This window comes from Streptomyces sp. NPDC060002 (genome assembly GCF_042737245.1).
Taxonomy (GTDB): Bacteria; Actinomycetota; Actinomycetes; order Streptomycetales; family Streptomycetaceae; genus Streptomyces.
On record NZ_JBHWUW010000014.1, the window covers coordinates 65,194 to 121,393 of the forward strand.

Consider the following 56,200-nt stretch of genomic DNA (forward strand, 5'->3'; position numbering starts at 1 on the left):
AGGTCACGTACCTGCCCTCCCTACGGTCACGCGCCCCCCAACCGACGCGCACGCGCCTCTCCGGCCGACGGGCACGCGCCTTCCCAACCGGCGGGCGGTCACGTACCTGCCCTCCCTACGGTCACGCGCCCCCCAACCGACGCGCACGCGCCTCTCCGGCCGACGGGCACGCGCCTTCCCAACCGGCGGGCACGCGCCTGCCCTCCCTACGGTCACGCGCCCCCCAACCGACGCGCACGCGCCTCTCCGGCCGACGGTCTCGCGCCGCCCCCTCACCCGCCCCCTCACCCGGCCCCTCACCCGGCCCCTCACCCGGCCCCGCGCCCGCCCGACCCGCCGACACGCGGCGCACGCGCGTGGTCGGGACGCCGGACAGGTGTCCTCATGGTTGACCGGCCGCCCGGCCGCCGCATACGTTGCTGCCGATGGGAAAGCGCTTGCTGTGTGCAGGTACTGCACGCTTCCCCCTCGGTTGCTGGCCCGCCCGGCCGTTCGGCCGTACGTCGGAGGAGTGCTGATCACGCCCATGCCCCCATCCACTCCGCTGCCTGCCGCGCTCGCCGGCCGCCGTGTCCGGGCCGCCATCGTCGGTATCGGCGCGATCGGGCGCGGCTCCCATCTGACCGCCCTCCGGCAGCTCGCCGCCGAGGGCGAGACCGAGGTCGTGGCGGCCGTTGACATCGATGCCACCGCCGTCGAGGCCTTCTGCGCGGAGAGCGGGGTCCCGCACGCGTACACCGGCCTGGAGCGGATGCTGGCGGAGCAGCGCCCCGACCTGGTGACCATCTGCACCCCGCCGACCCTCCACCGCGAGCAGAGTGTGGCGGCGCTGCGGGCCGGGGCCTGGGTGTGGTGCGAGAAGCCGCCGGTGCCGACCCTCGCCGACTACGACGCCGTGGAGGCGGAGGAGGGCGCCGCGGCGGGGCCGTACGCCTCGATCGTCTTCCAGCACCGTTTCGGTTCCGGGGCCCGGCATGTGCGGCGGCTGCTCGCCGAGCAGGCCCTCGGGCGGCCGCTGGTCGCGCACTGCCAGACCACCTGGTATCGCGACACCGCCTACTACGCCGTGCCCTGGCGCGGGCGCTGGCAGACCGAGGGCGGTGGCCCGGCGATGGGCCACGGCATCCACCAGATGGACCTGCTGCTCGATCTCCTCGGCCCGTGGAGCGAGGTGCGCGCGATGGCCGGCCGGCTCGTGCACGACGTGGAGACGGAGGACGTGTCCACCGCCCTGGTCCGCTTCGAGAGCGGGGCCATGGCGACGGTCGTCAACAGTGTCCTGAGCCCCGACGAGGTCAGCCGCATCCGTATCGACTGCGAGCGGGCCACCGTCGAACTCACCCACCTCTACGGCCACTCCAACGACAACTGGCACATCACGCCCGCCCCGGACGTCCCCGGCGACCTGGCGGCGGCCTGGCAGGACTTCGGCGCCGACGTGCCGAGCTCCCACCTGGCGCAGCTGCGCGAACTGGTCGCGAGCATGCGCGCAGGCCGACGGCCGCGCAGCAGTGGCGCGGACGGGCGCACCAGCCTGGAGCTGATCAGCGCGCTGTACAAGTCGGCGTTCACCGACGCGACGGTGCGACGGGGTGAGATCGGGCCGGGTGATCCGTACTACACGGCCCTGCACGGCGGCGCCCCCGGCTGGGCGCCGGCCACGGTCGCGGACAAGGCGGGGACGACGACGGGGACGAAGGCGGAGCTGAACGCGGAGGTGCCCGCGTGACCGGCGATCTGCGGCTCGTCCACGCCCACGGCGACCGCGTCACGGTGAGCGACCCGGCCACCGGCGTCGAACTGCTCGCCTACGTCTACCGGCCCGAGGCGGCGTGGGAGGCCCCGAGGCCGTACATCCACCCGCTGCGGACCCTCGCCGGTGACGTCGTCACGGACTACCGGCCCAACGACCACCGCTGGCACAAGGGGCTGTCGCTGACCGCCTCGCACCTCTCGGGCGCCAACCTGTGGGGCGGCAACTCGTACGTGCACGGTGAGGGGTATCTCGAACTCCCCGAGCGGGTCGGTTCGATGGCGCACGTCGGCTTCGACGAGGTGTCGGCCGACGGCGGCCGGGTCGTCATCGCCGAGCGGCTGACCTGGCATCCGCACAGCGGTGAGCTGTGGGCGCAGGAGGCCCGCCGGATCGAGGTGCACGACGTCGACCCGGACGCCGGTTCCTGGGCGCTGACCTGGACCAGCGCCGTCACCAACCGCCGCGACGAGCCGTTGCGCTTCGGCAGCCCGACCACCGCCGGGCGGGAGCTGGCCGGCTACACGGGCCTGTTCTGGCGGGGCCCGCGCGCCTTCCGGGACGGCCGGATCATCGGCCCGGACGGTGAAGGCCCCGGGCTGATGGCCTCGCAGAGCCACTGGCTCGCCCTCTCCGGCGAGCACGACGGCGCCGACGGTCACGCCACGGTCGTCTTCGCACACGCCCCCGAGAACGACCACTCCGGCGCCCGAGGGGCGCACCCCGCCCACTGGTTCGTCCGCAACGAGCCCTTCGCGGGCATCGCCCCCTCCTGGTCCTTCTTCGACGAGCTCGAGCTCGCCCCCGGCGACACGCTCACCCGCCGCTACCGCGTGGTGGTGGCCGACGGCGCCTGGGAGCGGGAGGAGATCGCCAAGTACCTGGAGACTCACCCGTGGTGAGCGGTTACGGGGGACTGCCCGGTGGGATCGCCGTCTCGCACCTGCGCGTGTACGACTGGCCCGCCGCCGACGGTCTGCACGGCGGAACTCCCCATATGCACCTGACGTGTTCGGAGGGGTACGTCGTCACGGCCGGGCACGGCGCGGTGCAGACCCTGACGGCGTCCGGGCACGAGGTCACGACCCTCGCGCCCGGCACGGTCGCCTGGTTCACGCCGGGCACCATCCACCGGCTGGTCAACGAGGACGACCTGCGCATCACCGTCCTGATGCAGAACAGCGGGCTGCCGGAGGCGGGCGACGCGGTGCTCACCCTGCCGCCGGAGTACCTCACCGACCCCGAGACGTACGCCGCCGCGACCGTGATCCCGGCCGACGCCCCGCGCGAGGAGCAGGCCCGGATCGCCCGGGCCCGGCGCGACCTCGCGCTGGAGGGCTACCGGGCGCTGCGCGGGGCGACGGACGGTCCGGCCGCCCTGGCCGCCTTCCACCGGTCCGCCGCCGCGCTGGTGGAGCCGCGGCTCGCCGAGTGGCGTGAGCGCTGGCTCAGCGGTGCGCGGGCGTCCGCGCAGGCCACGGGGGAGCAGCTCGACCGGCTCTCGGACGGCGATGTGTCCTACCTCGCCGAGGCCGCCGTCAGAACCGAACAGCCTTCGGTCCACGGGAAGTTCGGGATGTGCGGGTGGTTGGACGTGTACGCGTTGCCGTAGCGCCGGGTCATCACCGCACGGGGGACGGCTGACGTAGTTTGCTCGATACCCCTGCGGCTTCCCTGCCGGAATGATCCAATCGACCGATGTCGAGAGCGGGGAGTCATCAGGTGCGGATCAGGGTGACGGTGGCGGCACTCTTCACGGCGGTGCTGGTGGCCGGATGCGGGGGCGGTGGCAGCGGCGATTCCGATGCGAAGGCTTCGGATTCCGCGGCCGCACAGGGGTCTGCTTCCGGATCGGGATCCGGATCGGGTTCGGGGTCCGCTTCTGCGTCGGAGGCGCCCGCAGAACCGCTCGGCGAGGCTCAGCTGAGGTCCGCCGCGCTGGTCGGCGGTGACGTGGACGGCTATCAGATCACCGACTTCCCCGTGAAGCCCGACGGCGATTCCACCGCCCGGCCCGCGGACTGCCAGCCGCTGGAGAACATGCGCACCGCCTCGCCCGACCCGGGCCCCAAGGCGTTCGTCGGCCTCCTCGCCTTCGGGGGAGCGGGTCCCACGGCGGGCTCCGCCACCACCATCGGCCTCATGGGCTACGACCGGTCCGACGCCGAGGGCATCCTCGACGGCCTCCGTACCGCCCTGAAGAAGTGCACCGCCTACGAGGGGGGCGTGCCCGCCCGCACCACCGCCAGGGCCGCCACCGCCCCCGGCGCGGGCGACGACGCCGTCGCCTTCGGCCTGCAGACCCAGGGCGACAGCGCGGACGCGTTCGTGGTCGTGCGCAGCGGCGCCACGGTCGTCCTGTTCTACACCGCCGCCGGCGCCGGCTCCGCGGCGGAAGTGCCGGCGGAGCTGGTCACCGCGCAGATCCGGAAGCTGGGAGCCTGAGTCAGCGGGTGCGCAGCCGTTCGCCGGGCTCGGCAACGCGGGGTGGTACCTAGCCGTCGCCGCGTTCCACGGTGACTTCGACCGCCACGGGGACCGGCTCCGGCGCCGCCTGCTCTCCCCGGCCGGCACAGCCCCGGCTCCCTTCATCGTCCGCGCGTCCACGCGTCCACGCGTCCACGCGTCCACGCGTCCACGCGTCCACGCGTCCACGCGTCGGCGTGGGGCGGCTTCAGGCGGCCGACGGGCCCGCCACCGTCCAGCCCGGTGCCTGCGGGTGGGCGCTCACGTCCTCGTGGCGGACCTGGTCGCCGCAGGCCGCGCAGGTGACCAGGGGGACCAGTTCGTTGCCGCAGACGTGCTCGAGCACCATGGGGCGGTCGTCGCCGTTACGGAGATGGCGGTCGCCCCACGCCATGAGTGTCATCAGGACCGGCTCCAGCTCGAGCCCCGCCTGGGTGGGCCGGTACTCGAAGCGCTGCGGACGCTCGCTGTACGCACGCCTGGTCAGGATCCCGGCGTCGACGAGGCGGCGCAGCCGGGTGGCCAGGATGTCGCGCGGGGCGCCGATGTTGCGCGCCAGCTGGTCGAAGCGGGTGTTGCCCAGGCACACCTCCCGCAGGACGAGCAGGGAGTACTTCTCGCCGACGAGGGCGAGGGCGTCGGCGATCGAGCAGGGGCGCGGGTCTTTGGAGGCGGCCATGACGGCCAGTCTAGGGGAGGGTTGGAAAAACAAATCCATGTTAGTTGGATTTTCCAACCCTCAGGGCTATGGTGAGTCCAAGTTTCCTACTCACCAGTAGTTCTCGCTGCTCGTGCTCGTCATGGAGGCACCGCACATGCGTGACGCAGTCATCGTCGAAGCCGTACGCACCCCGATCGGCAAGGGCAGGCCGAACGGCTCCCTCGCCCACGTCCACCCCGTGGAACTCCTCGCCCACACCCTGCGCACCCTCGTCGACCGCTCCGGCGTCGACCCCGCGCTGATCGACGACGTGATCGGCGGCACCGTCGACCAGGTCGGCGAGCAGGCCATGAACACCACCCGCTACGCGCTGCTCTCGGCGGGCTTCCCGGAGACGGTCCCCGCGACCACCGTCGACCGGCAGTGCGGCTCCTCCCAGCAGGCCGTGCACTTCGCGGCCCAGGGCGTCATCTCCGGCGCGTACGATTTCGTCGTCGCCTGCGGTGTCGAGTCGATGAGCCGGGTGCCGATGTGGTCCAACGTGCCGGCCGGCAAGGACCCCTTCGGCCCCGGCGTCGCCGCGCGCTACCCGGAGGGGCTCGTTCCGCAGGGCATCAGCTCCGAGCTCATCGCCGCCAAGTGGTCGATCACGCGGGAGCAGATGGACGCCTTCGCCGTCTCCTCGCACCGCAAGGCCGCCGAGGCCTGGACACAGGGGCTCTTCGACGCCGAGGTCGCACCCCTGGACGGCGTCTCGCGCGACGAGTGCGTACGGCCAGGGAGCACCCCCGAGATCCTCGCCGGCCTCAAACCCGCCTACTACGACCCGGCTTTCGCCGAGCGCTTCCCGCAGATCGAGTGGAACGTCACCGCGGGCAACGCGAGCCCGGTCAACGACGGTGCCTCGGCCGTGCTGATCACCTCCGGCGAGACCGCCGCCCGTCTCGGTCTGCGCCCGCTCGCCCGACTGCACAGCTTCGCCGTCACCGGCTCGGATCCGCTGCTGATGCTGACCGGCGTGATCCCGGCGACCGAGAAGGTGCTGCGCCGGGCGGGACTGCGACTCGACGACATCGACCTCTTCGAGGTCAACGAGGCGTTCTCCAGCGTGGTCCTGGCCTGGCGGCAGGAGACGGGCGCCGACCTCGCCAAGGTCAATGTGCACGGCGGAGCGATCGCGCTCGGACATCCGCTCGGCGCGAGCGGCACCCGGCTGACGACGACGCTCGTCCACGCGATGCGGGAACGCGGCGCCCGCTACGCCCTTCAGACGATGTGCGAGGCGGGCGGGCTCGCCAACGCCATGGTGCTGGAATCGGTGTGACAGGCCGCCGGGTGACGGGCCGCCGGGTGGCAGGTCCCCTTGCGACAGGCCGGGAGACAGGGGCTGAAAGGGGCTGAAGGCGACGGTCGCGGGCGGCTACGCGGCGCGCAGGTGGTGGCGTTTACGCCAGGCCACCACCGCGCCGACCAGTGCCGGCAGGGTGATGCAGGCCATGGCGATCAGGAAGGCCGGCGAGGTCGGGGAGGAGGCACGGGCCCCGGCGACGACGTAGGCGGCGGTGTTCGGGATCGAGCCCACCGCGGTCGCCACCAGGAAGGACAGCCAGCCCATGCGGGAGACGGCGGCGCAGTAGTTCGCGGCCCAGAACGGCACCCCCGGGAACAGCCGGGCCGCCAGCATCGAGCGCATGCCGTGCCGGCTCAGCTGGCCGTCCGCCGCCTTGAGCAGCCGCCCGCGCAGCAGAGGGCGTAGCGCGTCCTGTCCGAGGATCCGGCCGAGTCCGAAGGCGATCCCGGCGCCCAGCACGGTGCCCGCCAGCGCCGCGGCGATGCCCCACTGCGAGCCGAACAGCGCGCCCGCGGCCAGGTTCAGCAGCGGCCGGGGCACGAACGCCACCGTGCACAGTCCGTACGCCACCGCGAAGACCGCGGCCGCCGAGACACCGCCCAACTGGGGTGGCCAGCCGTCCGCGAGGAGCCTCTGCGGCTCGAAGAGCAGCACGCTCGACGCGGCCGCCGCGAGCAGCGTGACCAGCAGCGCGAAACGGGACCAGGGCGAGCGCAGCCCTCTCGCGCAGCGCGCGGCGAGGCCGCCGGGTGTGTCGGCCGCCGAGACGGCGGGCGTGATGACGGGCACGGGAGCGAGCGCGGGGACGACGAGCTCCGTGGCGATGGCCCGGGGAGTGGCCGTGGCGGTGCCCCCAGAGCGGGTGGTGGCATCGAGCATCCGCCGACACTAACCGACGGGCATGTGTGATCGCCGTATGGTTCGTCTCATGACGGTTACAGGTGCGGACGCGACCGGCGCGCCGGACAGCGTTCTCGCCGACCTCGTGCTGGAGCGGCTGACGGCCGCGTACGGCGCGGGGGCCGATCCGGTCCGGGCAGCGGCCATGCGCGCGTACATGAAGGACGTGGCCCCCTTCCTCGGCCTCCCCACCCCCGCGCGCCGGGCCCTGTCCCGCACCGTCCTGGCGGGCACGCCCCGGCCCGACGAGTCCGACTGCACGGCGATCGCGCTGCGCTGCTGGGCGCTGCCGCAGCGCGAGTACCACTACTTCGCCGTCGACTACCTGCGCCGGCACGCGCCCCGCCTGTCTTCGGAGTTCCTGCCCGTGGCGCGCCGGCTGGTGACCACGACGCCCTGGTGGGACACGGTCGACCTGCTCGCCGCGCACGTGGTCGGCACGCTCGTCGCGGCCGACCCCCGGCTCGGCGCCGACATGGACGCGTGGATCGTCGACGAGGACCTGTGGGTCGCCCGCACCGCCCTGCTCCACCAGCTCCGCCGCAAGGAACACACCGACACCGACCGTCTCTTCGCCTACTGTCTGCGCCGGTCGGGGCACCCGGACTTCTTCATCCGCAAGGCCATCGGCTGGGCCCTGCGCGAGTACGCCAAGACCGACCCGGCGGCCGTCCGCGCCTTCGTCGCCCGCGAGCGGGGGCGGTTCGCGCCGCTGACGGTGCGTGAGGCGCTGAAGACCGTCGGGGATACGCCCTAACGGTTCAGCCGTGCCGTGCCGATGTCGGTCATCGAGGCCGCGGCCCTCCCCGTCCGGGGAAAACCATTCGACGCCGAACGAACCGTCGGCGATGATCGACACCATGTTCCGGTACGCCTTCCTCCTCGTAGCGTCCGCAGTCGCGGATACGCCGAAGGCTGCCGTCCCACTCCTCGTGACCGCTGCCGACGGCGCCCGAAGCTGACCCTCTCCGGATCGTCCGGCGGACCCCGCAGGGGGAGGGTCGGCGAGTTCGCCGGGGTCCCCACTTCCTACGGACACGCTTCGAGGTACAGCCATGCCCAAGACCGCTTACGCGCGGACCAAGCCACACCTCAACATCGGCACCATGGGGCACGTGGACCACGGCAAGACCACCCTGACCGCCGCCATCACCAAGGTCCTCGCCGACCGCGGCACCGGAACCTTCGTGCCGTTCGACCGTATCGACCGGGCCCCGGAGGAGGCGGCCCGCGGGATCACCATCAACATCGCGCACGTCGAGTACGAGACCGACACCCGGCACTACGCGCACGTCGACATGCCGGGTCACGCCGACTACGTGAAGAACATGGTCACCGGCGCCGCGCAGCTCGACGGGGCGATCCTCGTCGTCTCCGCGCTCGACGGGATCATGCCGCAGACCGCCGAACACGTCCTGCTCGCCCGCCAGGTGGGCGTCGACCACATCGTGGTCGCGCTCAACAAGGCCGACGCCGGCGACGAGGAGCTGATCGACCTGGTCGAGTTGGAGGTCCGCGACCTGCTCACCGAGCACGGCTACGGTGGCGACTCCGCGCCCGTCGTCAGGGTGTCGGGGCTGCGGGCCCTGGCCGGCGACCCCCACTGGACGGCGTCGATCGACGCGCTGCTCGACGCGGTGGACACCTATGTGCCCATGCCCGAGCGGTATCTGGACGCGCCGTTCCTGCTGTCGGTGGAGAACGTGCTCACCATCACCGGACGGGGGACCGTCGTCACCGGCGCCGTGGAGCGGGGGACGCTGCGCCTGGGGGACCAGGTGCAGGTGCTCGGCGCCGGGGTCGAGACGGTGGTGACGGGCGTCGAGACCTTCGGGAAGCCGATGGAGGAGGCGCAGGCCGGGGACAGCGTGGCGCTGCTGCTGCGCGGGGTGCCCCGGGACGCCGTCCGGCGGGGGCATGTGGTGGTGGCGCCGGGGAGCGTGGTGCCCAGCCGGCGGTTCCGGGCGCGGGTGTACGTCCTGTCCGGGCGGGAGGGCGGCCGGACCACGCCCGTCTCGACCGGCTACCGGCCGCAGTTCTACATCCGCACGGCGGACGTCGTCGGGGACGTGGACCTGGGCGAGGTCGCGGTCGCGCGGCCAGGGGACACGGTCGGCATGACCGTCGAGCTGGGACGTGAGGTTCCGCTGGAGCCCGGTCTCGGCTTCGCCATCCGCGAGGGTGGGCGGACCGTGGGGGCGGGGACCGTGACAGCCGTGCTGTGAGGGCGGGGACCGTGACAGCCGTGCTGTGGGGGCGGCCGGTGTCCGTGGCCGACGTGCGCGGGGGCCTGCGGGCCGTGCCCCTCCGAGGGCATGGCCCGCAGGCACAATGGGACGGTGAACGACGAGCCCATACCCGTCTCCCGCGCCGTCGACCACGGCACCGCCAAGCTGATGCCCGACGTCGACCGGGAGCGGGCCTGGCTGCTGACCGTCGACGGGGCGCCGCAGTCGTACGTCGACCTGGACGAGCCGACGTATCTGGAGTTCGAGTACGCGCGGCGCCTCGGGCACGTCCTGGACACCGTCGCCGAGGCGGGGCGGCCGCTGGACGTCCTGCATCTCGGCGGCGGTGCGCTGACCCTGCCCCGGTACCTGGCCGCGACCCGGCCGGGTTCCCGGCAGGACGTCGTCGAGTTCGACCGCGGTCTGCTGGAGCTGATCGCCGAGCACCTGCCCGTCCAGGCCGGGACCGGCATCGCGCTGCACGCCGCCGACGCGCGGGACTGGCTGGAAGCGGCCCCGGACGGCTCCGCCGACGCGCTCGTCGCCGATGTCTTCGGCGGCTCCCGGGTCCCCGCCCATCTGACGTCCCTGACCTACGCCCAGGAGGCCGGACGGGTGCTGCGCGGCGACGGCGTCTATCTGGCGAACCTCGCCGACGCGGCGCCGTTCGGCTTCCTGCGCTCCCAACTCGCCAATCTCGCGGCCGTGTTCGAGGAACTCGCCCTCATCGCCGAGCCCGCCGTGCTGCGCGGCCGCCGGTTCGGCAACGCGGTGCTCGTCGCCGCGCACCACCCGCTCGACGTGACCACCCTGGCCCGCCGCACCGCCTCCGACGCCTTCCCGGCCCGGGTCGAGCACGGACCCGGACTGCGCCGCTTCATCGGCGACGCCCACCCGGTACGGGACGAGGACGCCGTACCGTCCCCCGCACCACCCGAGGGCGCGTTCGGCATCGGGTGAGCGGCGGGTACCGCCCCAGCGCCGCGAGCACCCCGCCGAGAACCGCCGGACCGTTACCGGCCGGCCGTCCTCGCGGGGGCTTCGCTAGTTCTGCGTCGGTGTCCCGTTCAGCCGTACGGTGCTGAGGATCTGCATGATCGTGGCCTTCGGGAGCTCGTCCTTCACGCCCTTGGCCCCGTACAGGTTCCACGACACGTAGTCGCCGTTGGAGTTCTTGAAGCCGAACGTGATCGCCTTGCCGTCGCTGTCGCACTTGCCCTTCTGGGGCGTGTTCGTCGACTGGGCCCAGGCGTAACTGCCCACGATGCCGGAGGCGGTCGTGAAGGCGGTGGCCTTCTTGTCGAAGGTGAGGCTCTTCTTGTCCGGCTCGGTGTAGCCGCCGAAGACCCACCAGGCGGGCGTGTTGATCGCGATCTCGTCGGTCGTCTTGGCCCCTTCGGCGCCCTTGCTGCCGACCACCGCGAGCGGGGTGTCGTCGGTCTTGCCGTCCTTGTCGGCGTCCGTGGAGCACCACTTCGACTTGAACTCGGCCGTGCCCCCCTGCAGGATCTGGTCGTAGCCGTCGGACTGCTCCTTGTCCTCCCACTCGAAGCCCTGACTGAGCCCCGGCGACTGGACCTCCCAGTCCGCCGGCACGTCGAAGGCGATGCCCCACTTGGGGTTCACCACGACCTTCCAGCCGGCGATGGTCGCCTTCGCGGTCTCGCTGCTGCGCGGGTTGTCGTCCGTGCCGGCCGAGGAGGAGTCGGAAGCCGAGGCGGAACCGGACGTGGAGACCGTGGGGCTCGCACTGCCCTTGCTCGCGTCGGCCGGGTCGTCATCGTCGCCGCCCAGCACGAGGAATCCGGTGACACCGGCGGCCACGACGACGGCCGAGGCCGCGACGATCGCGATCAGCTTCGTCCGGTTGCCGCCGCCTCCGCCGCCTCCGCCCGGCGGAGGTGTGGGCGCGCCCGCGGGCGACGGGGCGCCCCACTGCGGTTGCTGCCCGTAGGGGTTGGGCTGCTGGTCGGGCTGTTGCTGGTAGCCGGGCTGCTGATACGGATTCGGCTGCTGGTATCCCGGCTGCTGGTACGGATTGTTCTGCGCCTGCGGGTTCTGCTCTCCCCCGGGCGGCTGCTGTCCTGGCCACATGGCCAGAAACCCTAGTGCCGTCCCGGACACGATTCGGTCACCGCCCCTTGTCAGGGACGTACCGAATCAGGACGCGGCGGGCCGAAACACGCGAACTGTGCCCCTGAACTTCCGGATTGCGGCATCTGGGACCCTCGTCGGCACCCCCTCGGTGCCCCCCTCGGTGCCCCCCTCGGCGCCGGAGGACCGCACGGTCGTACGGCGATCGGCACGCCGGTCTGGCCAGCCGAAGCTACTCACAGGTAACATCGCGGTCATGAGCGCAGACCAGATGTCCATCGGCGAGATGCTCGCCGCCACCGTGCCCATGGCCCGGACCCTGAACCTCGAGTTCCTCGAGACCGGTCCGGAGAAGGCCGTGGTCGCCCTGCCCGACCAGAGCGAGTTCCACAACCACGTGGGCGGGCCGCACGCCGGGGCGATGTTCACGCTCGGCGAGTCCGCCAGCGGTGCGATCGTCCTCGCCGCGTTCGGCGACCAGCTCTCCCGCGCCGTGCCGCTCGCCGTCGGCGCCGAGATCGCCTACCGAAAGCTGGCCATGGGCGCGGTCACCGCCACCGCCACGCTGGGCCGCCCGGCCGCCGAGGTCGTCGCGCAGCTCGACGCGGGGGAGCGGCCCGAGTTCCCGGTCGCGATCGAGATCCGCCGCGCCGACGGGGCCGTCACCGGCGAGATGACGGTGACCTGGACCTTGCGTCCCAACAGCTGAGCGGCTGAGCGGCTGACCGCCTGGCCGCCTGAGCGGCTGAGCGGCTGATCGCCCGAGCGCCTCCTGCGAGGGCGACGGCCCCGGCCGCGGCGACTCCGGGGCCCCGCGTGGCGCGACACCTCACGGGCCCCGTCACGGGCCACGCCGCGCGCCGGTCAGGCCGCCAGCCGTTCCCGGTCCGCGTCGCTGTCCTCCAGGCCCGCCACGAACTCCTTCAGCCAGGCGACGAACTCCGGCCCCAGGTCGGCCCGGTCGCAGGCCAGGCGGACGACCGTGCGCAGATAGTCCGCCTTGTCGCCCGTGTCGTAGCGGCGGCCCGAGAAGATCACGCCGTGCACCGTGCCGCCCGCCGCGAGTTCCTGGAGGGCGTCGGTGAGCTGGATCTCACCGCCACGGCCGGGCGCGGTGTGCTCCAGGACGTCGAAGACGGCCGGGTCGAGGACGTACCGTCCGATGACCGCGTACCGGCTGGGCGCGTCCTCGCGCGCGGGCTTCTCCACCAGGCCCGTGACGCGCACCACACCGTCCTCGCCGGACGGCTCCACGGCCGCGCAGCCGTAGAGGTGGACCTGCTCCGGCGGGACCTCCATCAGGGCGACCACGCTGCCGGCGTACCGGTCGCGGACCTCGAGCATCCTGCTGAGCAGGGTCTCCCGCGGGTCGATGAGGTCGTCGCCGAGCAGCACCGCGAACGGCTGGTCGCCGACGTGGTTGCGGGCGCAGAGCACCGCGTGACCGAGCCCGAGCGGGTCGCCCTGCCGGATGTGGTGGATGTCGGCGAGCCGCGCCGGATCGCGCACCGCGTCCAGCCGGACGGTGTCGCCCTTGGCGGCGAGCGCCTGCTCCAGTTCGAAGGCGTGGTCGAAGTGGTCCTCGATGGCCCGCTTGTGCCGGCCCGTGACCATCAGTACGTCGTCCAGACCCGCGGCGGCCGCCTCCTCGACGACGTACTGGATGGCCGGCTTGTCGACCACCGGCAGCATCTCCTTCGGCGTCGCCTTGGTGGCGGGCAGGAAACGGGTACCGAGGCCGGCGGCCGGAACGACTGCTTTACGAACACGGGGTGCGGAGTGGGGGGCGCTCATGGGGGTCATGGTGTCCCACGGGGATGGGAGTACCCCGGGAGTCACATCTGAGATTCCTGTGGGCCGACCCTGCGCCGGAGCGGCCGGCCACGCCGGGGCCGGAAGTTGGGGATTCCGTGTGCCATCCGGCTTTGCGTGTCCACAAGTTGAGTCCGGGGATCCGGGCGCCTTTCGAATGCAGGTGCGGATACCGCCGGTAACTTATCTGAATTTCCCGCACTTTGAACTTGGGTCACTCGCACTCCTTGTTTCCTGTGAGGCGCGTGTGCGAAGGTGAGCCTCCCCTTACGGACGGGCCGGATCAGGCCAACGTGCCTGGTCAGGCCAAAGGTATGCACCAATCAGGCATCGGCTTTCCGACACCGTGCTTTTCCGCGCCGTTCGCCGGCTTGGAAGGAAATGGTTCCGTGCAATCCCCCACCCCCCCACGCCCGCCCCACCCGCCCCGCCCCGGCAGGATCCCCGGGGATTCCGACCCCCGGCTCGCCGCCCGGCTGGCCGAGCGGCCCGCCGGTGACGAAGCACGTGCCCGCGCCGTCGCCCTGCTGTTCGCCCGCCACTGGCGTGCGGCCCACGACTACGCGACCGTCTGCCTGGCCGGCACCGAGGACACGGCGCGGCTCGTGGCCGCCGCCGCGTTCCACGAGGTGCTCGGCAGGGTCGCGGACGGGCGCACCGGCGGCGCCCTGCGCCCCCAACTCCTCGTCGCCGTACGGGAGACGGTCCGTAAATGGGCCGGCGCCGAGGGTGTGGCCGACGTTCTGCCGGAGCTGCGGAAAACCGTCGGCGGCCGCGGACTGCGCGCCGCACGGGCGGTGACCGCCGAAAGACGTCAACTCGCCGAGCGGTCTTTCCAGTTGCTCCCGGCCGCCTCCCAATGCCTGTTGTGGCACACCGAGGTGGAGGCGGAACCCATTTCCGTACCGGCCGGTCTGTCGGGCGTGGACGCCCTCATCGCGACAGCCGCCCTGGAACAGGCGCGGGAACAATTCCGGGCGGGCTGTGTACGCGCCCACCGGGAACTCGCACCGACGAGCGAATGCCGCTTCTACAACCGTCTCCTGGACATTCCGCTGCGCCGCGGTGGAACCCTGCTGCCCGACGTCCGGCAGCATCTCGCGCACTGCCGCTTCTGCCGGCACGCCGCCGAACAGCTCAGCCATTTCGACGACGGCCTCGGCGTGCTGCTCGCCGAAACCGTGCTGGGCTGGGGCGCCCGCCGCTACCTCGACTCACGTCCCGAACGCGCGGCATCCGCCGACCCGCCGGCCGGGTCCGCGGCGCCTGCGAGGCCCGCCGTCGGGCACCCGCCCGTCGGAGGCGGCCGGCACCGCACCACCTCGGCGGGTCTGCTCGACCTGCCGGGCAGGCGGCCCAAGGCCGTCCTGGTGGGCGTGGGTCTGACCTCGCTCGCGCTGCTCGCGACCGTCTTCGTGGCCAGGGGCTGGTCCGATGACAACGGTGTCCCCTCTCCCGGGGCCACCTGGGGCGCACCCGTCGGCGGGACCGGCACCCCGGCCACCGGCGCGCGGGGGCTGCCCGGCGGCCCGGACGACCCCCCGCCCTCCGGATCCCCGTCGGCCGCCTCCGCGTCCCGGTCCGGCGAGGTCGCGCACGGCAGGCTGCGCGGCCCGGACACGGAGCTCTGCCTCGACGCCGCCCGCGGCCTGGCCCGGCCCGGTGCGGGCATCGTCCTCGCGGGGTGCTCACAGGCCGCGTCGCAGCAGTGGTCGTACCAGGACGACGGGCTGCTGCGCAGCGCGGCCGACCCGACGCTCTGCCTGGCCGCGGACCCCGGTCGCCGGACGACCGCCCTGGTCAGCTGCCTGGTGCACGCCGGCGAGACGTTCTTCGATCTGACCCTCCGCGGGGAACTCCTGCTGCGGCGGGACGACGGCCTGGTCGTCGCGCGCGCCGCCGGCAAGCCGGGAGCGGCCGTGGTCGTCACCGAGCGGGACGGCTCCGGCGGACAGCGGTGGGTGTTCGACACGGCCGAGGCGGCGCCGGGGGCGCCCGGTGCGGAGCCGACCACGACGGCGGAGCCGCCCGGTACCGGCATACCCGGCTCCCCGGACCTCCCGGCGCCGCGCGGTGACCGGTCCCTCGCCCCGGACACCGCACCGGCGCCCGCCGAAACCGCCCCGGCCGCGCCGGAGTTCGAGACGCGGGTCGCCCAGGTGCAGTGCTGCGACCCGGCCGGCCCGGCCGACCCGGCCGGGCCGCCGGTCCCCGCGGCGCTCCTCGACGCGCTCCCGGCGTCCGCCGAGGTGTCCGAGGTGCTGGGCGACGTCGTCGCGGACGTGACCGGGACTCTCGGCCACTGAGCCGGGAACCGGAGGGAGGGGCCGCCCGAGGGGAGTGGCCCCTCCCTCCTCTTCTTCGTTCGCGCGCTTCCTTCTCGCGGGGGACGACCGCCTGACTACGAGGTGCAGACGTCGCGCAGCTCCGAGGCCGCCTTGTCGATCGCGGCGGAGTCGGGCCGGTCGCCGTCGAGGATGTCCTGGTTGTAGTCCTCGACGGCCTGCTGGAGCTTGTCGACCGCCTTGCCGACCTTGCTGTCGTCGGACGAGCCGTCGTCCGACTCGTCGTTGATCCTGTCCAGGTTCTTCTCGATGGTGTCGATGGAGTCCTCGGTCCTCGTCGGATCCTCGATCGCGTCGGCTCCGGCCTTGTTGATCGCCGTGACGCTGTCCGTGATGTCGTCGGCGTTCGAGAGGCAGTCGACGGAGTCGTCGAACTCGCAGCCGCTGAGAAGGCCGGCGGTCAGCGCGAGCGCTGCCGCGGCGGTCGCGATGACGGCGGTACGGCGTCCGCGTCGGCGGTTCACGGCCATGGGAGGGTCCCTTCGGGAATGTCGGGGGCACGGTGGGTTCTTCCTCCACCACGATCACGTGGCGGGGCCGTCGTCACGAGGGACCGCACCCCCGGATCAGTGGTGTAGCGGGCTACACCACGCGACGGGCCGGGTCCGGCCGACCCGGTAGGCTTCCCCGGAGGCAAGGCTGCCCAGGGACGTCAAACGGGAGGAACCCGCGGTGCACGTGCAGGAATGGCTCGACACGGTGCCCGCGGCCGCCGTCTACGCCGTGGTCGGCCTGGTCATCGGACTCGAGAGCCTCGGCATCCCGCTGCCGGGCGAGATCATCCTGGTCTCGGCCGCGCTGCTGTCCTCCCAGCACGGCGGTGTCAACCCCGTCGTCCTCGGCGCGTGCGCCACCGCGGGCGCCGTCATCGGCGACTCGATCGGCTACGCCATCGGCCGCAAGGGCGGACGTCCGCTGCTCGCCTGGCTCGGCGCGAAGTTCCCCAGGCACTTCGGCGAGGGCCATATCGCCACCGCCGAGCGGTCCTTCGAGAAGTGGGGCATGTGGGCCGTCTTCTTCGGCCGCTTCGTCGCCCTGCTGCGCATCTTCGCCGGCCCGCTCGCGGGCGTGCTGCACATGCCGTACTGGAAGTTCCTCGTGGCCAACGTCCTCGGCGGCATCGCCTGGGCGGGCGGCACGACGGCGGTCATCTACTACGTGGGTGTCGTGGCGGAGTCCTGGCTGAAGAAGTTCTCGTACCTGGGCCTGGTGGTGGCGGTGCTGATCGGCCTGACGTCGATGCTGATCATCAAGCGCAAGGCGAAGAAGATGCAGAGCGTCCCGCGAGAGGCCGAAGCGGAGACCGTGTCCGCCGCCGAGTAGGCGGGCCGCCCTACTCGTGCACCTTCCCGTGGGCCTTGGCCAGGTCCGCGTACAGCGTGCCGTTCAGTGTCACACCCTGCCGCTCCTCCTCGCTCAACTCCCGCCTGACCTTGGCCGGTACCCCCGCGACCAGCGATCCCGGCGGGACCTCCATCCCCTGGGGCACGAGCGCCTGCGCGGCGACCAGCGAACCCGCCCCGATCACCGCGCCGTTGAGCACGGTCGCCCCCATTCCGATGAGGCAGTCGTCCCCGACCGTCGCCCCGTGCACCACGGCGTTGTGGCCGACGGACACCCGCTCGCCGATCGTCACCGGAAAGCCGGGGTCGGCGTGCAGCGTCACGTTGTCCTGGATGTTGGCGCCCGCCCGGACGGTGATCCGCTCCACGTCGCCCCGCACGACGGCCCCGTACCAGACGCTCGCGCCCGCCTCCAGCGTCACGTCCCCGATCACCGAGGCCGTCGGCGCCACGAACGTCTCGGCGTCGATCTTCGGTTCCCTGCCGCCGATGCCCACGATCAGCGCCTTGTGCGTCATCACCGTCTCCTCGTGTCGGTCGTTCTCCCCGCACCGTACGCCACCCGGTGGGGCGAAGATCACAGGGTCACGGCCCCATGGCCGCACCGCGCGCTGAGTACGGTGAGCGGGTGCCGAAGCCCTGGAACACGTTCTCATCATGGCGGCGCCGACTGGTGCAGCGCGGCGTCCACGCCGGCTGGGCGTGGGTGCAGCGCACGGGCTCCGTCACCGCCGAGCGCCCCGGACGCTTCCGCTTCGGCTCGATCGGCCGGGGCACCCGGCTCGCCTTCCCGCTCGGCACGGTCTTCGGGGAACCCTGGATCCACCTCGGCGCGCACTGCATCGTCGGTGAGCAGGTCACCCTGACGGCGGGTCTGATGCCCGACCTGGATCTCGGCCCGGAGCCGATCCTGCGTCTCGGTGACGGCGTGGTGCTCGGCCGGGGCAGCCATGTCATCGCCGACACCACGGTCACCATCGGCAGCGACTGCTACTTCGGCCCGTATGTGTACGTCACGTCCACGAACCACTCCTACGACGATCCGCACGAGCCCATCGGCAAGCAGTGGCCCCGCATGGAGCCCGTGGAGATCGGCCCGGGGTGCTGGATCGGCACGGGGGCCGTGATCCTGCCGGGTGCGCGGATCGGACGGAACGTCGTCGTCGCGGCCGGTGCGGTGGTGCGCGGCACGGTGCCCGACCACTCGGTCGTCGCGGGGGCGCCCGCCAAGGTCGTACGGCGCTGGACGCAGGCGGAGGGCTGGCAGCCGCCGCTGCGCACCCCCGCGCCGGTGCCGATCCCGGACGGGGTCACCCCGGACCAGTTGGTGGCGCTGTCGGAACTGGACGAGGAGACGGCGGCCGCCCTGGCGCGGCTGGAACCCTAGGTCACCCGGTAGCCAGCAGCAGGGTGCCCACCAGGGCCAGTCCCGCGCCCGCCGCCTGGACCGCGCGCAGCCGCTCCCGCAGGAAGCCGCGCGCGGCGAGGGAGGTCACCACGGGGTAGAGCGAGGCGAGGACGGCGGCGACCGTGACCGGGCCGTGCTGGGCGGCGACGGCATAGGTGCCGTTCGCGGCGACGTCGGCCAGCCCGACGAAGCCGTACGCCGGCAGCGAGGCCCAGGCGAGACCGCCCTCGGGAAGCGCGGGCGTGCCGCGCCGGACGGCGAAGTACAGCGCCGCGCCGCCGGTGGCCACGTTGGTCACGCGCTGCACGAACAGCGCCAGGAACAGGCCGGTGACGGTCGTGGACGCCTCGGTGATCAGGACGAACACCGTGCCGAAGCCGAGCGCCGCGACCAGCGTGAGCAGGACGGCCTGCTGTTGCACCGGGGCGCCCCTCAGCTGCGGCCCGCCCGCCAGGACGACCCCGATCACCGCGACCGCGATGCCCGCCACCTGGATCAGTCCCGGCCGCTCGCCGAGGACCAGTCCGACGGAGACCGGCACGGCCACGCTGAGGGTGGCGAGCGGGGAGACGACTCCCATGGGGCCGAGCGCCAGCGCCTTGTAGAAGGAGAACAGGGCGACCGGGCCCACCAGTCCGGCCGCGACCGCGAACCACAGGCGGGGACCGGCCTCGCTCCAGCCCCCGGTGGCGACCACGATCGCCCCGAGCACGGCGGCCGCGATCGACTGCGAGACCACGACCACGGTGAGCGCCGGGGCCCGGCGCGTCAGCAGTCCGCCGCCGAAGTCGGCCAGGCCCCACAGCAGGCTGGTGGCCAGGGCGAAGAGTGCTGTCACAGGGTCCTCGCAGTACAGTTCGGTGCACGATCAGGTGCATCCCACGGTAGTACAGGGAAGTGAATCCTGACATCCATGATATTGGACTCCCGAGTGGACGGAATGTGTCGGTGTCGGACCTCGAACTCCTGACCCAGTCCCTGGCGCGCAACGTCAAGCACTGGCGCGCGGTGCGCGGCTTCACCCTGGACGTGCTCGCCGCCCGGTCCGCTGTCAGCCGAGGGATGCTCATCCAGATCGAGCAGGCCCGCACCAACCCGAGCATCGGTACGGTCGTCAAGATCGGCGACGCGCTCGGCATCAGCGTCACCACCCTCCTCGACTACGAGCGAGGCGCGAAGGTCCGTATCGTCCCGGCCGACCAGGCGGTACGGCTGTGGCACACCGACGCCGGCAGCTACAACCGGCTGCTCGCCGGCGCGGAGGCGCCCGGACCGCTGGAGATGTGGGACTGGCGACTGATGCCGGGGGAGAACAGTCTCTCCGAACCCCATCCCGTCGGCACGGTCGAGCTCGTGCACGTCACCGCGGGCGAACTCACGCTCACCGTGGACGGCGAGGAGCACCGCGTCCCGACCGGCGCGAGCGCCTCCTTCGAGGCGAACGTCCCGCATGTCTACGGCAACCGGGGCGAGGTGCCGATGGCGATGGTGATGGCCGTCTCGGTGCCGCCCGTGCACTGAGACGCCGCGCCTGGGGGGCGGCTTGTCAGCGTGCGGTCATGCGCGCACCCATCGGACGCTTCGACACCGCCGCCCCGGCCCCCGACCGCCTCGACGAGCTGGTCGGCCCGGTCGCCGACGCCGTACGGCACTGGAGCGGCGGCGTGCCCGCCGACCGGCTCGTCCACGTCGACACCGACCCGCGGTGGGCCGACACGGCCGTCTTCGCGGAGCACTACGGCCGCGAGCTGCTGGAGCAGTCCGCGAACTGCGTGGTGGTCGCCGGCAAGCGGGGCGGCGGCACGACCCTCGCCGCGTGCGTCGTGCTGTCCACCACCCGGGTCGACGTCAACGGCGTCGTGCGCCGTCGACTCGGGGCCCGCAAGGCCTCGTTCGCGGCGATGGACACGGCGGTGGGGGAGACCGGCATGGAGTACGGCGGCACCACGCCGATCGGACTCCCCGCCGGCTGGCCGGTGTTGGTGGACTCCGCTGTCGTCGACCTGCCGTACGTCCTGGTGGGCAGCGGGCGTCGGCGCGGGAAGCTGCTGGTGCCGGGCCAGGCGTTCGCCGAACTGCCGGGCGCGGTGGTGCTGGAGGGGCTCGGCGTGGCCTGAGCTCAGACCGCCGTGTGATGGGCGAGGGCCAGATGCGGGTCGTCCTCGCCCGGCACCGGCGCCGGATCGGCGTGGACCAGCGCGGCCGTCAGGCGCGGCACGGCGTGCAGCAGGGCGTGTTCGGCCGCCACGGCGATCCCGTGCGCCTGGCGTACCGTCGCCTCGCCGTCCACGACGACCGCCACCTCGGCCCGCAGCCGGTGCCCGATCCAGCGCAGCCGCAACTCGCCCACCCCGCGCACCCCTTCGACCTCCCGCAGCGCGTGCTCGGCCCGGTCGACCAGCGCCGGGTCGACGGCGTCCATCACCCGGCGGAACACCTCGCGCGCCGCGTCCCGCAGCACCAGCGCGATCGCCGCCGTGATCGCCAACCCCACGACAGGGTCGGCGAGTTGCCACCCCAGCGCCGAGCCGCCCGCGCCCAGCAGCACCGCCAGCGAGGTGAACCCGTCCGTGCGGGCGTGCAGCCCGTCCGCGACCAGCGCGGCCGAGCCGATCGAACGGCCCACCCGGATGCGGTACCGCGCGACCCACTCGTTGCCCGCGAAGCCGGCCAGCGCGGCCACCGCGACCGCGCCGACCTGCTCGACCGGGCGCGGATTCATCAGCCGCTCGACCGCCGTCCACCCCGCGAAGGCCGCCGACGCGGCGATCGTCAGCACGATCGCGATGCCCGCCAGATCCTCCGCCCGGCCGTAGCCGTAGGTGAAGCGGCGGGTGGCCGCCCGCCGGCCGAGCACGAAGGCGATCCCCAGCGGTACGGCGGTCAGTGCGTCCGCCGTGTTGTGCACCGTGTCGCCGAGCAGCGCCACCGACCCGGACAGGGCGACCACGACCGCCTGCGCGACGGCCGTCACGCCCAGTACCGCCAGCGAGACCCACAGCGCGCGCATGCCCCGGGCCGAGGACTCCAGGGCCGGGTCCAGTTTGTCGGCGCTCTCGTGCGAGTGCGGGGTGAGGAGGTGGGCGACGCGGTGGCGCAGGCCCGGGGAGGAGGAGCGGGAAGGAGAGGAGGGGGAGTGGTGGGGGTGCTCGTGGGCGCGGTCGTGCTGGTGCCCGCGGTCGTGCCGGTGTCCGTGCTCGTGGTCGTGCCGCTCGCTCACGTCGGTCCCTTCCGGTGCGCCGAGGTGGACGCGCGTCCGCCCACACCACCATTATGTGCGTATGAGCGCACGCATGCACCTGTCACCTGCACACCATGCGCACCCGCGCACCCCCGGCGAGGAGCAGTTCGCCCTCGCCGCCGAACTTCTCGCCCTGCTCGGCGACCGCACCCGGCTCGCGCTGCTGCACGCGCTGACCGCCGGCGAGGCCGACGTGACGACGCTGACGGAAGGCGTCGGAGCGGCCCGGCCGGCGGTCAGCCAGCATCTGGCGCGGCTGCGGCTGGCCGGGCTCGTGAGCACCCGCAAGGAGGGCCGCCGGGTGGTCTACTCGCTCTCCGACGGCCATCTGCGCCGCCTGGTGGACGAGGCGCTGAACGTGGCGGACCACCGGCTCGGGGACGAGCCGGTGCACGACTGACACTAGTGCCCGGCCGTCCCCAGGTACTGCTCCGCGAAGGCGGCAGCGGCGACGGGAGACGTGAACAGGCGGCGCAGCCGGGCGAACGTCGTGCCCGCGCGGAACGGGTCGCCCGCCGAGGTCCCGTGGCAGACCTCGGACAGCCACTGCGAGAACTCCTGGTAGTCCCACACCCGGCGCAGACACGCCTGCGAGTAGCCGTCCAGGCCGTGGCCGTCGCCGCCGTCGAGACGGTCGACCAGCGCGTCGCCCAGCAGGAACGCGTCGTGCAGGGCGAGGTTCATGCCCTTCGCGGCGATGGGCGCGACGAGGTGGGCCGAGTCCCCGGCCAGGAACAGCCGCCCGTACGTCATCGGCTCGACCACGTAGTCGTGCATGTCCAGCACGCGCTTCTCGATCAGCCGCCCCTCGGTGAGCGGCGGGGCCCCCGCGCCCTCGAGGCGCTGGTGCAGCTCGGACCAGACGCGGTCGTGGGACCAGTTCTCCGGGTCGTCGCCGGGCGGGCACTGGAGGTAGTACCGGGTCACCTCGGGACCGCGCGCCATGTGCCCGGCGAACCCGTTCGGATGGACGCCGAACAGGACGCAGTCGGAGGACGGCGGCGCCTCGGCGAGCAGCGCCAGCCAGCCTATGCCGTAGTCGTGCCGGGCGATCCGGGCCCGCTCCGGCACCAGCGCGGCCTGGCTGACCCCGCGCGCCCCGTCGGCGCCGACGACGAAGTCACAGTTCAGCACCTGCCGTTCGGTGGCGTCGGGGCCGGTGTACGACACCGAAGGACGGGCCGTGTCCAGGCCGTGCAGCTCGACGTCGCGCACCGAGAAGCGGGCGTCGCCGCCACGTACGTCGACGTACTCGTGGACGAGGTCCGTCACCAGCAACGGCTGCGGATACACCCAGTGGTGCCGGCCCGTCAGCTCGGTGTAGGAGAGGCGGTGGCGCTCGCCGCCGAAGCGGAACTCACACGCGGAGTGCCGCTGGGCCCGCGCCAACAGGTTGCGCGCCAGGCCCCGTTGCCGCAGCCCGTGGACGGCCCACTCCTCGATGACTCCGGCGCGGGGCCGCTGTTCGATGAACTCACGGCTCTCCGTCTCCAGTACGACGCAGTCGACGGACGCGGCCCGCAGGATGTTGCCGACGGTGAGACCTGCGGGGCCCGCGCCCACGACGACGACCGGAGTGTGGTGGGGGGAAGGGGAGTCGGTGGTCACCCGCACATTATGGGCGGGCCCTCCGACCCGGCCGGGAGAACACCGGCCGGTCAGCCCAGCCGGGGAATCTCGATCGCCGGGCAACGGTCCATGACCATCTCCAGGCCCGCGGCCCGCGTACGGTCGCAGGCCGCCTCGTCGACGACGCCGAGCTGGAACCACACCGCCTTCGCGCCCTTGGCGACCGCCTCGTCCGCGACGGCGCCCGCGAGTTCGCCGTTGACGAAGACGTCGACGACGTCCACCTCGAAGGGGATGTCCGCGAGGGAGGCGTACCCCTGCTCCCCGTGCACCGTCTCCGCCTTCGGGTGGACGGGTACGACCCGCTTGCCGAAGCGCTGGAGCACCTCGGCGACTCCGTAGGCCGCCCGCCCGCGGTTCGTCGACAGGCCCACGACGGCCCAGGTGTCGCCGAGTCCGGTGAGGATCTTGCGGATCGTTGCCTCGTCGCCGTGCACCGGCGGCCTCCTTGAGATCGGAAAGGAACAGACCTCGGCTACAACAGCTCGCGCCTGACCCTGATTCCGGTCCCTGCCTGCGAAGTCGCGCCCGCCCGCCTAGGCTCGCCTCGTGCTGCGCATCATCGACGTCCGAACCGGCGAACCCGTTGTCGCCGCCCCCGTCCGCCGTGGCCTGACCCGGGTGGAGGCGCATGCCTCGGGGTACGGGGCAGGGTCGCTCCGGGTCCTCCTCTTCGCCGATCTGCTCGTCCGCGCGCTGGAACTCGGCGGCACGCCCGTGTGGGCGCTGCTGTCCGGCGAACGCGATCAGGCGGAACTCCGGGCGGGCGCGACCGCCCTCGGCATGCACCCCTTCGAGGACGGCCGCGACCTCGGCACGGGCGCCGGAGTGGGCGAGGCGCAGATCCTGTACGTGGTGGAGGAGGGCGGCCGGGCCCCCGACGGGGTGTGTGTCGCCGTCGCGCCGGCGGAGGGCGCGGTGCCCCGGGGGAGGGGGCCGGGCCGGGCCCCCGGGGGAACGGACACCGACGTCGCCGTCCTGCGGCTCGCCCTGCTCGCCCGGCCCCGCACCGAGCCCGTCCGGCTCGACGCGGACGTGCTGGGCGAGGCCCGGGACACCCTCGTGCGCTGGCGGCGAGCCGTCGCCGACTGGGCGCGGCGGCCCTCGCGGCCGGTCCCCGACGGGGTGCGCGGACGGCTGCGTACCGCCTGGGAGGACGACCTGGACCTGCCCGAGGTGCTGCGGGTGCTGCGGTGGGTGGAGGACGCCGGCCCCGAGCTGCCGGAAGGCGCTCGCTTCGAGAGCTACGCCTACGCCGACCGTCTCCTCGGTCTCGACCTCCTGCGCGACGTGGGAGCCCCGGCGTGAACGGGCCCGGCGGGACACCCCCGCGCCGGCTGGTGGTCCTGCGGCACGCCAAGTCGGCCTGGCCGCAGGGCGTCCCCGACCACGAGCGGCCGCTCGCCCCGCGCGGCCTGCGGGACGCGCCGGCCGCGGGCCGCGCGCTCGCCGGGGCCGGCCGGGTTCCGGACCTCGCCCTGTGCTCCACCGCCGCCCGCGCCCGCCGGACCTGGGAGCTGGCCGCCGCCGAGTGGGGCGCCCCGGCCCCGGTGCGCTTCGACCCACGGCTCTACGGGGCCGACGTCCCCGGGATCCTGGAGGTCGTCCACGAGACGCCCGCCGAGGTCGGAACGCTGCTGCTGGTCGGGCACAACCCCGGGCTGGAGGAACTGGTCCTCGCCCTGGCCGGGGACGGCGCCGGCGACGCCCTGGACCAGGTGCGGCTGAAGTTCCCGACGTCGGCGATCGCCGTCCTGGCCTGGTACGGGCCCGGCTGGCGGGCCCTGACCCCGGGCACGGCCCTGCTGACGTCGATGACCGTGCCGAGAGGCCGCAGGCCGCGGGAGAACTAGCCGACGTGCTAGCCGACGTGCACGCGCGGCCGTCGCCCGGGATCGGGCTCCGCGCGGCGCAGCACCTCGCGGGTGACCGGGGCGACCTCGCCGTCACCGAAGACGAGGAACCGGATCAGCTGGCCGACCGGGTTGCCCTCGGTCCAGTTGAAGTACGCGTGCGGCACCCGGCCGCTGCGGTCGCGCAGCGCCAGCAGGACCGCGGCGATGGCGTTGGGCACCGTGGGACCGGCGACGCGCAGCCTGCGGACCCCGTGCTTCTCGTCGCCGCGCACGGTGACGTCCGCCGTGAAGTCGGAGGAGTCCCGCACGAACACCTCCAGGAAGAGCACCGGGCCGCCGCCGGGGATGGGGGTGTGCTCGCGCTGCTCCCACTCCTTGGCGCGGTACGCGCGCGTGCTGTGTTCCCGCGGCTCGTTCGCGATGAGCTGGAGGGGCCCGTGCCGCGCGGCCCCGTCGACGAACCGGGCCGCCACCTCGTCGAAGGTGACCTCGGCGGCGCGCAGTTCGAAGGCACGGCGCACCCGTGAGGCGAACGACGTGACCAGGATGGCGAAGATGAAGATCGCCGCGATCCGGATGCCGTCCGGTCGCTCGATGACGTTCGCGACGAGCGTGTAGGCGAACACGGCCGTGATGGCGCCGAAGCCGAGCGTGGCCCGGCGGCGGCCCCGCCGGTGCACGGCCACGGTGGACGCGAACGCCGCCGACAGCATCAGCACCAGCACGCCGGTCGCGTAGGCGCCGCTCTGGTCGTCGACGTTCGCGTTGAACCACAGGGTGATGCACACGGCGGCCGCCATGAACACCAGCACCAGGGGGCGCACCGCGCGCGTCCATTCGGGCGCCATGCCGTAGCGGGGCAGATAGCGCGGGACGAGGTTCAGCAGACCGGCCAGCGCGGAGGCGCCCGCGAACCACAGGATCGCGATCGTGGAGACGTCGTAGACCGTGCCGAAGACCTCGCCCAGATGCTCGTGCGCGAGATAGGCCAGCGCCCGGCCGTTCGCCGGGCCGCCGCTCTCGAAGTCGTCCTGCGGGATGAGGATCGTCGTCGCCAGACTGGACAGCAGCAGGAAGCAGCTCATGACCAGCGCGGCCGTGGTGAGCAGCTTGCGGGTGTCCCGCACCCGCCCCCTCGGCTCCTCGTAGGTGTCCGTCGGATCACCCTTGACCTGCGGCATCACCGCCACCCCGGTCTCGAAGCCGGACATGCCGAGCGCCAGCTTCGGGAAGACCAGCAAGGCCACGCCGATCATGGCCCAGGGCGAGGAGTGCTCGGCGGTCATGGCGTCGGTCCAGTCGCCGATCCGCACGGGGTGCGTGAGGATCTCCTGGGCGGAGGCGCCGAGCACCACGAGATTGAGCGCGAGAAAGGACGCCACCAGCGGCACCGCGATGCCGATCGCCTCCCGGAAACCCTTGAGGAACACCGCGCCCAGCGCGCCGACCAGCAGCAGTGTGATCCACTCGTTGCCGTCGGCCGTCCAGTGCGGGGCGAACGGGTTCTCCACGACGTGCGCGGCGGCGTCCGCGGACGACAGGGTGATCGTGATCATGAAGTCGGTGGCCGCGAACCCCAGCAGCACCAGCACGAGAATCTTCCCCGACCACCACGGCAGCAGCCGCTCCAGCATGGCGATCGAGCCCTCGCCGTGCGGGCTCTCGTGCGCCACCCGGCGGTACACCGGCAGCGCGCCGAGCAGCGTCAGCGCGATCAGCACGAGCGTCGCGAGCGGGGACAGCAGACCGGCCGCCAGGGCGGCGATCCCCGGCTGGTAGCCGAGGGTGGAGAAGTAGTCGACACCGGTCAGGCACATCACCCGCCACCAGCGGTGGCCCTTCTCCTCCGCCCGCGGGGCGGCGTGCGGGCCCGGATGGCGGGCGGTCTGCTCGCTGAGCCCCTCCAGGAGCCAGGCCCGCCACCGGGAGGACGGCGGACCCGCGCTGCTCTCCTTCACCCGGGGGCCGGTCATGCTGCGCGCTCCCTGCGGTCGGTCGGGTCATGGTCCACGGTCACCACCCTTGGCTGCCTCGGCACATCGTCGCCCGCACCTCCGCCGACGGCGACTCGGCGATCACCGCTTAGGCTGGCCGGATGCAGGACGAGTACCGCACGGTCGCCCACGCGGGCGTGCACGAGACCGAGGTCAACCGCTCCCGCTTCCTGTGCGCCCTCGCCCCCGCGGCCACCGAGCAGGAGGCCCAGGACTTCATCGCGTCCGTCCGCAAGGAGCACGCCGACGCCACCCACAACTGCTGGGCGTACGTCATCGGCGCCGACGCGTCCGTCCAGCGGGCGAGCGACGACGGCGAACCCGGCGGCACGGCGGGCGTCCCGATGCTCCAGATGCTGCTGCGCCGCGACATGCGGTACGTCGTGGCCGTCGTCACCCGCTACTACGGCGGGGTCAAGCTGGGCGCGGGCGGCCTCATCCGGGCCTACGGCGGCGCGGTCGGCGAGGCCCTCGACGCCCTCGGCACCCTCACCCGCCGCCGCTTCCGCCTGGCCACGGTGACCGTGGACCACCAGCGTGCGGGCAAGGTCCACAACGACCTCCACTCGACGGGGCGCGCGGTACGGGACGTCCGCTACGGCGAGGAGGTCACCATCGAGATCGGCCTGCCGGACGCCGACGTGGACGCCTTCCGCGCCTGGCTCGCGGACGCGACGGCGGGGAGGGCGGGGTTCGAGCTGGGCGGGGAGGCCTACGGGGACGCGTGACGCGCCGGCGTGCGACTCGGTGATTCGTCACACGCCCAGCGAACGCGTGGGTGAGATGTCCGTAACGCCCCTTTATGTCGGTTGGTATGACGGTGCGATACGGGAGTAACCGCCCGTGATGTCAGACCCGGCCGTTAGTCTCGGGGATCATGAGGCTCCTGCACACTTCCGACTGGCATCTCGGCCGGGCGTTCCACCGGGTGAACATGCTCGGCGCCCAGGCGGAGTTCATCGGTCACCTCGTCACGACCGTGCGTGAGCGCGAGGTCGACGCGGTGGTCGTGTCGGGAGACGTGTACGACCGCGCGGTGCCCCCGCTCGCCGCGGTCGAACTGTTCGACGACGCCCTGCACCGGCTCGCCGGCCTCGGCGTGCCCACGGTGATGATCTCCGGGAACCACGACTCGGCCCGCAGGCTCGGCGTGGGCGCCGGGCTCATCGGGCGCGCGGGCATCCACCTGCGCACCGACCCGGCCGCCGCCGGGACGCCCGTCGTGCTCGCCGACACCCACGGGGACGTGGCGTTCTACGGCCTGCCCTACCTCGAACCCGCCCTGGTGAAGGACGAGTTCGGAGTGGAGAAGGCCGGCCACGAGAGCGTGCTCGCCGCGGCGATGGACCGGGTCCGCGCCGACCTCGCCACACGCGCGCGCGGTACGCGTTCCGTCGTCCTCGCCCATGCCTTCGTCACCGGGGGCGAGCCCAGCGACAGCGAGCGGGACATCACCGTCGGCGGGGTCTCCTCCGTGCCCGCCGGGGTCTTCGACGGCGTCGACTACACCGCACTGGGGCACCTGCACGGCTGCCAGAGCATCACCGAGCGCGTGCGCTACTCCGGTTCCCCGCTGCCGTACTCCTTCTCGGAGAGCGAGCACCGCAAGACCATGTGGCTCGTCGACCTCGGTGCCGACGGGGAGCTCGACGCCGAGCGGATCGACTGCCCGGTGCCGCGCGCGCTGGCCCGGGTCCGCGGCCCCCTGGAGGAACTGCTCGCCGACCCCGCCCTCACCCGCCACGAGGAGGCGTGGGTCGAGGCGACGCTCACCGACGCCGCCCGCCCGGCCGACCCCATGGCCCGGCTCACCCAGCGCTTCCCGCACACGCTCAGCCTCGTCTTCGCCCCCGAGCGCGCACCCGACGACCCCCACGTGTCGTACGCCCGGCGGCTCGCCGACCGCAGCGACCAGGAGATCGCCGAGGACTTCGTGGCCCATGTCCGCGGGGCGGGCCCCGACGCCCGCGAGCAGGGCGTGCTGCGCGACGCCTTCGACGCGGTGCGCGCGGACGACGCGGTACGGGAGGTGGCACGGTGAGGCTGCACCGGCTCGACCTGACGGCCTTCGGCCCCTTCGGCGACCCACAGAGCGTCGACTTCGACGAGCTCTCCACCGCCGGGATCTTCCTGCTGCACGGGCCGACGGGCGCCGGCAAGACCTCCGTCCTGGACGCCGTCTGCTACGCGCTGTACGGCTCCGTACCCGGCGCCCGGCAGAGCGGCCAGGGCCTGACCCTGCGCAGCGACCACGCGGCGCCCGGCACCCGCACCGAGGTCACCCTCGAACTCACCGTCGCGGGCCGGCGGCTGGAGGTCACCCGGCAGCCGCCCTGGGAGCGGCCCAAGAAGCGCGGCACGGGCACGACGGTCGAGAAGGCACAGAGCTGGCTTCGCGAGTACGACGCGGTCGCCGCTGCCTGGAAGGACCTCAGCCGCTCCCACCAGGAGATCGGCGAGGAGATCACCCAGCTCCTCGGTATGAGCCGTGAGCAGTTCTGCCAGGTCGTGCTGCTGCCCCAGGGCGACTTCGCCCGTTTCCTGCGGGCCGACGCCGAGGCGCGCGGCCGGCTGCTCGGCCGCCTCTTCGACACCCGGCGGTTCGCCGAGGTCGAGAAGCGGCTCGTCGAGCGCCGCCGCACCACCGAGGCACGCGTGCGCGAGGGCGACTCCGCCCTGCTCGCCGACGCGCACCGGATGCAGCAGGTCGCCGGGGACGCCATGGAGCTGCCCGAGTTCGCCCCGGGAGATCCGGGGCTCGCCGAGGCGGTGCTGGCCGCGGCCGCCGTCGCTCGCAGCACCTCCCGTGAGCTGCTGACGACCGCCCACTGCGGCCGCCTCGCCGCCGAGTCCGCGCAGGCCGCCGCCGAGCGCGCCCTGGACGACGTACGTGAACGGGCCCGGCTCCAGCGGCGGTTCGCCGACGCGAGCGAGCGGGCAGCCGTACTGGAGGAGCGGGCGGGCGAGCATCGGGACGCGCAGGCGCGGATGGAGCGGGCGCGCAAGGCGGAGTCGGTGGCGCCGGCGCTGGAACTGCGCGAGGCCGCCGACACCGAGCACGCCACGGCGTCCGCCCGAGCGGCACACGCGCGGGACCTGCTCCCGCGGCGGTTCGCGGACGCCGGAGCCGCCGGGCTCGCCGCCGCCGCGCGCCGGGCCGCCGAGGAACTGGGCGGGCTGGAGTCGGCCCGCCGGGGCGAGCGACGGCTGGCCGGCCTCGTGGCCGAGCGGACCGACCTGGACCGGCGGGAGCGCGACGACGAGGACGTCCTGACGGAGACCGCGGCCTGGCTCGCGGACTGGGACGTCGTCCGCACGGGTCTCCAGGCCCGCATCGAGGCCGCCCAGGAGGCCGCAGCCCGCGCCGAACAGCTCGACGGCCGGCGCGAGCCCATGCAGCGGCGCCTGAAGGCGGCCCGGCTGCGCGACGAGCTGGCCCGCGATCTGGAGGCCGCCCAGCGCAGGGCGCTCGCCTCCGGGGAGCAGGCACAGACGGCCCGCGCGCACTGGCTCGACCTCAAGGAACAGCGCCTGAACGGCATCGCCGCCGAACTGGCCGCCACCCTCGCCGACGGGACGCCGTGCGCCGTCTGCGGCGCCACCGAACACCCCGCGCCCGCCCGCAAGGTCGCGGGACACGTCGACCGCGAGACCGAGGAACGGGCGCTCACCGCCTCCCGGCGCGCGGAGGAACGGCACGCCCAGGACGAACGCGAGCTCGGCCTCGTACGAGAGACGCTCGCGGCCGCCACCGCCGAGGCGGGCGACACCCCGACGGACCGGCTCGCCGCCGAGGCCCAGGAGGGGGAGGAGGGCTACGCGCAGGCGCGCCGGGAGGCCTCCGCGCTGCACCCCGCGCGCGAGGAGCTGCGCCAGGCCGAGCAGGAGCACGAGCGCCGCACGGTGGCGCAGCGCGAGGCCGCGGTGCGGAACGCCTCCCGGGTGGGTCACCGGGAGCGCCTGGAGCGCGAACGGGTCGCCCTGGAGGGGGAGCTGACGCAGGCCCGCGGGTCCGCGGCGAGCGTCGCCGCACGGGCCGCCGAACTGGAGGGGCTGGCGGCACGGCTCACCGACGCGGCCGACACCGCCCGCGTTGCCGAGGGGAGCGCCGAGCGTCTCAAGGCAGCCGACGGACGCCTCGACGAAGCCGCGTTCCGGGCCGGCTTCGACACTCCGCGGGCCGCCGCCGACGCCCTCCTCGACGACACCGCCCACCGCGAGCTGCAACGGCGGCTGGACGCCCGGACGTCCGAGGAGGCCGCCGTACGGGCCGTCCTCGCCGAACCCGACACCGTGGCGGCCGCCCGGCAGCCGGCCGCCGACCTCGTGGCCGCGGACCGGTCGGCGGCCGCCGCGGCCGAGCGGCTGCGCACGGCCGCCTCCGCCCAGGACGCCGCCGCCCGCCGCTGCGCCGAACTCGACCAGCTCTCCGCGCGCGCGCAGAGCGGCGTACGGCGGCTCGGGCCGCTGCGCGAGGAGTACGACCGGGTGGCCAGGCTGGCCGGTCTGACCGCCGGCACCTCCGCCGACAACGAGCGCAAGATGCGCCTGGAGGCGTACGTCCTGGCCGCCCGTCTGGAACAGGTGGCCGCCGCCGCGACCGTCCGCCTGCAGCGCATGTCCTCGGGGCGCTACACCCTCGTCCACTCCGACGACCGGGCCGGGCGCGGCCGCAGCGGGCTCGGCCTGCACGTCGTCGACGCCTGGACCGGGCGCGAGCGGGACACGGCCACACTGTCGGGCGGCGAGACCTTCTTCGCCTCGCTCGCCCTCGCCCTCGGTCTCGCCGACGTGGTGACCGACGAGGCGGGCGGGGTCCGTCTCGACACCCTCTTCATCGACGAGGGGTTCGGCAGCCTCGACGACCAGACGCTCGACGAGGTCCTCGACGTCCTCGACTCGCTGCGCGAACGCGACCGCAGCGTGGGCATCGTCAGCCACGTCGCCGACCTGCGGCGGCGGATCCACGCCCAGCTGGAGGTCGTCAAGGGGAGATCGGGGTCGCTGGTGCGGCAGCGGGGCTACCGGCCCAGTGGGCGCCTGGGGAGCGGCGACGAGTAGACGACGCTGGTCGTCACCGACCCCAGCGCGCCGATCTTGCCCGACACCTCTTCGAGGTGCCGCATCGAACGGGCGGTGACCTTGATCACGAAGCAGTCGTCGCCCGTCACATGGTGAGCCTCGAGGATCTCGGGCGTGACGGCCACCAGATCATGGAACGGCTTGTAGTTGCCGTTGGGGTAGCGCAGCCGCACGAAGGCCAGGATCGGCAGCCCCAGCCGTTCGGGGTCCACCACGGCCGCGTACCCCTGGATGACGCCCGCCTCCTCCAGCCGCCGCACCCGTTCGGTGACCGCGCTCGGCGACATGTCCACGGCACGCGCCAGGTCGGCGAAACTGGCCCGGCCCTCGCGTTGGAGGACCTCGAGAATGCGCCAGTCGGTGGCGTCCGGGGAATACGCGGTCATGAGTGAGGGATAGCAGGGGAATCCCCGGCGGGGCAAGGCACAGGCCGGGGAACGCCTCTTCAGAGAGAGGGATCACCGGTCGTAGATTTCTGGTCATCGAAAGCAGTGACCAGCCGGAACCCCACGGGAGGGCCCCCGCCATGACCCCCATGACCCCGCTCACCGCCATGACCGGCACGGCCGCCGCGACCACGGTCAACCCTGTTCTTCGCGTGCCCCCCGCCGGCCCGGCCGAGGCCGCCGCCCACTTCCGGGCGAGCCTCGCCTTCCACGCCGACGTCTCCGACGTGGCGGCCGCCCTCGCCGCCGGTGACGACCCCGGCTTCGTCGTCCTGGACTCCCGCTCCACCGAGTCCTGGGACCAGGGCCACGTCCCGGGCGCCGTCCACCTGCCCACCGCGCTCATCGCCGAGCAGGCCCCGCGGCTCCTCGACCGGGACGTGCCGGTCGTCACGTACTGCTGGGGGCCCGGCTGCAACGGTGGCACGCGCGCGGCCCTGGCGCTCGCCGAACTCGGCTACCGGGTCAAGGAGATGCTCGGCGGCTTCGAGTACTGGGCGCGGGAGGGCTTCGCGTACGAGACCTGGGAGGGCGGCGAGCGGCGCGCCGCAGATCCCCTCACGGCGCCCGTCGACGCCGAGAACTGCGGCTGCTGACCGCCCGTTCGGCCCGGGCGCGGCGGCATTCCGCCACGCCCGGCCCCGAATCGTGGCTCAGAGCTGTGCCAGCTCGTCCACCAGGTCGTCCAGGCCCAGCGATCCCTGCGAAAGGGCCGCCATGTGCCAGGACTTGAGGTCGAAGGCGTCGCCGCGGCGCTCGCGGGCCTTCTCCCGGCCCAGCAGCCAGGCACGCTCGCCGAGCTTGTAGCCGATCGCCTGGCCGGGGATGGTCAGATAGCGGGTCAGCTCGCTCTCCACGAAGTCCGCGGTGCGGCTGCTGTGCCCGCCGAAGAACTCCTCGGCCAGCTCCGGGGTCCAGCGCTCACCCGGGTGGAAGGGGGAGTCCGCCGGGATCTCAAGCTCCAGGTGCATGCCGATGTCGACGATGACCCGCACCGCCCGCATCATCTGCGCGTCCAGGTAACCGAGCCGCTGCTCCGCGTCGGTGAGGAAGCCGAGTTCGTCCATCAGCCGTTCCGCGTACAGCGCCCAGCCCTCGCAGTTGGCGCTGACCATGCCGACCGAGGCCTGGTAACGGGAGAGGTCCCCGGCGATGTGCGCCCACTGCGCCAGCTGGAGGTGGTGACCGGGGACGCCCTCGTGGTACCAGGTGGAGACGAGGTCGTAGACCGGGAAGCGCGTCTGCCCCATCGTCGGCAGCCAGGTACGGCCCGGCCGCGAGAAGTCCTCCGTCGGGGGCGTGTAGTACGGGGCGGCCGCGCCGCCCGGCGGGGCGATCCTCGACTCCACCTTCCGTACCCGCTCGGCGAGTTCGAAGTGCGTGCCGTCGAGCGTCTCGATCGCCTGGTCCATCAGGCCCTGGAGCCAGTCGCGGACCTCGTCGACGCCCTCGATGTGCTTGCCGTGCTCGTCGAGATGGGCCAGTGCCACCCAGGGGGTCTCCGCGCCCGGCAGGACCTTCTCGGCCTCCTTCTTCATCTCGGCGAGCAGCCGGTGGTACTCCGCCCAGCCGTAGGCGTACGCCTCGTCGAGGTCGAGGTCGGTGCCGTTGAAGTAGCGGGACGCGCGGGCGTACCGCTCCCGGCCGACGGTGTTCGGCGCGTTCTCGATCGTCGGCGCGTACACGTCGCGCATCCAGTCCCGCAGCTCCACGACGGCCGCGGTCGCCGTCCGGGCGGCCTCGTCCAGCTCCGCGCGCAGCGCGTCAGGACCGGTGGACACGAAGTCCTCGAACCAGCCGCGGCCCTCGCCGTCCGTGTCCGACCACTCGGTGAGCTGTCCGACGAAGGTGAGGGTCGGCCGCGGCGCCGCGTACAGCTTGCGCTCCAGACCCAGCGCCAGGGACTCCCGGTAGCCCGCGAGGGCCGCCGGCACCCCGCGCAGCCGCTCGGCGACCGCCGCCCAGTCCGCGTCGGTCCGGGTGGGTGTCACGGTGAACACCTCGCGCACGTTGTGCGGCGGAGTGGCCATGTTGCCGACGGCGCGCAGTGCCTCGTCGGCGTCGTGCACACCGAGTTCCGCGGTCAGGCGCTCGCGCAGCAGGCGCGCGCACCGGCGCTCGATGTCACTTTCCGCGCCGGGCCGCCGCTCCGCCTCGTCGAGCCTGGCCAGGGTGTCCCGCGCGAGCTGCGCGAGCGCCTCCTGGCCGGTGGGCGAGTAGTCGGGCAGACGGCTCGAACTCTCCTGCACGCCGAGATAGGTACCGGTCACCGGGTCGAGGGCGATGAGGTCGTCGACATACGCGTCGGCGACCTCGCGGGGCAGCGGGCTGCTGGTCTGTGACATGGGCTCCATCCTCGTACGAGGCGGTGGCGCACGTCACGCGGATTGTCCCGAAGTCGTCGGCGGCAGCAGCGGTCCGCACTCCCACTGCTGGAAGATCAGCCGCGTCTCGACCCGGGCCACCTCCCGTTGCGAGGTGAACTCGTCCAGCACCAGTCGCTGCAGATCGGCCATGTCCGCGACGGCGACGTGGACGAGATAGTCGTCGGGCCCGGTGAGGTGGAAGACGCTGAGCGCCTCCGGCAGCCCCCGGATCCGTTCCACGAACGGGCCGACCAACTCCCGCCGGTGCGGCCTGACCTGCACCGACAGCAGCGCCTGCAGGCCACGCCCCAGCTTGGCCGGATCGAGCCGCAGCTGATGACCCAGGATCACACCCGAGCGGCGCAGTCGCGTCACCCGGTCCAGACAGGTCGACGGTGCGACCCCGACCTGCGCCGCGAGGTCCCGGTAGGTGGTCCGGGCGTCGTTCTGGAGCAGCCGCAGCAGCTGGAGATCGACCGGATCCAGTACGACGGATTCAGCCATGGGCCGAACGTAGCACGGTGTTCGATTACACCGACCCGTTCGATGTTCACCCTGCCGTCCATGGACTCAGTCTCAGCGAGCACGCACGCGTACGACGACGTACGCGGACCCGCGTCGAGAGCGCCCCGCGCACTGGCCACCGAGGCCGTGCACGCCGGGCGGGACGACCTGGCCCGCCAGGGCCTGCACGCCCCGCCGATCGACCTGTCCACCACCTACCCCTCGTTCGACAGCCGGGCCGAGGCCGCCCGCATCGACGCGTTCGCCACGACCGGCGCGGAGCCGGAGGGACCGCCCGTCTACGGCCGGCTGGGCAACCCGACGGTCGCCCGCTTCGAGACGGCCCTCGCACGCCTGGAGGGCACCGAGAGCGCGGTCGCGTTCGCCAGCGGGATGGCGGCGCTGAGCGCGGTGCTGCTCGCGCGCGCCTCGACGGGGCTGCGGCACGTCGTCGCCGTACGCCCCCTCTACGGGTGCAGCGACCACCTGCTGACCGCCGGGCTGCTCGGCTCGGAGGTCACCTGGACCGACCCGGCCGGGATCGCGGACGCGCTGCGCCCGGACACCGGCCTTGTCATGGTCGAGTCGCCGGCCAACCCGACGCTCGCCGAGGTCGACCTGCGGGCCGTCGCCCACGCCTGCGGCTCGGTCCCGCTGCTCGCCGACAACACCTTCGCGACGCCCGTGCTCCAGCGTCCTGCCGAGCGGGGCGCGCGGCTCGTCCTGCACAGTGCCACGAAGTACCTGGGCGGACACGGGGACGTGCTGGGGGGCGTGGTGGCCTGCGACGAGGAGTTCGCCGGGCGGCTTCGGCAGATACGGTTCGCCACCGGCGGCGTCCTGCATCCGCTGGCCGGCTACCTGCTGTTGCGGGGCCTGTCGACGCTCCCGGTGCGGGTGCGGGCCGCCTCCGCGACCGCCGCCGACCTGGCCCGGCGGCTGGCCGCGGACCCGCGGGTGGCCCGGGTCCACTATCCGCGGATCGGCGGCGCGATGATCGCCTTCGAGGTCCACGGCGACCCGCACGAGGTGATCGCGGGGGTCCGTCTGATCACCCCGGCCGTCAGCCTCGGCAGCGTCGACACGCTGATTCAGCATCCGGCGTCCATCAGCCATCGCATCGTGGGCGCGCAGGAGCGCCGGGGCGCGGGCGTGAGCGACCGGTTGCTGCGGCTCTCGGTCGGCCTGGAGGACGTCGAGGACCTGTGGGGGGACCTGCGAGGGGCGCTCGGCGCGGGCGCCACGGCCGCCCCGTCCGAGCGCGGAGCCGCCGTCGTGTGACCGTGGGCGCCGAACGCCGAACGCCGAACGCCGAACGCCGAACGCCGAACGGTGGGCGGTGGCGGTGGGCGGCGAACGGTGGGCGGCGAACCGTGTGCGGACGGCCCGGCGGTGTTGTCGTACCGCCGGGCCGCGCGGTGTTCCGTGGCTCAGTCGCGTGCGACGCGCTCGTCGTACCGCCCGGAGCCGGCCCGCGCCCGGGTCGCGGCGCCGTCCAGGCGGGCGGTGATGACCAGCGTCCCCTCCTCGATCTGGTAGTCGAGGGGCAGGTCGAGACCGCGCATGGCGGCGACCATGCCGGTGTTGGAGGCCTGTGTCACGGCGTAGACGCTCTCGCAGCCCGCCTCGACGGCCATCGCCACCAGCCGGCCGAGCAGTTCGGCCCCGATGCCGCGCCGCTGCCACTGGTCCTCGATCAGCAGGGCGACCTCCGTCTCGTCGCCGTCCCACAGCAGGTGGCCGAGGCCGACGACGCGCCCCGACGGCGTCTGCACGGCGAGGGTGCGGCCGAAGCGGGGGCTGAGCAGGTGCCTGAGGTAGCGGTCGGCGTCGCCGACGGGCCCGTGGTAGCGCATCCCGAGCGTGCGCGAGGAGCACCGCTCGTGCATCGCCTTCGACGCCGCCAGGTCACCGGTGTCGGCCCGGCGCACGGTGATCGCGTTGCCCTCGGGCAGGGTCAGCACGTCCTGGCCGCGCGGCACCCGCGGGCCGAGCCGGGCGTCCAGTTCCACCAGCGCACGCGCGCGTGCGAACTCGGTCGGGGTGAACGGCAGGTACGGCCGCTCCACGGTGATCACTCCGCCCTCCGGCGCCCGCAGGCGCATCACGGTGTCCTCCAGTACGCCCTCCACGGGCACGCCCTGCGGCCCGCGGCCGCCGCCCGGCGCGGCGGGCAGCGAACGGATCGTGCAGCGGCCCAGCAACTGACGTAGCGCCAAAGGCAGTTCAGCCGCGTCGAGGGCGGTGCGGGTGGCCAGGCCGAGGATTCGGGTCGGCGCGTCCACCAGGTCGTGGGCGTCGGCCCGCTCGATCCAGGTGCCGCTGCCGCCCGCCCCTGCCACGGCCCGGGTGATCTCGGCCGCCGCCAGAGCGCCCGGGGCGCGCAGCAGGAACTCGTCCACGGTGTCCTCGCCCAGCGGGTGCGTCTGGAGGCTCAGGATGTCCACCCGGTGGCCGGCGAGCGCCGCGCAGAGCGTGGCCAGTGACCCCGGGGCGTCCTTCACCGTCGTCCGCATCCGCCACAGGGCGCTCTCCTCGGTGACCCGGGAGGTGAGTTCGGACGGCCCGGCCTGCGGCTCCTCGGAGCCCGGCCGGGCGTCGGTATCGCCCGTGGGCGGCGCGTGACCGTGGCGCCGTGCCCACCAGGTGTGGAAGCCGGCCGTGGCGACGAGCACGGCCGCGGAGACGGCCAGCAGCACCGGACCGTCCGGTCCGTGTCCCACCAGGTTCGCCACTCCGTCGGCCACCGCGACCGCTGTGAACAGCGCGGCGAGTTCCACCACGTCCCGTCGCCAGTGGTGTACCGGGCGTCCGCGTTTCGCACGCGTCACATCAGACATGTCTCGAGTCATGCAGCCACTGTGGAGGAACGGTGTTGCGTGATCACGAACGGTTTGTGACTGATGGGTAAAGGTTCCCAATGCCCGTTTTGTTAATTCTTCTACGGTCACACCGTGTACGAGCTGTCACGGCAGTGCCGCGCACCGGGGGATGACGCCGGTGCGCGGCACGGATCCGAGGGTACGGGACGCCGGACTACTGGCCGACCCGTCCCGGTTGGAGCACCTGTGTGAACAGGACCGTGCCGTCCTGCTCGCGCAGACGCACCGTCAGCTCCCCGCTGTCGCCGTCGATGTCGACCTCGCCGAAGAACTGGTAGCCGCCGGCGGGCGACACGTTCGAGGCGGTCGGCGCCTTCACGAACACCCGCTCCGGGCCGAAGGTGTCGTCCAGCGCGCTGGCCGGGAAGGCGCCGGCGTTGAGTGGACCGGAGACGAACTCCCAGAACGGCTCGAAGTCGCCGAACGCGGCCCGCGACGGCTGGTAGTGCTGCGCCGAGGTGTGGTGGACGTCGGCCGTCAGCCACACCGTGCCCGTGATCCGCCGGTGCTTGACGTACCGCAGCAGCTCGGCGATCTGGAGCTCACGGCCCAGCGGCGCGCCCGGGTCGCCCTGCGCGACGGCCTCGATGTTCGCCCTGCCCTCGGTGGCGTCGGGCACCACCAGGCCGAGCGGCATGTCGGCGGCGATCACCTTCCACACCGCGCGCGACCGGGACAGCTCCCGCTTGAGCCACTCCAGCTGCTCGGCGCCGAGGATGCCCTGCGGGTCCACGCGCTGGTCGTCCGGCGAGTTGGCGTTGCGGTACGTCCGCATGTCCAGCACGAACACGTCCAGCAGCGGCCCGTGGCGCACGACCCGGTGGACCCGGCCCTCCTTCGCGCCCGGACGCAGGGTCGAGATCGGGAAGTACTCGCCGAACGCCCGCCTGGCGCGCCCCGCGAGCACGTCGACGCTCTTCTCGGTGTACCGGGCGTCGGAGTCGGCGATCACCTCGCCCGGGTACCAGTTGTTGCGGACCTCGTGGTCGTCCCACTGGATGACGGACGGCACCTGCGCGTTGAAGCGGCGCAGGTTCTCGTCGAGCAGGTTGTAGCGGAAGTTGCCGCGGAACTCGGCGAGGGTCTCCGCGACCTTGGACTTCTCCTCGGTGGTGACGTTCCGCCAGAGAGTGCCGTCGGGCAGTGCCTGGGTCGCCGTGATCGGGCCGTCGGCGTAGATGTTGTCGCCGCTGCACAGGAAGAAGTCGGGATCGAGCTTCGCCATCGCGTCGTAGATGCGGTAACCGCCCAGCTCGGGGTTGATGCCCCAGCCCTGGCCCGCGAGGTCCCCTGACCACAGGAAGCGCACCCCGCGCCGACGCCCGGGGGCCACGGTGCGGAAGGTTCCGGTCACCGGCTCCCCGGTGCGCCGCGGGTCGTCCGGGTCGGCGAGGAGCACGCGGTAGTGGATCTGCTCGCCGGCCGCCAGCCCGTGCAGCCGGGTCGTGCCGGTGAAGTCCGTACCGGCGCCGAGCAGCGGGCCGTGCCATCGGCGGGCGCCCCGGAACGACTCGGTGGCCGCGGTCTCGACGACCATGCGCGCCGGACGGTCGGAGCGCACCCACACCAGCCCGGAGTCGGAGGTCACGTCCCCGGCTTGCACACCCCAACCCGCCTTGGGCCGCCCGGACAGGGCGAAGGCGGGCGCCGCGCCGAGGGCGGAGGGCAGGGTCAGGGCCGCGGAAGCGGCGAGCGAGCCGCGCAGGACGCCGCGGCGCCCGGGAAACGGACTGGGTGACATGGATGCGCCTCCAGGGGCGGGAACCGGCCGGTGTGCACAGCCACAACTACTGGTGCGCCGCAGCGCACACGGAAACCGCAGGTGAACAACTGGCCGCGCCCACCCGGGACCCGACGCGCACGGCCGCGTCACCCGCCCGCGTCACCCGCCCGTGTCCCCCCGCGTCACCCGCCCGCGACGGCCTCCGCCATCAGGCGTACGCCGTCCCGGATACGCGTGGGCGACATCTGCGCGTAACCGAGGACGAGACGGATGTGCGCGTCCCGCACGGCACGCGCGTGCGCGTACTCCGCCAGCGCACGCACCTCGACACCCGCGGCGGCCGTCCGCGCGAGGAACCGCTCCGGCGGCCCATACCGCCCGGGGAACTCGGCGATGACATGCAGCCCCGCCGCGATCCCGGACACCCGCGCCCCGGGGAAATGCTCCTGGAGCGCGCCCACCAGGGCGTCCCGGCGCTCCCGGTAGGCCCGCTGGCAGCGGCGCAGCTGACGGTCGTAGTCGCCGCGCTCCACGAACCGGGCGAACAGCGCCTGGTCGAGCGTGGGATGGCCGAGGTCCATCGTCCGCTTGCGTTCGACGACCTCCTCGGCCAGCGCCTCGGGAACGAGCAGCCAGCCGAGCCGCAGCCCTGGTGCCAGCGACTTGCTGACCGACCCGGTGTAGGCCACCCGCTCGGGGTCCAGGCCCTGGAGCGCGCCCACGGGAGCGCGGTCGTAGCGGAAGTCGCCGTCGTAGTCGTCCTCGACCACGAAGCCGTCCACGGACCTCGCCCAGTCGAGCAGTGCGGCGCGCCGTCGGGCGGAGTACGCGATCCCGGTGGGGAACTGGTGCGCGGGCGTCGTCACCACCGCCCGTACCCCGGACGACCTGAGGGGGTCCACGGCCAGCCCCTCGGCGTCGAGCGCCAGCGGTACGGCGGTGACGCCCGCCGCCGCGTACAGGGCGCCGTGCCGGGGGCTCCCGGGGTCCTCCACGCCGACGGCGTCCGTCCCGCGCGCGTGCAGCGCGAGGCCGAGCAGCGCCGTCGCCTGGGCCACCCCGGAGACGATGACGAGGCGCTCCGGGTCGGCGACCACGCCCCGGCGGCGGGCGAGGAGCGCGGCGAGCGCGGTGCGCAGCCGGGGCAGCCCACGCGGGTCGGGATAGCCGAGCTCGTGGTGGGGCAGCTCGGCGAGCACACCCCGCTGCGCGGCGGCCCAGGCGGCGCGCGGGAACAGCGACAGGTCCGGGGTGCCGGGCACGAAGTCGGCCCGTACGCCCGGGGGACCCGGGGCGAGGTCACGCGCGCGTGGCCGGGCCGCCCGGACGGCGCCGCTCACCCACGTTCCCGCGCCGCGGCCGCTGCGCAGGTAGCCCTCGGCCGTCAACTGCTCGTACGCCTCCGTCACCAGCCCGCGCGAGACGCCGATATCGGCGGCGAGATCCCGGCTCGACGGCAGCCGGGTGCCCTGCGCGAGCCGCTCCGAGCGGACCGCGTCCCGCAGGGCGGCCTGGAGCGCACGGCCACGCGCGCGTGCCGGGGCGGAGGCGGCCGGCAACAGCAGTTCCCAGGCCGCCGACCCGGGCCGCGGGCCGGGATTGGTCCCCGATGACGTCATGGAAGTGGACCTTAACCGGGACCGCCGTCGTTCCTAGCGTGAGCTGCATGAACGCGATCACCCTGCGCGGGTCCCTGCTCGCCGCGCTCGCCTGCCTCCTCGTCGGAGGGTCGTTCACCGCCAACAGCGTCCTCGGCGCCTATCCGTACGCGGGCGGCCAGGCCCTGCGCTACGGCCTCGCCTTTCTGCTGCTCGTGCCGCTGGCGGGGGCCGGGGCCGGGGCCCGGCTGCGGGCGCTCACGCCGCGTCTGTGGCTGCGCCTGGCGCTGCTCGCGGCCGTCGGGATGGTGGGCTTCAATGTGGCCGTGCTGGCCGCCGAGCGTTCGGCGGAACCCGCCGTCCCCGGTGTTTTCGTGGGCTGCGCGCCCGTCGTCGTGGCGGTCGTCGTCCCGCTGCTGGAAGGGCGGCGACCTCGCCGTGCGGTACTGAGCGGGGCGTCGCTGGTCGCCGTCGGCGCGTTCACGGTGCAGGGGTGGGGCCGCACGGACGGCGCCGGCATCGCCTGCTCGGTCTGCGCGCTGGCCGGGGAGGTCGGCTTCGCGGTCCTGGCCGTGCCCGTCCTGCGGGTCCTGGGGCCACGACTGCTGTCCGCCACGGTGTGCGGGCTCGCCGCGGCCGAGGCCGCAGCAGCCGGTCTGCTGCTCGACGGCGGCGCGTGGCTGCGACGGCCGGACGGCGAGGAGGCGGCCGCGCTGCTGTGGCAGGCGGCCGTCGTCACCGTCGTGGGCTTCGTGTGCTGGTACATGGGCATGCAGCGGATCGGCGCGGAGCGCGCCACGCTCTTCTCCGGCCTCATCCCGGTGGCGGCCGCCTGCACGGCCCCGCTCGTCGGAACGGGCTCCTACGGCCTCGCCCAGGCCGTGGGGAGCGCCCTCGTCGGGGCCGGAGTCGCCCTGGGGGCCGGGGTGTTGAGGCGGGCCCCCGGGGCCTCAGCGGCTGCCGTCGAGAATCACGCGCGCGACGAGCGCCGGATCGTCGTTCATCGGGCAGTGACCGCAGCCGGGCAGCCGCACCAGACGCGCGGCGGGGATGATCCGCTTGGCCCGGACGCCCTGGCGGCGCACGAGCAGCCAGTCGCGGGTGCCCCAGCCGAGCGTGACCGGAACTCCGGGGAGGTCGTCGGTGAACCGGACGCCGGCGCCGGCCCGCAGGGTCTGGTCGAACCCGGTGGCCCGGGCCAGCGTCTCGGCGACCACGGCCTCGGCTGAACGCCGGCTCGGGCGGGCGTAGATGGTGCTGGTGAGGGCCGTACGGCCGGCCGCCGTGCTCGCCATCCGCTCGACGAGGGGCAGCGGCATCCGGCGCGCGATCTGTCGCATGGTGAGCAGGACGCCGAAGGCGTAGCGCCGCTCGGCCTGCGACCAGAACCCGGCGGGGGACAGCGCGGTGACGGACCGTACGAGCTTCTCGCGGCCGAGTTCCAGGGCGAGCAGACCGCCGAGGGAGTTGCCCGCGACATGAGGGCGGTCGAGCTCCAGCGCCTCGCAGAAGGCCGCGAACACGGCAGCCGTCGTGGGCAGGTCGTAGGCCAGTCCGTCCGGCAGGGGCGGGGACACGCCGAAGCCGGGCAGGTCCACGGCGATGACCTCGCGCTCGGCGGCCAGGATGTCCACCACCGGGTCCCAGGCCTGCCGGTGGTGTCCGATGCCGTGCAGCAGGAGCAGCGGCTCGCCCCGGCCCACGCGCGCGTAGGAGACGGTGACGGGCAGCGGGCCACTGGGGGAGGGGACCGTGAAGGAGACGGTGGCGGACATGGAGGAGCTCCTCGACTGGACGGGCCGTGGACCGGCCGGCGGACGCCGTAGACAGCTTGTCAGCAATAGCTACCGACGGGTAGCCCCCGGGTCGCACCGCGCGCCCCCTGCGCCGCAGGGCGGCAATTACCAACCGGACCTTGCCGGAGTGTCACGAAAACGCGCCCGTACGAACGCCCCGTGAACGCTTTTCTGTCGGACGCCTGTCGGCCTCGAGAGGGATCGAGGATTGGTCTTGACCAAGGGTGGGGGCCGTCCTATGGTCGCAGAGAAGTACAACAACCTTTAATAAACAAAGGCGCGAAAAACGCCGCCGGACCACGGCGATTGCGGAGGACAGGGTGGGGACCACGCAGCTGGAATCGGTACCGGAACCGAAGTACTGGCATCTCAAGACCGTGCTCAGCGAGGCACTCGACTCGGAATTCACCGTCGGCGAGATCCTGCCCAACGAGCGTGACCTGGCCGCCCGCTTCGGCGTCGCCCGCGCCACGCTCCGCCAGGCACTGGAACAGCTCGAACTGGAGGGCCGGCTGCAGCGCCGGCGTGGCGTCGGCACCACCGTCGCGCCGCCCCGGATGGGCGTCGCCGTCGGCAGCGACCAGCAGGTCTGGCCGGGCACGGGCGACGACGCCTGGCAGGCCGTCGACTGCACGCTCGCGGCTCCGCCCGCGGTCGTCGCCACCGCCCTGGAGACCGCGCGCGACCAGGCCGTGCACATCGTGCGCCGCTCACGGGTCTCGCACGGCCAGCCCGTCGCCGCCGAACTGCTCTACGTCCCCGTGACGTCGGTGCCCGACCTCACCGCGATCGACACCCCCTCCGAGGCCGCACGCGCGCGTGCGGTGCTGCGCGAGCTCCAGCGCCTGGAACTGGAGGGCCAGGACCGCGCCGTGGAACTGGGCTCGGCGCGCGCGGACGACGCCCGGGAACTCGACCGGCTCCCCGGCGCCCCCGTACTCGTCGTCACCACCCGGTTCTTCGCCGGGGGACGCACCGCGGCGCTCTCCGTCGCCACCTACCGCGCGGACACCTGCCGGCTGACGTTCGGTGCGGCCGGCGGCGTGGAGATACACCATGGGCCGGAGCGCAAGGCCTCCTGAACAGCCCCGTCCGCCGCGGGCCGGATACGGCAGGCTCCCTGAACGGCCTGCACCCGGCACCGGCCGGACACCTCGACCGCGCCCCGGAACTCCGCCGGGGCGCGGCGCGTTTCACCGATGACGACCGGTCACCGCCGCGCCGTCACCGTCCCCTCGACCGCGAACAACTGCTCCTCGACATGGTCGAGGGCGAGCCGCAGCGCCCCCGTCGCCACCGCCGCCTCCCCGAGCAGCGACAGGACCACCTTCGGCGGGCGCAGACAGTAGCGCGCCAACTCGTTCCGCAGCGGCTCCAGCACACCGTCCAGACCGGCCGCCCAGCCGCCCACCACGACCAGCTCCGGATCGACCGCCAGGACCAGCGCGGCCACGTCGTGCACGAGCCGCTGGATGAAGCGCTCCACCGCCGCCCGGGCCTGCTTGTCGCCCTCGCGGGCCTGCGCGAACACCTCGGCGACCGCCTGCTCGTCCAGGGGATGCAGCGGCTCGTCCGTCATGGACAGCAGCGTCTCCGGTGTCACCTCCCGGCCCAGCAGATGCAGTGCGCCGATCTCCCCGGCCGCCCCGCCGTACCCCCGGTGCAGCCGGCCGCCGATCAGTGAGCCGGCGCCCGGGCTCAGCCCGGCCAGCACGAAGACGACGTCGTCGGACTCGGTGGCCGACCCCTTCCAGTGCTCGGCCACGGCCGCCGCGTTGGCGTCGTTCTCCACCAGCACCGGACACTTGAAGGAACGGCTCAGCCGCTCGCCCAGCCGCAGCCCCGTCCACTCGGGCAGCGCGGTGCCCAGCCGTACGGTCCCGTCCGCCTCCACGATCCCGGGCGTGGCGACGCCCACCGCCCGCAGCGAGCTGCGCGGGACGCCCGCCCGGCGCAGCAGTTCGGCGACGGCCGTACGCAGCCGCTCCAGCCGTTCGTCCGCGGGCGCCGCCTCGTCGACGTCCCTGGCCTGCGCGCCCAGCACCCGGCCGTCCAGGTCGGCCAGCAGCGCGGCCACCCGGTGCGAGCCGATCTCCAGCCCCAGCAGGTGCCCGGCCTCCGCCCGGAACCGGAACCGCCGCGCGGGCCGCCCCTGCCGCCGGGCCACACTCTCGTCGGCCGCCTTCTCGACGACGAGCCCCGCCCCGATGAGGTCCTCGACGACCCCTTCCACGGTCGGCCGGGACAGGCCCGTCACGCGGGTGATCTCCGTGAGCGTCGCGCAGTCCGCGGCACGCAGCGCGTGCAGCACCACCGCGGAATTGATCCTTCGCAGCAGCGAGGGATCCCCGCCGGTCAGCTGCCCCAACGTCCGTCCTTCCAGCTCGTGCGCGTGTTGGGCGGATCGTACTCGGCGGGGAGGACCCCGGCGAGAAAGGAATCCGTACCGATACCTACCGGGAGCGCGCTCACCCCGGCGCGACGAACCCCGGCGCGTACGCCGTGATCACCGCCTGTGTCCGGTTGCGCGCCGCGAGCCTCGCCGGTTGCGCGCCGCGCACCCGGTCCGGCAGGGGCCAGGAGCGTGTGGCGAAGGGACGCCCGAGCGGTCGGCGGACTGACGGTCCGCCAATTGTCAGTGGCGGCGGGTTTACTGGAGGTCATGGACATCGACAGGCACCTCGGGCCCGGTGACCGCACGACGGCCTTGGTGACCAGTCACGGCCTCGCGGTCACGGACGCCGCGGTGCGTCTCGCGGAGGTGGAGCGGTTCCACGAGGAGAAGGAACACCTGGCCGGGAAACTGACGGGGAGATGGGGAGATCCGTACCACGTAGGTCTGCAGACGGTCCGGCTGCGGACCGGGACCGAGGAGATACCCGAGCCCTGGGCCGAGCTGAGCCTCCGGGTGGCGGACGTGTACCTCTGGCGGGCGGAGGAGCAGGGCCGCTGGGTGGCCCTGGGTGTCGCCGACCTCGACCCGTGCGACGAGATCCGGCTGCTTCTGGTCGTCACCGGGACCGACCCGCCCTGAGGCCCCCGCACGAGGTCCTCAGCCCTCCGCCGCCACCCGAAGCCGCGCGAACTCCTCCGCCATCGTCGCCGCCGTCCAATGCGCGTTCAGCCCGCTGGGATTCGGCAGCACCCACACCCGGGTGTCCCCGATGACCCGCCGCTGCGGGCCCACCGCGGCCTTGCGGTCGTCGAAGGCCGCCCGGTACGCGGTCACGCCCACCACCGCCAGCCAGCGGGGCTTCAGCCGGGTCACCTTCTCCGCCAGCAGCCGTCCGCCGTCCCGGTACTCCCGCGCCGTGAGCTCGTCTGCCCGCGCGGTCGCCCTCGCCACCACGTTGGTGATGCCGAGCCCGTAGGACGGCAGCTCCTGCTGCTCCGCCGGTTTCAGCAGCCTCGGGGTGAAGCCGGACAGGTGCAGCACCGGCCAGAAGCGGTTGCCCGGACGGGCGAAGTGGTGGCCGGTCGCCGCCGTCATCAGGCCCGGGTTGATGCCGCAGAACAGCATGCGCAGGCCGCCCGCGACGACGTCCGGTACGAGACGGTCGCGGGCGGCCTCCAGCTCCGCCTGGGTGAAGCGCGTCAGAGGATTGCTCCGGGGGTGTAGCCGGCCGCCTCCGGACGCTGCTTCACGATCTCCTCGATCCGGCCGACGACCGTGGTCACCTGGGCCGCCGCGGCACCAGTGAAGGACAGCTTGTCGGCCATCAGCGCGTCCAGCTGGGCCCGGTCGAGCGGCAGCCGCTCGTCGGCGGCCAGCTTGTCCAGCAGCTCGTTGCGCTCGGCACCCTGCTCGCGCATCGCCAGCGCCGAGGCGACGGCGTTCTCCTTGATCGTCTCGTGCGCGACCTCACGGCCGACGCCCGCGCGCACCGCGCCCATCAGCACCTTGGTGGTGGCGAGGAACGGCAGGTAGCGGTCCAGCTCCCGGGCGACGACCGCCGGGAAGGCGCCGAACTCGTCGAGCACCGTCAGGAACGTCTCCAGCAGACCGTCGAGCGCGAAGAACGCGTCCGGCAGCGCGACCCGGCGCACCACCGAGCAGGACACGTCGCCCTCGTTCCACTGGTCGCCCGCCAGCTCGCCGGTCATCGACGCGTAGCCGCGCAGGATGACCATGAGGCCGTTGACGCGCTCGCAGGAGCGGGTGTTCATCTTGTGCGGCATCGCCGAGGAGCCGACCTGGCCGGGCTTGAACCCCTCGGTCACCAGCTCGTGCCCGGCCATCAGCCGGATCGTCTTCGCCAGCGAGGAGGGGGCCGCAGCGAGCTGCACCAGCGCGGTGACGACCTCGTAGTCCAGCGACCGCGGGTAGACCTGGCCGACGGACGTGAACGCCTGCGAGAAGCCCAGGTGACCGGCGATCCGGTCCTCCAGATCGCTGAGCTTCGCGGCGTCGCCCCCGAGCAGGTCGAGCATGTCCTGGGCGGTGCCCACCGGGCCCTTGATGCCGCGCAGCGGGTACCGCCCGAGCAGCTCCTCGACCCGGCCGTACGCCACGAGCAGCTCGTCGGCGGCGGTCGCGAACCGCTTGCCGAGGGTCGTGGCCTGCGCGGCCACGTTGTGCGAGCGCCCGGCCATGACCAGCTCGCCGTACTCGCCGGCCAGCTTGCCGAGGCGCGCCAGCACGGCCACCGTGCGGTCGCGGACGAGCTCCAGCGAGAGCCGGATCTGGAGCTGCTCGACGTTCTCCGTCAGATCGCGGGACGTCATGCCCTTGTGGACCTGCTCATGGCCGGCGAGGTCGTTGAACTCCTCGATCCGGGCCTTCACGTCGTGCCGGGTGACCTTCTCGCGTTCGGCGATGGAGGCCAGGTCGACGGTGTCGAGGACACGCTCGTAGTCGGTGATCGCCGCGTCCGGCACCTCGATCCCGAGGTCCTTCTGCGCCCGCAGCACGGCGAGCCAGAGCTGACGCTCCAGCTTCACCTTGTGCTCGGGCGACCAGAGCGTGGCGAGCTCGGCGGAGGCGTAGCGTCCGGCGAGGACGTTGGGGATGCGGGGCTTGGCGGGAGCGGAAGTCACGTGGACGGATTCTACTGGCGATTCGTGCAGGCCAGCGCCACGATTTTGTTCGGCGGAACCTACGAGACCGGCGTCACTTCGCCTGGTGCGGCGCGACGTCGGCGTCCGTGCCGAGCGGCACCCGGTGGTGCAGGCAGAAGCCGTGCGCGCGCTGCACCTGCGATTCGCCCGGGCGTCGCACGAGGCGGTCGACCGCACCCGGCTCCGGCGCGGCCCGCCTCGGCTCCGGCCGCGCCGCCGGTCAGCGGCGCGGCGTACGCGAACCGTCTGGCTAGGCCCGGCCCTCGTACGGCCGGCCCTCGTACGGCAGCAGATCGGGCCGTTTCGGCGGCAGACCGTCCCCGGAGGACCGGCCGGTCAGGCGGCGGCCTATCCAGGGGAGGAGGTACTGCCGGGCGAACCGCGCGTCCGCGACGCGCCGGGCGGCCCAGCCCGGAGGAAGTGTCGCCGGCATCGGCGTGTGCCACTCGGTGTCCTCGGGGTCGTGTCCGAGGCTCTGCCAGACCGCCTCCGCGACCCGGCGGTGGCCCTCCGCCGACAGATGCAGCCGGTCGACGTCCCACAGGCGCGGGTCGCCCAGCGACGGGGCGCCGTACAGGTCGACGACGAGCGCGCCGTGCCGCTGCGCCAGCTCCTCGACGTGCACGAACAGCTCTTCCATGCGGGGCCTGAACCGCTCCAGGACCGGCCCCTGCCGACCCGGGCTGCGCATCAGCACCAGCTCCTTGCAGGCGGGGGTGAGGCGTTCCACGGCCTCCGTCAGCAGGTCCTTCACACGGACCATGTCGCACTTGGGGCGCAGGGTGTCGTTGAGGCCGCCGACCAGGGTGATCACGTCGGCGCCCATCGCGGCGGCCACCGGCACCTGCTCCTCGACGATCTGCCCGATCAGCTTGCCGCGCACCGCCAGGTTGGCGTACCGGAAGCCGGGGGCGCGGGCGGCCATCCGCGCGGCGAGGAGGTCCGCCCAGCCCCGGTAGGAGCCGTCGGGCAGCAGGTCCGACATGCCCTCGGTGAAGGAGTCGCCGATCGCGACCAGGCTGGTGTGTGTGGGATTCGTCTGCATGGCGACATCGATGGTAGCCCGAGTCCCATACCCAGCGGTCGGTCACCTCCGGTTCCTCGGCCGCCCCCTCCCTGCCCCCCTACGCCGACCCCTTCGCGCGCTCACGCCCGCTGCCCGAACAGCTCCTGCAAGACGTCCTCCATGGTCACCAGGCCGGACAGCCGCCCGTCGGAGCCGAGCACGGCCGCCAGATGCGTACGGCTGCCCCGCATCGCGGTGAGGACGTCGTCCAGCGGTGTCGCCTCCCGCACACGCGCGATGGGCCGCATGTCGCCCAGCCGGAACGCCGTGTCCCGGGGCGAGGCGTCCAGGGCGTCCTTCACGTGCAGGTAACCGACGATCCTGCGCCCCTCGTCCACCACGGGGAACCGGGAGAACCCGGACTCCGCCGCCAGCTGCTCCAGCGCCTCCGGAGTGACGCCCACACGCGCGTAGACGACCCGCTCCAGCGGCAGGACGACATCCCGCACCGGGCGCCGGCCCAGTTCCAGGGCGTCGTGCAGCCGCTCCAGGGCGCGGTCGTCGATGAGACCCGCCTCGCCCGCGTCCTTGACGATCTGGGCGAGCTGGGCGTCGGAGAAGGCCGCGGCGACCTCGTCCTTGGTCTCGATCCGCATGAGCTTCAGCAGGGCGTTCGCGAAGGCGTTGATCGCGAAGATCACCGGGCGCAGCGCCCGGGCCAGCGTGACCAGCGGCGGCCCCAGCAGCAGCGCGCTGCGCACCGGCTCCGCGAGCGCGATGTTCTTCGGCACCATCTCGCCGAGCAGCATGTGCAGATAGGTCGCCACCGCCAGCGCGATCACGAAGGACACCGCGTGTCCCGCGCCCTCGGGCACGCCCACCGCGTGGAACACCGGTTCCAGCAGGTGCGCGATGGCCGGTTCGGCGACCACACCGAGGACCAGCGTGCACAGCGTGATGCCGAGCTGCGCGGCCGCCATCAGCGCGGACACGTGCTGGAGGCCCCACAGCACGCTCTTGGCACGCCGGTCGCCCTGGGCGCCCTTCGCGCCGCCTTCGAGGTACTGCTCGATCTGGGAACGGCGTACGGAGATCAGCGCGAACTCGGCGCCGACGAAGAACGCGTTGACGACGAGGGTCGCCAGTGCGATCAGCAACTGGACGGCGGTCACTTCCCGGCCTCCTGTTCAAAGCCCTCGGACGGGGCGTGCGGCGCGTGCAGCAGCACGCGCGCGGCCCGCCTCCCCGAGGCGTCCACCACGTCCATGCGCCAGCCCGCGACCTCCACGGTGTCGCCGACGGCCGGTATCCGGCCCAGCTCGGTGGCGAGCAGGCCGGCGAGCGTCTCGTACGGCCCCTCGGGGGTGTGCAGGCCCACGCGCGCGAGCTGGTCGGTGCGGGCGGCGCCGTCGGCCGAGTAGAGCGCGCGGCCCTCGTCGTCCTTGCCCGCGGCGGCCAGGTCGGACGTCTCGTGCGGGTCGTGCTCGTCGCGGACCTCGCCGACGACCTCCTCGACGATGTCCTCCAGTGTCGCGACGCCCGCCGTGCCGCCGTACTCGTCGATGACCACGGCCATGGTCCGCTTGCCGGACAGCCGGTCGAGCAGCCGGTCCACGGTCAGTGACTCGGGCACGAGGAGCGGCTCACGCATGATCTCCGAGACCGGCACGCGCGTCCGGCGCTCCGCCGGGATCGCCAGTACGTCCTTGATGTGCGCGGTGCCGACCACCGAGTCGAGGTTGCCGCGGTACACCGGGAACCGGGACAGGCCCGTCGCCCGGGTCGCGTTCGCCACGTCCTCGCAGGTCGCCGCCGTGTCGAGGGCGATGACCTGGACGCGCGGGGTCATCACGTTCTCCGCGGTCAGATCGGCCAGGTTCAGCGTGCGCACGAACAGTTCCGCCGTGTCCGCCTCCAGGGCGCCCTCCTTCGCGGAGTGCCGGGCCAGGGCGGCGAGCTCCTGGGGGCCGCGCGCGGCGGCGAGCTCCTCGGTGGGCTCCACGCCGAAACGGCGCACGATGCGGTTCGCGGTGTTGTTGAGATGGGTGATGAAGGGCCGGAAGGCGGCGCTGAACCAGCGCTGCGCGTTGCCCACCCGCTTGGCGACGGCCAGCGGGGAGGAGATCGCCCAGTTCTTGGGCACGAGTTCGCCGACGACCATCAGGAACACGGTCGACAGGGCCGTGCCCAGCACCAGCGCGACGGAGCTCGACGTGCTGCTGGACAGGCCGAGCGACTCCAGCGGCCCGGCGATCAGCTTGGCGATCGACGGCTCGGAGAGCATGCCGACCACCAGGTTGGTGACGGTGATGCCGAGCTGGGCGCCGGAGAGCTGGAAGGTGAGGTTCTTCACGGCCTTGAGCGCTCCTGGCGCGCCGCGCTCGCCGCGCTCCACCGCCCGTTCCAGTTCGCTGCGCTCGACCGTGGTCAGCGAGAACTCGGCGGCGACGAAGGCGCCGCACGCGAACGACAGCAGGATCGCCACCAGGAGCAGCAGGACTTCGGTCATCGGGTCACCTCCGTCCCATGATCGGGCAGGGCGGGGAGGGACGCGCGACGTCGCGTGGGGGTACTGGGAGGCTCGCCCATGGGCGGACGCTCACACCTTTCATGAAGTCATCAGGGGACCGCGCGGGTCATCCGCACAGTCCCCCAATGGTAAAGGATCGGCAAAAGAGCCCGTCCGGGGGCTCCGGTCAGTCGCTGAGCGGCTTCACCCAGCGCCGCCACTTCTCCTCGGGCGCGTACCCCGCCGCGCGCCAGGCATGATGTGCCGTTTCGTTGCGGGTGAGCACCATCGCGTCCCCGCGGCGCCCGCCCAGCCGTACGAACCGCTCCTCCGCAGCGGCCAGCAGCGCCGATCCGATGCCCTGGCGGCGGCGCTCCGGGTGCACCGCCAGGCGGTACAGATGGCATCGCCATCCGTCGAACCCGGCGATCACCGTCCCGGCCAGTTCGCCGTCCCGCTCGGCCAGGATCAGTGCCCCCGGATCGCGCGCGACCAGCCGCTCCACCCCGCTCCGGTCGTCGCTGATGCTCGTGCCCTCGGCGGAGGTCTTCCAGAAGGCCAGCACGGTGTCCAGGTCCTCGGGGCCGGCGGCCCGTATACGCAGATCAGTCATGGCCCGATCCCACCACGCGGGAAACCGGCCGGAACGCGAATTTCCGGCATGCGGACCACCCGCCGTGTAAGTGGCTGGAGTCCGTGCCGCGTTCGCGTCACTCGTGCGCGATCGCGGCCAGTACGTTCATCCGGGAGGCGCGCAACGCGGGCAGCAGCGCCGCCACGACACCGACGACCGCGGAGCCCACGACCACCGCGACGATCGTGCCCCACGGGACGGCGAGGGCCTTCATGCCCTGCAACTCCAGCACCTGCTGTATGCACACGCCCCACACCAGCCCGAGCGCCAGCCCCAGCACCGCGCCGAACACCGCGATCACGACCGACTCCAGCCGGATCATCCGGCGCAACTGCCGCCGGCCCAGCCCGATGGCCCGCAGCAGCCCGATCTCCCGGGTCCGCTCCACCACCGACAGCGCCAGGGTGTTGACCACACCGAGCACCGCGATGACGATCGCGAGCCCGAGCAGCGCGTACACCAGGTACAGCAGCACGGCGATCTGGTCGTGCACCAGCTTCTTGTAGTCGGCCTGGTCACGCGCCTGTACCTGCGGATAGGCGTCGAGCGTCCTCTCCAGGCGCGGACGCAGCTGCTCCCCGCTCGTGCCGGAGGCCGCGTTCACGTAGAGCGCCGAGTCCTGTCCGCCGGGCACGTACTTCTCGACGGTGGCGATCCCGAGGAACAGCCCGCCCTGCATGCCGAACCCGTCGCCGGCGTCCTGGTCGGTGAGCGCGCCGACCTTCAGCGAGGTGGTCCGGTCGCCGGGGAACTCCACCGGCAGCACGCTGCCCAGCCGGACCCCGTGGTCCTTGGCGAAGTCGACGTCCATGCCGATGGAGCCGTCGGCCAGCGCGGCCGCCGTGTCGCCCTCGGCGTACGTGACGTGCGCGACGTCGTCGACCCGGTCGTCGTAGCCGCTGGCGGTCGTCTCGACCCGCTTGCCGTCGGGCAGCCGTACGGCGAGCGGCGCGAACCGCTGCCGTACGACGAGGCCGACGCCGTCGGTGTCGCGCACCGCGTTAGTGACCTCTTGGGAGAACGGCGTGAAGTTGGCGTTCTGGACGACGAAGTCGGCGCCCAGCGTCTTGTCGATCTGCTCGTCGAAGGACTTGGACATCGAGGCGCTCGCCACCGACATCCCGCCCACCAGCGCGAGGCCCACCATCAGGGCGGCCGCCGTGGCGCCCGTACGACGCGGGTTGCGCAGGGCGTTGCGCTGGCTCATCCGGCCGACCGAGCCGAACAGCGCGGGGAAGGCGCCGCCGAGCACGCGGATCACCGGGCGGACGAGCAGCGGCCCCGCGATGACGGTGGCGATGAGAGTGAGAACGACGCCCAGGCCCAGCAGGGACGCGGCGGACGCCGTCTTCGAGGCGCTGACGCAGCCGGCCAGCGCCGCCACGCCCAGCGCGCCGACGACCGCGCCCACCACCGCGCGCACCTTCAGCGGCCGGCCCACTCCGGCGATGTCCGCGTCCGCGAGGGCCGCCATCGGCGACACGGTCGCGGCGCGCCGGGCCGGGAGGTAGGCCGCCACGAAGGTGACGCCGACGCCGACGACGTACGCCGACACCGGGGTCGCCCAGCCGACGACCATCTCCGTGGTCTTGAGGTTCATGCCGAACGCGCTCATGAGCTTGATCAGCCCGGCCGCCAGACCGATGCCGGCGGCCAGGCCGAGCGTGGAGCCCACGAGACCGAGCAGCACCGCCTCGGTGAGCACCGAGCGGCGCACCTGACGGCGGTCGGCGCCCAGGGCGCGCAGCAGGCCCAGCTCACGGGTGCGCTGGGCGATCAGCATCGAGAACGTGTTGACGATCAGGAACACACCGACCAGGACGGCGATCCCGGCGAAGCCGAGCATCACGTACTTGATCACGTCGAGGAACCCGCCCAGCGCTTCCGCCGACGACTGCGCCTGCTCGTCGGCGGTCTTCACGTCGTAGGGACCGGCGCCGATCGCGGCGGTGACGCGCCGTTCGAGCGCCGCGTCGCTCACCCCCTGCGCCGCGTCGACGGAGATGCTCGTGGCCTTGTCCGGCGATCCCAGGAGCTGGGTGGCGGCGGTCGCGGGGTCGAGGAAGACCAGGGCCGCGCCCGGGTTGGTGGTGGTGAAGGTGGCGATGCCGACGATCTTCACCTTGAACGAGCCCGGCTGGGCCATCACGGTGAGTGTGTCGCCGGTCTTCACGTGCTTCTTGTCGGCGGTGTCGGCGTCCAGCATGGCCTCGCCCGCGCCCCGCGGGGCGTGGCCGGAGGTCAGTCTCACCGGGCTGCGGTCGGTGACGTACCAGTCGGTGGCGATGGTGGGCGCGCCCGTGGTCGGGCCGACGGACTTGTTCTCGCCGTCCACGACCGTGATGTTCTCCACGCTCACGTCCGCGTGGGTCGACGCGACCCCGTCGACGCGGGCCACCTCCTTGGCGAGCGAGGCGGGCACGGTCTGCACCGCGCCGGTCGGCACGGACGCGTTCAGGTCGTCAGCGGGGCCGACCGTCACATCCGCCGACGTGGACGCGAAGAGCCGGTCGAAGGTGCGCGTCACGGTGTCGGAGAAGATCAGGCTGCCCGCGACGAACGCCACCGACAGGACGACGGCGAGTGCGGACAGCAGCAGCCGCCCCTTGTGCGCGAGGAAGCTCCTGAGGGTGGCTTTCAGCACCGGATCACTTCTCCTTGGCGTCGGTGCCGTGGGCGTCGGCGTCGGGGGCCGGGCGGTGGGCGTCGGCGCCGCTCTCGCCGTCGGACGGAGCACGGAGCACGTCGAAACGCTTCATGCGTTCCAGCACCCCGTCCGCCGTCGGCCGCTCCATCTCGTCCACGATCCGCCCGTCCGCGAGGAAGAGCACCAGGTCGGAGTGGGCGGCGGCACCCGGGTCATGGGTGACCATGACGACGGTCTGCCCCAGTTGGTCGACGGCCTCCCGCAGGAACGCGAGGACCTCGAGTCCGGCGCGCGAGTCCAGGTTGCCGGTCGGTTCGTCGGCGAAGATCAGCTCGGGGCGGGAGGCGAGCGCCCGGGCGCAGGCCACGCGTTGCTGCTGACCGCCGGACAGCTGCGACGGCCGGTGCTTCAGCCGGTCCCGCAGGCCGAGCGTGTCGATCACCTCGTCCAGCCACTTCTGGTCGGGCTTCTGCCCCGCGATGTCCATGGGCAGGGTGATGTTCTCGGCCGCGTTCAGCGTCGGGATCAGGTTGAACGACTGGAACATGAACCCGATCCGGTCCCGGCGCAACCGGGTCAGCTCCCGGTCCTTCAGCCCTGTGATCTCGGTGTCGCCGATCCACACCTGACCGGCCGACACGGTGTCGAGGCCCGCCAGGCAGTGCATCAGCGTCGACTTCCCGGAGCCGGACGGCCCCATGACGGCGGTGAAGCGGCCGCGCGCGATGTCCACGTCCACCGAGTCCAGGGCGAGCACCGTGGTCTCGCCGGAGCCGTACGCCTTGGTCAGACCGCGGGCGCGGGCCGCGATCCCGCCGGCCGGGGCCAGGCCGGGGGCGTGCTCCGCAGCAGGTGTGGACAAGGCTGC

Annotated in this window: 51 protein-coding genes and 1 pseudogene; 25 read left to right on the top strand and 27 right to left on the bottom strand. The window is 73.2% G+C overall.

From position 1 onward, the window contains the following. Window positions 1-526 precede the first annotated feature (526 nt). From ACFWBD_RS15550 to ACFWBD_RS15565, 4 genes are all read left to right on the top strand, one after another. The gene (locus ACFWBD_RS15550; protein WP_385667106.1) at window positions 527-1,729 is read left to right on the top strand and encodes a Gfo/Idh/MocA family protein; all 1,203 of its coding nucleotides are present in this window, start codon (window positions 527-529) and stop codon (window positions 1,727-1,729) included. After that, window positions 1,726-2,655: a PmoA family protein gene (locus ACFWBD_RS15555; protein WP_385667107.1), complete on the top strand. Its 930-nt coding sequence runs from the start codon at window positions 1,726-1,728 to the stop codon at window positions 2,653-2,655. The genes ACFWBD_RS15550 and ACFWBD_RS15555 overlap by 4 nt, the downstream gene beginning before the upstream one ends. Beyond that, window positions 2,649-3,365, top strand: a complete 717-nt coding sequence (locus ACFWBD_RS15560) for a cupin domain-containing protein (RefSeq protein WP_385667108.1) — start codon at window positions 2,649-2,651, stop codon at window positions 3,363-3,365. Before ACFWBD_RS15555 ends, ACFWBD_RS15560 begins: the two co-directional genes overlap by 7 nt. A gap of 341 nt (window positions 3,366-3,706) precedes the next feature. Next, a complete protein-coding gene (locus tag ACFWBD_RS15565; protein WP_385667109.1) occupies window positions 3,707-4,198 on the top strand; it encodes a hypothetical protein in 492 nt (163 codons plus the stop codon). A 229-nt stretch (window positions 4,199-4,427) separates the two neighbouring features. Here ACFWBD_RS15565 and ACFWBD_RS15570 read toward each other — a convergent pair whose 3' ends face one another. Then, window positions 4,428-4,898 carry a winged helix-turn-helix transcriptional regulator gene (locus tag ACFWBD_RS15570; protein WP_385667110.1) on the bottom strand — a complete coding sequence of 157 codons (471 nt, stop codon included), beginning with the start codon at window positions 4,896-4,898 and terminating at the stop codon, window positions 4,428-4,430. Between the two features lie 136 nt (window positions 4,899-5,034). Between ACFWBD_RS15570 and ACFWBD_RS15575 the strand changes: the two genes are divergently transcribed. After that, window positions 5,035-6,204: a thiolase family protein gene (locus ACFWBD_RS15575; RefSeq protein ID WP_385667111.1), complete on the top strand. Its 1,170-nt coding sequence runs from the start codon at window positions 5,035-5,037 to the stop codon at window positions 6,202-6,204. A 96-nt stretch (window positions 6,205-6,300) separates the two neighbouring features. Here ACFWBD_RS15575 and ACFWBD_RS15580 read toward each other — a convergent pair whose 3' ends face one another. Further along, the gene (locus tag ACFWBD_RS15580) at window positions 6,301-7,110 is read right to left on the bottom strand and encodes a TVP38/TMEM64 family protein (protein WP_385667112.1); all 810 of its coding nucleotides are present in this window, start codon (window positions 7,108-7,110) and stop codon (window positions 6,301-6,303) included. Window positions 7,111-7,159: 49 nt separating this feature from the next. Here ACFWBD_RS15580 and ACFWBD_RS15585 point away from each other — a divergent pair, with 49 nt between their 5' ends. The 3 genes from ACFWBD_RS15585 to ACFWBD_RS15595 all read left to right on the top strand — a co-directional run bounded on the left by ACFWBD_RS15585 (window position 7,160) and on the right by ACFWBD_RS15595 (window position 10,319). Beyond that, on the top strand, window positions 7,160-7,888 hold the full coding sequence (locus ACFWBD_RS15585) for a DNA alkylation repair protein (protein WP_385667113.1): 729 nt from the start codon (window positions 7,160-7,162) through the stop codon (window positions 7,886-7,888). A gap of 298 nt (window positions 7,889-8,186) precedes the next feature. Then, window positions 8,187-9,356 (top strand): elongation factor Tu, encoded by a 1,170-nt coding sequence (tuf, locus tag ACFWBD_RS15590; RefSeq protein WP_385667114.1) that lies wholly within the window; start codon window positions 8,187-8,189, stop codon window positions 9,354-9,356. A 90-nt stretch (window positions 9,357-9,446) separates the two neighbouring features. Further along, a complete protein-coding gene (locus tag ACFWBD_RS15595; RefSeq protein ID WP_385667115.1) occupies window positions 9,447-10,319 on the top strand; it encodes a spermidine synthase in 873 nt (290 codons plus the stop codon). 84 nt (window positions 10,320-10,403) lie between these two features. On the opposite strand, the gene ACFWBD_RS15600 is transcribed toward ACFWBD_RS15595, so the two are convergent. Further along, entirely contained in the window at window positions 10,404-11,453 is a 1,050-nt protein-coding gene (locus ACFWBD_RS15600) for a hypothetical protein (RefSeq protein ID WP_385667116.1), read from the bottom strand. A 271-nt stretch (window positions 11,454-11,724) separates the two neighbouring features. Here ACFWBD_RS15600 and ACFWBD_RS15605 point away from each other — a divergent pair, with 271 nt between their 5' ends. After that, entirely contained in the window at window positions 11,725-12,162 is a 438-nt protein-coding gene (locus tag ACFWBD_RS15605; RefSeq protein WP_385667185.1) for a DUF4442 domain-containing protein, read from the top strand. A gap of 155 nt (window positions 12,163-12,317) precedes the next feature. On the opposite strand, the gene galU is transcribed toward ACFWBD_RS15605, so the two are convergent. Then, window positions 12,318-13,256 (bottom strand): UTP--glucose-1-phosphate uridylyltransferase GalU, encoded by a 939-nt coding sequence (gene galU / locus ACFWBD_RS15610; RefSeq protein ID WP_385667117.1) that lies wholly within the window; start codon window positions 13,254-13,256, stop codon window positions 12,318-12,320. Between the two features lie 398 nt (window positions 13,257-13,654). Between galU and ACFWBD_RS15615 the strand changes: the two genes are divergently transcribed. Next, window positions 13,655-15,571 carry an RICIN domain-containing protein gene (locus ACFWBD_RS15615; protein ID WP_385667118.1) on the top strand — a complete coding sequence of 639 codons (1,917 nt, stop codon included), beginning with the start codon at window positions 13,655-13,657 and terminating at the stop codon, window positions 15,569-15,571. Between the two features lie 95 nt (window positions 15,572-15,666). Here ACFWBD_RS15615 and ACFWBD_RS15620 read toward each other — a convergent pair whose 3' ends face one another. Then, window positions 15,667-16,080 (bottom strand): hypothetical protein, encoded by a 414-nt coding sequence (locus ACFWBD_RS15620; RefSeq protein WP_385667119.1) that lies wholly within the window; start codon window positions 16,078-16,080, stop codon window positions 15,667-15,669. A 202-nt stretch (window positions 16,081-16,282) separates the two neighbouring features. On the opposite strand from ACFWBD_RS15620, the gene ACFWBD_RS15625 reads away from it, so the two are divergent. After that, window positions 16,283-16,933 carry a DedA family protein gene (locus ACFWBD_RS15625; protein WP_385667120.1) on the top strand — a complete coding sequence of 217 codons (651 nt, stop codon included), beginning with the start codon at window positions 16,283-16,285 and terminating at the stop codon, window positions 16,931-16,933. A gap of 10 nt (window positions 16,934-16,943) precedes the next feature. Here ACFWBD_RS15625 and ACFWBD_RS15630 read toward each other — a convergent pair whose 3' ends face one another. After that, window positions 16,944-17,471: a gamma carbonic anhydrase family protein gene (locus tag ACFWBD_RS15630; protein WP_385667121.1), complete on the bottom strand. Its 528-nt coding sequence runs from the start codon at window positions 17,469-17,471 to the stop codon at window positions 16,944-16,946. A gap of 77 nt (window positions 17,472-17,548) precedes the next feature. On the opposite strand from ACFWBD_RS15630, the gene ACFWBD_RS15635 reads away from it, so the two are divergent. Continuing rightward, complete coding sequence (locus ACFWBD_RS15635; protein ID WP_385667122.1) at window positions 17,549-18,340, top strand: acyltransferase; 792 nt, start codon at window positions 17,549-17,551, stop codon at window positions 18,338-18,340. Between the two features lies 1 nt (window position 18,341). On the opposite strand, the gene ACFWBD_RS15640 is transcribed toward ACFWBD_RS15635, so the two are convergent. Further along, window positions 18,342-19,199 carry an EamA family transporter gene (locus ACFWBD_RS15640; RefSeq protein WP_385667123.1) on the bottom strand — a complete coding sequence of 286 codons (858 nt, stop codon included), beginning with the start codon at window positions 19,197-19,199 and terminating at the stop codon, window positions 18,342-18,344. A gap of 110 nt (window positions 19,200-19,309) precedes the next feature. Here ACFWBD_RS15640 and ACFWBD_RS15645 point away from each other — a divergent pair, with 110 nt between their 5' ends. Beyond that, window positions 19,310-19,882 carry a helix-turn-helix domain-containing protein gene (locus ACFWBD_RS15645; RefSeq protein WP_385667124.1) on the top strand — a complete coding sequence of 191 codons (573 nt, stop codon included), beginning with the start codon at window positions 19,310-19,312 and terminating at the stop codon, window positions 19,880-19,882. A 38-nt stretch (window positions 19,883-19,920) separates the two neighbouring features. After that, window positions 19,921-20,478 carry a YbaK/EbsC family protein gene (locus ACFWBD_RS15650; protein ID WP_385667125.1) on the top strand — a complete coding sequence of 186 codons (558 nt, stop codon included), beginning with the start codon at window positions 19,921-19,923 and terminating at the stop codon, window positions 20,476-20,478. Between the two features lie 2 nt (window positions 20,479-20,480). Here ACFWBD_RS15650 and ACFWBD_RS15655 read toward each other — a convergent pair whose 3' ends face one another. Next, the gene (locus ACFWBD_RS15655) at window positions 20,481-21,581 is read right to left on the bottom strand and encodes a cation diffusion facilitator family transporter (protein WP_385667126.1); all 1,101 of its coding nucleotides are present in this window, start codon (window positions 21,579-21,581) and stop codon (window positions 20,481-20,483) included. Between the two features lie 61 nt (window positions 21,582-21,642). Between ACFWBD_RS15655 and ACFWBD_RS15660 the strand changes: the two genes are divergently transcribed. Next, complete coding sequence (locus tag ACFWBD_RS15660; RefSeq protein ID WP_062646467.1) at window positions 21,643-22,002, top strand: metalloregulator ArsR/SmtB family transcription factor; 360 nt, start codon at window positions 21,643-21,645, stop codon at window positions 22,000-22,002. Between the two features lie 2 nt (window positions 22,003-22,004). On the opposite strand, the gene ACFWBD_RS15665 is transcribed toward ACFWBD_RS15660, so the two are convergent. Together ACFWBD_RS15665 and ACFWBD_RS15670 are read right to left on the bottom strand one after the other, a co-directional pair. Further along, window positions 22,005-23,210, bottom strand: coding sequence for a 4-hydroxybenzoate 3-monooxygenase (locus tag ACFWBD_RS15665; protein WP_385667127.1), 1,206 nt, complete (start codon window positions 23,208-23,210; stop codon window positions 22,005-22,007). A gap of 50 nt (window positions 23,211-23,260) precedes the next feature. Further along, window positions 23,261-23,668 (bottom strand): CoA-binding protein, encoded by a 408-nt coding sequence (locus tag ACFWBD_RS15670; RefSeq protein ID WP_385667128.1) that lies wholly within the window; start codon window positions 23,666-23,668, stop codon window positions 23,261-23,263. A 112-nt stretch (window positions 23,669-23,780) separates the two neighbouring features. On the opposite strand from ACFWBD_RS15670, the gene ACFWBD_RS15675 reads away from it, so the two are divergent. Next, window positions 23,781-24,539 carry a hypothetical protein gene (locus tag ACFWBD_RS15675; RefSeq protein ID WP_385667129.1) on the top strand — a complete coding sequence of 253 codons (759 nt, stop codon included), beginning with the start codon at window positions 23,781-23,783 and terminating at the stop codon, window positions 24,537-24,539. Continuing rightward, window positions 24,536-25,084 (top strand): SixA phosphatase family protein, encoded by a 549-nt coding sequence (locus tag ACFWBD_RS15680; RefSeq protein ID WP_385667130.1) that lies wholly within the window; start codon window positions 24,536-24,538, stop codon window positions 25,082-25,084. The genes ACFWBD_RS15675 and ACFWBD_RS15680 overlap by 4 nt, the downstream gene beginning before the upstream one ends. 8 nt (window positions 25,085-25,092) lie before the next feature. On the opposite strand, the gene ACFWBD_RS15685 is transcribed toward ACFWBD_RS15680, so the two are convergent. Continuing rightward, complete coding sequence (locus ACFWBD_RS15685; RefSeq protein WP_385667131.1) at window positions 25,093-27,060, bottom strand: amino acid transporter; 1,968 nt, start codon at window positions 27,058-27,060, stop codon at window positions 25,093-25,095. Between the two features lie 122 nt (window positions 27,061-27,182). On the opposite strand from ACFWBD_RS15685, the gene ACFWBD_RS15690 reads away from it, so the two are divergent. The 3 genes from ACFWBD_RS15690 to ACFWBD_RS15700 all read left to right on the top strand — a co-directional run bounded on the left by ACFWBD_RS15690 (window position 27,183) and on the right by ACFWBD_RS15700 (window position 32,142). Then, window positions 27,183-27,809: a YigZ family protein gene (locus ACFWBD_RS15690; protein WP_385667132.1), complete on the top strand. Its 627-nt coding sequence runs from the start codon at window positions 27,183-27,185 to the stop codon at window positions 27,807-27,809. A 149-nt stretch (window positions 27,810-27,958) separates the two neighbouring features. Further along, the gene (locus ACFWBD_RS15695; RefSeq protein WP_385667133.1) at window positions 27,959-29,122 is read left to right on the top strand and encodes an exonuclease SbcCD subunit D; all 1,164 of its coding nucleotides are present in this window, start codon (window positions 27,959-27,961) and stop codon (window positions 29,120-29,122) included. Further along, a complete protein-coding gene (locus ACFWBD_RS15700; protein WP_385667134.1) occupies window positions 29,119-32,142 on the top strand; it encodes an AAA family ATPase in 3,024 nt (1,007 codons plus the stop codon). The genes ACFWBD_RS15695 and ACFWBD_RS15700 overlap by 4 nt, the downstream gene beginning before the upstream one ends. On the opposite strand, the gene ACFWBD_RS15705 is transcribed toward ACFWBD_RS15700, so the two are convergent. After that, window positions 32,103-32,549: an Lrp/AsnC family transcriptional regulator gene (locus tag ACFWBD_RS15705; protein WP_385667135.1), complete on the bottom strand. Its 447-nt coding sequence runs from the start codon at window positions 32,547-32,549 to the stop codon at window positions 32,103-32,105. The genes ACFWBD_RS15700 and ACFWBD_RS15705 overlap by 40 nt on opposite strands. A gap of 140 nt (window positions 32,550-32,689) precedes the next feature. Here ACFWBD_RS15705 and ACFWBD_RS15710 point away from each other — a divergent pair, with 140 nt between their 5' ends. Then, window positions 32,690-33,205 carry a rhodanese-like domain-containing protein gene (locus ACFWBD_RS15710; RefSeq protein WP_385667136.1) on the top strand — a complete coding sequence of 172 codons (516 nt, stop codon included), beginning with the start codon at window positions 32,690-32,692 and terminating at the stop codon, window positions 33,203-33,205. Between the two features lie 57 nt (window positions 33,206-33,262). On the opposite strand, the gene ACFWBD_RS15715 is transcribed toward ACFWBD_RS15710, so the two are convergent. Both ACFWBD_RS15715 and ACFWBD_RS15720 read right to left on the bottom strand, forming a co-directional pair. Continuing rightward, window positions 33,263-34,954 carry a DUF885 domain-containing protein gene (locus tag ACFWBD_RS15715; RefSeq protein ID WP_385667137.1) on the bottom strand — a complete coding sequence of 564 codons (1,692 nt, stop codon included), beginning with the start codon at window positions 34,952-34,954 and terminating at the stop codon, window positions 33,263-33,265. A gap of 33 nt (window positions 34,955-34,987) precedes the next feature. Then, window positions 34,988-35,479, bottom strand: a complete 492-nt coding sequence (locus ACFWBD_RS15720; RefSeq protein WP_385667138.1) for an Lrp/AsnC family transcriptional regulator — start codon at window positions 35,477-35,479, stop codon at window positions 34,988-34,990. 60 nt (window positions 35,480-35,539) lie between these two features. Here ACFWBD_RS15720 and ACFWBD_RS15725 point away from each other — a divergent pair, with 60 nt between their 5' ends. Continuing rightward, a complete protein-coding gene (locus ACFWBD_RS15725; RefSeq protein WP_385667139.1) occupies window positions 35,540-36,760 on the top strand; it encodes a trans-sulfuration enzyme family protein in 1,221 nt (406 codons plus the stop codon). A 149-nt stretch (window positions 36,761-36,909) separates the two neighbouring features. Here the strand turns inward: ACFWBD_RS15725 and ACFWBD_RS15730 are convergent, their stop codons facing one another. From ACFWBD_RS15730 to ACFWBD_RS15740, 3 genes are all read right to left on the bottom strand, one after another. Beyond that, window positions 36,910-38,319, bottom strand: coding sequence for a GNAT family N-acetyltransferase (locus ACFWBD_RS15730; RefSeq protein ID WP_385667140.1), 1,410 nt, complete (start codon window positions 38,317-38,319; stop codon window positions 36,910-36,912). 196 nt (window positions 38,320-38,515) lie between these two features. After that, window positions 38,516-40,102, bottom strand: a complete 1,587-nt coding sequence (locus tag ACFWBD_RS15735) for an alkaline phosphatase D family protein (protein WP_385667141.1) — start codon at window positions 40,100-40,102, stop codon at window positions 38,516-38,518. Between the two features lie 164 nt (window positions 40,103-40,266). Then, on the bottom strand, window positions 40,267-41,703 hold the full coding sequence (locus ACFWBD_RS15740; protein WP_385667142.1) for a PLP-dependent aminotransferase family protein: 1,437 nt from the start codon (window positions 41,701-41,703) through the stop codon (window positions 40,267-40,269). Window positions 41,704-41,750: 47 nt separating this feature from the next. Here ACFWBD_RS15740 and ACFWBD_RS15745 point away from each other — a divergent pair. Then, window positions 41,751-42,539 (top strand): annotated as a pseudogene (locus ACFWBD_RS15745) (EamA family transporter); the annotation flags it as partial. A gap of 93 nt (window positions 42,540-42,632) precedes the next feature. Here ACFWBD_RS15745 and ACFWBD_RS15750 read toward each other — a convergent pair. Next, window positions 42,633-43,457 (bottom strand): alpha/beta fold hydrolase, encoded by an 825-nt coding sequence (locus ACFWBD_RS15750; protein WP_385667143.1) that lies wholly within the window; start codon window positions 43,455-43,457, stop codon window positions 42,633-42,635. A gap of 341 nt (window positions 43,458-43,798) precedes the next feature. On the opposite strand from ACFWBD_RS15750, the gene ACFWBD_RS15755 reads away from it, so the two are divergent. Next, window positions 43,799-44,560: a GntR family transcriptional regulator gene (locus tag ACFWBD_RS15755; protein WP_385667144.1), complete on the top strand. Its 762-nt coding sequence runs from the start codon at window positions 43,799-43,801 to the stop codon at window positions 44,558-44,560. A 128-nt stretch (window positions 44,561-44,688) separates the two neighbouring features. Here the strand turns inward: ACFWBD_RS15755 and ACFWBD_RS15760 are convergent, their stop codons facing one another. Next, window positions 44,689-45,846, bottom strand: a complete 1,158-nt coding sequence (locus tag ACFWBD_RS15760) for an ROK family transcriptional regulator (protein ID WP_385667145.1) — start codon at window positions 45,844-45,846, stop codon at window positions 44,689-44,691. Window positions 45,847-46,140: 294 nt separating this feature from the next. Here ACFWBD_RS15760 and ACFWBD_RS15765 point away from each other — a divergent pair, with 294 nt between their 5' ends. Next, on the top strand, window positions 46,141-46,512 hold the full coding sequence (locus ACFWBD_RS15765) for a hypothetical protein (protein WP_385667146.1): 372 nt from the start codon (window positions 46,141-46,143) through the stop codon (window positions 46,510-46,512). Between the two features lie 18 nt (window positions 46,513-46,530). On the opposite strand, the gene mug is transcribed toward ACFWBD_RS15765, so the two are convergent. From mug to ACFWBD_RS15805, 8 genes are all read right to left on the bottom strand, one after another. Further along, window positions 46,531-47,076: a G/U mismatch-specific DNA glycosylase gene (gene mug / locus ACFWBD_RS15770; RefSeq protein ID WP_385667186.1), complete on the bottom strand. Its 546-nt coding sequence runs from the start codon at window positions 47,074-47,076 to the stop codon at window positions 46,531-46,533. Continuing rightward, window positions 47,073-48,515 (bottom strand): adenylosuccinate lyase, encoded by a 1,443-nt coding sequence (gene purB / locus ACFWBD_RS15775; RefSeq protein ID WP_385667147.1) that lies wholly within the window; start codon window positions 48,513-48,515, stop codon window positions 47,073-47,075. Before purB ends, mug begins: the two co-directional genes overlap by 4 nt. Window positions 48,516-48,786: 271 nt before the next feature. Continuing rightward, complete coding sequence (locus ACFWBD_RS15780; protein WP_385667148.1) at window positions 48,787-49,581, bottom strand: SGNH/GDSL hydrolase family protein; 795 nt, start codon at window positions 49,579-49,581, stop codon at window positions 48,787-48,789. Window positions 49,582-49,682: 101 nt separating this feature from the next. Beyond that, on the bottom strand, window positions 49,683-50,714 hold the full coding sequence (locus ACFWBD_RS15785; RefSeq protein WP_385667149.1) for a hemolysin family protein: 1,032 nt from the start codon (window positions 50,712-50,714) through the stop codon (window positions 49,683-49,685). Beyond that, complete coding sequence (locus ACFWBD_RS15790) at window positions 50,711-52,051, bottom strand: hemolysin family protein (RefSeq protein ID WP_385667150.1); 1,341 nt, start codon at window positions 52,049-52,051, stop codon at window positions 50,711-50,713. Before ACFWBD_RS15790 ends, ACFWBD_RS15785 begins: the two co-directional genes overlap by 4 nt. A gap of 187 nt (window positions 52,052-52,238) precedes the next feature. Next, window positions 52,239-52,664 (bottom strand): GNAT family N-acetyltransferase, encoded by a 426-nt coding sequence (locus tag ACFWBD_RS15795; protein ID WP_385667151.1) that lies wholly within the window; start codon window positions 52,662-52,664, stop codon window positions 52,239-52,241. Between the two features lie 97 nt (window positions 52,665-52,761). After that, a complete protein-coding gene (locus ACFWBD_RS15800; protein ID WP_385667152.1) occupies window positions 52,762-55,329 on the bottom strand; it encodes an ABC transporter permease in 2,568 nt (855 codons plus the stop codon). A 4-nt stretch (window positions 55,330-55,333) separates the two neighbouring features. Next, window positions 55,334-56,194 carry an ABC transporter ATP-binding protein gene (locus ACFWBD_RS15805; protein WP_385667153.1) on the bottom strand — a complete coding sequence of 287 codons (861 nt, stop codon included), beginning with the start codon at window positions 56,192-56,194 and terminating at the stop codon, window positions 55,334-55,336. Window positions 56,195-56,200 lie beyond the last annotated feature (6 nt).

Coding starts and splice junctions, on each gene's coding strand:
- ACFWBD_RS15750 (WP_385667143.1), bottom strand. CDS start 43,457: ATGTCCGCCACCGTCTCCTTCACGGTCCCCTCCCCCAGTGGCCCGCTG.
- ACFWBD_RS15710 (WP_385667136.1), top strand. CDS start 32,690: ATGACCCCCATGACCCCGCTCACCGCCATGACCGGCACGGCCGCCGCG.
- ACFWBD_RS15735 (WP_385667141.1), bottom strand. CDS start 40,102: ATGTCACCCAGTCCGTTTCCCGGGCGCCGCGGCGTCCTGCGCGGCTCG.
- tuf (WP_385667114.1), top strand. CDS start 8,187: ATGCCCAAGACCGCTTACGCGCGGACCAAGCCACACCTCAACATCGGC.
- ACFWBD_RS15650 (WP_385667125.1), top strand. CDS start 19,921: ATGCGCGCACCCATCGGACGCTTCGACACCGCCGCCCCGGCCCCCGAC.
- ACFWBD_RS15695 (WP_385667133.1), top strand. CDS start 27,959: ATGAGGCTCCTGCACACTTCCGACTGGCATCTCGGCCGGGCGTTCCAC.
- ACFWBD_RS15690 (WP_385667132.1), top strand. CDS start 27,183: ATGCAGGACGAGTACCGCACGGTCGCCCACGCGGGCGTGCACGAGACC.
- ACFWBD_RS15740 (WP_385667142.1), bottom strand. CDS start 41,703: ATGACGTCATCGGGGACCAATCCCGGCCCGCGGCCCGGGTCGGCGGCC.
- ACFWBD_RS15570 (WP_385667110.1), bottom strand. CDS start 4,898: ATGGCCGCCTCCAAAGACCCGCGCCCCTGCTCGATCGCCGACGCCCTC.
- ACFWBD_RS15600 (WP_385667116.1), bottom strand. CDS start 11,453: ATGTGGCCAGGACAGCAGCCGCCCGGGGGAGAGCAGAACCCGCAGGCG.
- ACFWBD_RS15660 (WP_062646467.1), top strand. CDS start 21,643: ATGAGCGCACGCATGCACCTGTCACCTGCACACCATGCGCACCCGCGC.
- ACFWBD_RS15795 (WP_385667151.1), bottom strand. CDS start 52,664: ATGACTGATCTGCGTATACGGGCCGCCGGCCCCGAGGACCTGGACACC.
- ACFWBD_RS15790 (WP_385667150.1), bottom strand. CDS start 52,051: ATGACCGAAGTCCTGCTGCTCCTGGTGGCGATCCTGCTGTCGTTCGCG.
- ACFWBD_RS15575 (WP_385667111.1), top strand. CDS start 5,035: ATGCGTGACGCAGTCATCGTCGAAGCCGTACGCACCCCGATCGGCAAG.
- ACFWBD_RS15605 (WP_385667185.1), top strand. CDS start 11,725: ATGTCCATCGGCGAGATGCTCGCCGCCACCGTGCCCATGGCCCGGACC.
- ACFWBD_RS15715 (WP_385667137.1), bottom strand. CDS start 34,954: ATGTCACAGACCAGCAGCCCGCTGCCCCGCGAGGTCGCCGACGCGTAT.
- galU (WP_385667117.1), bottom strand. CDS start 13,256: ATGACCCCCATGAGCGCCCCCCACTCCGCACCCCGTGTTCGTAAAGCA.
- ACFWBD_RS15705 (WP_385667135.1), bottom strand. CDS start 32,549: ATGACCGCGTATTCCCCGGACGCCACCGACTGGCGCATTCTCGAGGTC.
- ACFWBD_RS15765 (WP_385667146.1), top strand. CDS start 46,141: ATGGACATCGACAGGCACCTCGGGCCCGGTGACCGCACGACGGCCTTG.
- ACFWBD_RS15780 (WP_385667148.1), bottom strand. CDS start 49,581: ATGCAGACGAATCCCACACACACCAGCCTGGTCGCGATCGGCGACTCC.
- ACFWBD_RS15730 (WP_385667140.1), bottom strand. CDS start 38,319: ATGTCTGATGTGACGCGTGCGAAACGCGGACGCCCGGTACACCACTGG.
- ACFWBD_RS15635 (WP_385667122.1), top strand. CDS start 17,549: ATGGCCGCACCGCGCGCTGAGTACGGTGAGCGGGTGCCGAAGCCCTGG.
- ACFWBD_RS15595 (WP_385667115.1), top strand. CDS start 9,447: ATGGCCCGCAGGCACAATGGGACGGTGAACGACGAGCCCATACCCGTC.
- ACFWBD_RS15630 (WP_385667121.1), bottom strand. CDS start 17,471: ATGACGCACAAGGCGCTGATCGTGGGCATCGGCGGCAGGGAACCGAAG.
- ACFWBD_RS15725 (WP_385667139.1), top strand. CDS start 35,540: ATGGACTCAGTCTCAGCGAGCACGCACGCGTACGACGACGTACGCGGA.
- ACFWBD_RS15550 (WP_385667106.1), top strand. CDS start 527: ATGCCCCCATCCACTCCGCTGCCTGCCGCGCTCGCCGGCCGCCGTGTC.
- ACFWBD_RS15580 (WP_385667112.1), bottom strand. CDS start 7,110: ATGCTCGATGCCACCACCCGCTCTGGGGGCACCGCCACGGCCACTCCC.
- ACFWBD_RS15585 (WP_385667113.1), top strand. CDS start 7,160: ATGACGGTTACAGGTGCGGACGCGACCGGCGCGCCGGACAGCGTTCTC.
- ACFWBD_RS15620 (WP_385667119.1), bottom strand. CDS start 16,080: ATGGCCGTGAACCGCCGACGCGGACGCCGTACCGCCGTCATCGCGACC.
- ACFWBD_RS15685 (WP_385667131.1), bottom strand. CDS start 27,060: ATGACCGGCCCCCGGGTGAAGGAGAGCAGCGCGGGTCCGCCGTCCTCC.
- ACFWBD_RS15720 (WP_385667138.1), bottom strand. CDS start 35,479: ATGGCTGAATCCGTCGTACTGGATCCGGTCGATCTCCAGCTGCTGCGG.